Annotated in this window: 50 protein-coding genes, 1 tRNA gene and 1 riboswitch (2 of these 52 only partly in view); of the genes, 15 read left to right on the top strand and 36 right to left on the bottom strand. The window is 63.3% G+C overall.

The features are described from left to right. A protein-coding gene (gene leuC / locus MUU56_RS21300; protein ID WP_244769285.1) for a 3-isopropylmalate dehydratase large subunit crosses the window boundary here: on the top strand, positions 1-324 show its end. The gene continues 1086 nt to the left of window position 1, outside the view; only the last 324 of its 1410 coding nucleotides appear in the window; its start codon lies off the left edge, out of view; its stop codon occupies positions 322-324. Positions 325-362: 38 nt separating this feature from the next. Next, positions 363-911 carry a SixA phosphatase family protein gene (locus MUU56_RS21295; protein WP_244769284.1) on the top strand — a complete coding sequence of 183 codons (549 nt, stop codon included), beginning with the start codon at positions 363-365 and terminating at the stop codon, positions 909-911. Between the two features lie 130 nt (positions 912-1041). On the opposite strand, the gene MUU56_RS21290 is transcribed toward MUU56_RS21295, so the two are convergent. After that, positions 1042-1872 (bottom strand): aldo/keto reductase, encoded by an 831-nt coding sequence (locus MUU56_RS21290; protein WP_244769283.1) that lies wholly within the window; start codon positions 1870-1872, stop codon positions 1042-1044. Between the two features lie 130 nt (positions 1873-2002). Beyond that, the gene (locus MUU56_RS21285; protein WP_244769282.1) at positions 2003-2548 is read right to left on the bottom strand and encodes a L,D-transpeptidase family protein; all 546 of its coding nucleotides are present in this window, start codon (positions 2546-2548) and stop codon (positions 2003-2005) included. A gap of 110 nt (positions 2549-2658) precedes the next feature. On the opposite strand from MUU56_RS21285, the gene MUU56_RS21280 reads away from it, so the two are divergent. Together MUU56_RS21280 and MUU56_RS21275 are read left to right on the top strand one after the other, a co-directional pair. Next, on the top strand, positions 2659-3342 hold the full coding sequence (locus MUU56_RS21280; RefSeq protein WP_024271121.1) for a response regulator transcription factor: 684 nt from the start codon (positions 2659-2661) through the stop codon (positions 3340-3342). A 70-nt stretch (positions 3343-3412) separates the two neighbouring features. Further along, positions 3413-3868 carry a cyclic nucleotide-binding domain-containing protein gene (locus tag MUU56_RS21275; RefSeq protein ID WP_064331789.1) on the top strand — a complete coding sequence of 152 codons (456 nt, stop codon included), beginning with the start codon at positions 3413-3415 and terminating at the stop codon, positions 3866-3868. Positions 3869-4018: 150 nt separating this feature from the next. Here the strand turns inward: MUU56_RS21275 and MUU56_RS21270 are convergent, their stop codons facing one another. The 6 genes from MUU56_RS21270 to tesB form a co-directional block, all read right to left on the bottom strand. Then, positions 4019-4825, bottom strand: coding sequence for an exodeoxyribonuclease III (locus MUU56_RS21270; RefSeq protein ID WP_244769281.1), 807 nt, complete (start codon positions 4823-4825; stop codon positions 4019-4021). A gap of 94 nt (positions 4826-4919) precedes the next feature. Beyond that, the gene (locus MUU56_RS21265; protein ID WP_398431313.1) at positions 4920-5576 is read right to left on the bottom strand and encodes an outer membrane lipoprotein carrier protein LolA; all 657 of its coding nucleotides are present in this window, start codon (positions 5574-5576) and stop codon (positions 4920-4922) included. 113 nt (positions 5577-5689) lie between these two features. Then, positions 5690-8356: a DNA translocase FtsK gene (locus tag MUU56_RS21260; protein ID WP_244769279.1), complete on the bottom strand. Its 2667-nt coding sequence runs from the start codon at positions 8354-8356 to the stop codon at positions 5690-5692. Positions 8357-8597: 241 nt separating this feature from the next. After that, positions 8598-9959, bottom strand: coding sequence for an ammonium transporter (locus MUU56_RS21255; RefSeq protein WP_244769278.1), 1362 nt, complete (start codon positions 9957-9959; stop codon positions 8598-8600). Between the two features lie 29 nt (positions 9960-9988). After that, entirely contained in the window at positions 9989-10339 is a 351-nt protein-coding gene (locus MUU56_RS21250) for a P-II family nitrogen regulator (protein ID WP_064331794.1), read from the bottom strand. A gap of 218 nt (positions 10340-10557) precedes the next feature. Next, entirely contained in the window at positions 10558-11445 is an 888-nt protein-coding gene (tesB, locus tag MUU56_RS21245; RefSeq protein WP_244769277.1) for an acyl-CoA thioesterase II, read from the bottom strand. Between the two features lie 99 nt (positions 11446-11544). Here tesB and MUU56_RS21240 point away from each other — a divergent pair, with 99 nt between their 5' ends. Continuing rightward, positions 11545-12765 (top strand): ubiquinone biosynthesis hydroxylase, encoded by a 1221-nt coding sequence (locus tag MUU56_RS21240; RefSeq protein ID WP_244769421.1) that lies wholly within the window; start codon positions 11545-11547, stop codon positions 12763-12765. Positions 12766-12839: 74 nt separating this feature from the next. Here the strand turns inward: MUU56_RS21240 and MUU56_RS21235 are convergent, their stop codons facing one another. The 4 genes from MUU56_RS21235 to MUU56_RS21220 form a co-directional block, all read right to left on the bottom strand. Beyond that, the gene (locus MUU56_RS21235; protein ID WP_064331796.1) at positions 12840-13028 is read right to left on the bottom strand and encodes a Trm112 family protein; all 189 of its coding nucleotides are present in this window, start codon (positions 13026-13028) and stop codon (positions 12840-12842) included. 10 nt (positions 13029-13038) lie between these two features. Further along, positions 13039-13719, bottom strand: coding sequence for an LON peptidase substrate-binding domain-containing protein (locus MUU56_RS21230; protein ID WP_244769276.1), 681 nt, complete (start codon positions 13717-13719; stop codon positions 13039-13041). Between the two features lie 128 nt (positions 13720-13847). Then, positions 13848-14810 (bottom strand): thioredoxin, encoded by a 963-nt coding sequence (trxA, locus tag MUU56_RS21225; protein WP_244769275.1) that lies wholly within the window; start codon positions 14808-14810, stop codon positions 13848-13850. Positions 14811-14867: 57 nt separating this feature from the next. Continuing rightward, on the bottom strand, positions 14868-15377 hold the full coding sequence (locus tag MUU56_RS21220) for a prolyl-tRNA synthetase associated domain-containing protein (RefSeq protein ID WP_244769274.1): 510 nt from the start codon (positions 15375-15377) through the stop codon (positions 14868-14870). A 220-nt stretch (positions 15378-15597) separates the two neighbouring features. Here MUU56_RS21220 and MUU56_RS21215 point away from each other — a divergent pair. Next, positions 15598-15672, top strand: a tRNA-Gly gene (locus MUU56_RS21215). 232 nt (positions 15673-15904) lie between these two features. Here the strand turns inward: MUU56_RS21215 and MUU56_RS21210 are convergent. From MUU56_RS21210 to MUU56_RS21200, 3 genes are all read right to left on the bottom strand, one after another. Then, complete coding sequence (locus MUU56_RS21210; RefSeq protein WP_244769273.1) at positions 15905-17107, bottom strand: hypothetical protein; 1203 nt, start codon at positions 17105-17107, stop codon at positions 15905-15907. A 161-nt stretch (positions 17108-17268) separates the two neighbouring features. After that, complete coding sequence (locus tag MUU56_RS21205; protein ID WP_244769272.1) at positions 17269-17796, bottom strand: hypothetical protein; 528 nt, start codon at positions 17794-17796, stop codon at positions 17269-17271. Positions 17797-17986: 190 nt separating this feature from the next. Further along, the gene (locus tag MUU56_RS21200; protein WP_244769271.1) at positions 17987-18190 is read right to left on the bottom strand and encodes a helix-turn-helix domain-containing protein; all 204 of its coding nucleotides are present in this window, start codon (positions 18188-18190) and stop codon (positions 17987-17989) included. Positions 18191-18332: 142 nt separating this feature from the next. Between MUU56_RS21200 and MUU56_RS21195 the strand changes: the two genes are divergently transcribed. Both MUU56_RS21195 and MUU56_RS21190 read left to right on the top strand, forming a co-directional pair. Next, entirely contained in the window at positions 18333-19058 is a 726-nt protein-coding gene (locus MUU56_RS21195) for a hypothetical protein (RefSeq protein ID WP_244769270.1), read from the top strand. A 60-nt stretch (positions 19059-19118) separates the two neighbouring features. Continuing rightward, positions 19119-19673: a hypothetical protein gene (locus MUU56_RS21190; protein WP_244769269.1), complete on the top strand. Its 555-nt coding sequence runs from the start codon at positions 19119-19121 to the stop codon at positions 19671-19673. A 151-nt stretch (positions 19674-19824) separates the two neighbouring features. Here MUU56_RS21190 and MUU56_RS21185 read toward each other — a convergent pair whose 3' ends face one another. The 4 genes from MUU56_RS21185 to MUU56_RS21170 form a co-directional block, all read right to left on the bottom strand. Next, the gene (locus MUU56_RS21185) at positions 19825-20019 is read right to left on the bottom strand and encodes a hypothetical protein (RefSeq protein ID WP_244769268.1); all 195 of its coding nucleotides are present in this window, start codon (positions 20017-20019) and stop codon (positions 19825-19827) included. 139 nt (positions 20020-20158) lie between these two features. Further along, on the bottom strand, positions 20159-21433 hold the full coding sequence (locus MUU56_RS21180) for a tyrosine-type recombinase/integrase (RefSeq protein ID WP_244769267.1): 1275 nt from the start codon (positions 21431-21433) through the stop codon (positions 20159-20161). Between the two features lie 390 nt (positions 21434-21823). After that, the gene (locus MUU56_RS21175) at positions 21824-24412 is read right to left on the bottom strand and encodes a hypothetical protein (RefSeq protein WP_244769266.1); all 2589 of its coding nucleotides are present in this window, start codon (positions 24410-24412) and stop codon (positions 21824-21826) included. Then, on the bottom strand, positions 24409-24603 hold the full coding sequence (locus MUU56_RS21170) for a helix-turn-helix transcriptional regulator (RefSeq protein ID WP_244769265.1): 195 nt from the start codon (positions 24601-24603) through the stop codon (positions 24409-24411). The genes MUU56_RS21175 and MUU56_RS21170 overlap by 4 nt, the downstream gene beginning before the upstream one ends. A gap of 757 nt (positions 24604-25360) precedes the next feature. Here MUU56_RS21170 and hsdR point away from each other — a divergent pair. Genes hsdR through MUU56_RS21145 form a run of 5 tightly spaced genes read left to right on the top strand, consistent with a single transcriptional unit; the run spans position 25361 to position 33867 of the window. After that, positions 25361-27793, top strand: coding sequence for an EcoAI/FtnUII family type I restriction enzme subunit R (gene hsdR / locus MUU56_RS21165; protein ID WP_244769264.1), 2433 nt, complete (start codon positions 25361-25363; stop codon positions 27791-27793). Beyond that, the gene (locus tag MUU56_RS21160) at positions 27793-28530 is read left to right on the top strand and encodes a hypothetical protein (protein WP_244769263.1); all 738 of its coding nucleotides are present in this window, start codon (positions 27793-27795) and stop codon (positions 28528-28530) included. The genes hsdR and MUU56_RS21160 overlap by 1 nt, the downstream gene beginning before the upstream one ends. Continuing rightward, entirely contained in the window at positions 28527-29978 is a 1452-nt protein-coding gene (locus MUU56_RS21155) for a type I restriction-modification system subunit M (RefSeq protein ID WP_244769262.1), read from the top strand. Before MUU56_RS21160 ends, MUU56_RS21155 begins: the two co-directional genes overlap by 4 nt. Beyond that, the gene (locus MUU56_RS21150) at positions 29978-32359 is read left to right on the top strand and encodes a restriction endonuclease subunit S (protein WP_244769261.1); all 2382 of its coding nucleotides are present in this window, start codon (positions 29978-29980) and stop codon (positions 32357-32359) included. Before MUU56_RS21155 ends, MUU56_RS21150 begins: the two co-directional genes overlap by 1 nt. Before the next feature lie 20 nt (positions 32360-32379). Further along, positions 32380-33867, top strand: coding sequence for a hypothetical protein (locus MUU56_RS21145; protein WP_244769260.1), 1488 nt, complete (start codon positions 32380-32382; stop codon positions 33865-33867). Between the two features lie 732 nt (positions 33868-34599). Here MUU56_RS21145 and MUU56_RS21140 read toward each other — a convergent pair. Continuing rightward, on the bottom strand, positions 34600-35610 hold the full coding sequence (locus MUU56_RS21140; RefSeq protein WP_244769259.1) for a helix-turn-helix domain-containing protein: 1011 nt from the start codon (positions 35608-35610) through the stop codon (positions 34600-34602). A 141-nt stretch (positions 35611-35751) separates the two neighbouring features. Between MUU56_RS21140 and MUU56_RS21135 the strand changes: the two genes are divergently transcribed. After that, positions 35752-36819 (top strand): alpha/beta hydrolase family protein, encoded by a 1068-nt coding sequence (locus MUU56_RS21135; protein ID WP_244769258.1) that lies wholly within the window; start codon positions 35752-35754, stop codon positions 36817-36819. 67 nt (positions 36820-36886) lie between these two features. On the opposite strand, the gene MUU56_RS21130 is transcribed toward MUU56_RS21135, so the two are convergent. From MUU56_RS21130 to MUU56_RS21060, 15 genes are all read right to left on the bottom strand, one after another. Then, complete coding sequence (locus MUU56_RS21130; protein WP_244769257.1) at positions 36887-38794, bottom strand: methyl-accepting chemotaxis protein; 1908 nt, start codon at positions 38792-38794, stop codon at positions 36887-36889. A gap of 243 nt (positions 38795-39037) precedes the next feature. Then, the gene (locus MUU56_RS21125) at positions 39038-40054 is read right to left on the bottom strand and encodes an aldose epimerase family protein (RefSeq protein WP_244769256.1); all 1017 of its coding nucleotides are present in this window, start codon (positions 40052-40054) and stop codon (positions 39038-39040) included. A 93-nt stretch (positions 40055-40147) separates the two neighbouring features. After that, positions 40148-40600, bottom strand: coding sequence for a GNAT family N-acetyltransferase (locus tag MUU56_RS21120; RefSeq protein WP_244769255.1), 453 nt, complete (start codon positions 40598-40600; stop codon positions 40148-40150). A gap of 3 nt (positions 40601-40603) precedes the next feature. After that, positions 40604-41527, bottom strand: a complete 924-nt coding sequence (gene metA / locus MUU56_RS21115; protein ID WP_244769254.1) for a homoserine O-acetyltransferase MetA — start codon at positions 41525-41527, stop codon at positions 40604-40606. Positions 41528-41587: 60 nt separating this feature from the next. After that, a riboswitch (SAM riboswitch) is annotated at positions 41588-41665 on the bottom strand. A gap of 100 nt (positions 41666-41765) precedes the next feature. Then, positions 41766-42011 (bottom strand): hypothetical protein, encoded by a 246-nt coding sequence (locus MUU56_RS21110; RefSeq protein ID WP_244769253.1) that lies wholly within the window; start codon positions 42009-42011, stop codon positions 41766-41768. A 130-nt stretch (positions 42012-42141) separates the two neighbouring features. After that, entirely contained in the window at positions 42142-43968 is a 1827-nt protein-coding gene (locus MUU56_RS21105) for an ABC-F family ATP-binding cassette domain-containing protein (RefSeq protein ID WP_244769252.1), read from the bottom strand. Positions 43969-43971: 3 nt separating this feature from the next. Continuing rightward, positions 43972-44631, bottom strand: coding sequence for a thiamine diphosphokinase (locus MUU56_RS21100; RefSeq protein ID WP_244769420.1), 660 nt, complete (start codon positions 44629-44631; stop codon positions 43972-43974). Between the two features lie 145 nt (positions 44632-44776). Continuing rightward, complete coding sequence (clpB, locus tag MUU56_RS21095) at positions 44777-47383, bottom strand: ATP-dependent chaperone ClpB (RefSeq protein WP_244769251.1); 2607 nt, start codon at positions 47381-47383, stop codon at positions 44777-44779. Between the two features lie 250 nt (positions 47384-47633). Continuing rightward, entirely contained in the window at positions 47634-48296 is a 663-nt protein-coding gene (locus tag MUU56_RS21090; RefSeq protein WP_244769250.1) for a DUF4167 domain-containing protein, read from the bottom strand. Positions 48297-48624: 328 nt separating this feature from the next. Continuing rightward, complete coding sequence (gene prmC, locus MUU56_RS21085) at positions 48625-49497, bottom strand: peptide chain release factor N(5)-glutamine methyltransferase (protein ID WP_244769249.1); 873 nt, start codon at positions 49495-49497, stop codon at positions 48625-48627. Next, positions 49494-50576, bottom strand: a complete 1083-nt coding sequence (gene prfA, locus MUU56_RS21080) for a peptide chain release factor 1 (protein ID WP_244769248.1) — start codon at positions 50574-50576, stop codon at positions 49494-49496. Before prfA ends, prmC begins: the two co-directional genes overlap by 4 nt. 22 nt (positions 50577-50598) lie before the next feature. Beyond that, entirely contained in the window at positions 50599-52866 is a 2268-nt protein-coding gene (gene ptsP / locus MUU56_RS21075; protein WP_244769247.1) for a phosphoenolpyruvate--protein phosphotransferase, read from the bottom strand. A gap of 86 nt (positions 52867-52952) precedes the next feature. Next, entirely contained in the window at positions 52953-54227 is a 1275-nt protein-coding gene (locus MUU56_RS21070; RefSeq protein ID WP_244769246.1) for an aspartate kinase, read from the bottom strand. A gap of 118 nt (positions 54228-54345) precedes the next feature. Then, complete coding sequence (locus tag MUU56_RS21065) at positions 54346-54912, bottom strand: class I SAM-dependent methyltransferase (protein WP_244769245.1); 567 nt, start codon at positions 54910-54912, stop codon at positions 54346-54348. Further along, complete coding sequence (locus MUU56_RS21060; RefSeq protein WP_263193636.1) at positions 54909-55877, bottom strand: oxidoreductase; 969 nt, start codon at positions 55875-55877, stop codon at positions 54909-54911. Before MUU56_RS21060 ends, MUU56_RS21065 begins: the two co-directional genes overlap by 4 nt. Before the next feature lie 90 nt (positions 55878-55967). Between MUU56_RS21060 and MUU56_RS21055 the strand changes: the two genes are divergently transcribed. Then, on the top strand, positions 55968-56597 hold the full coding sequence (locus tag MUU56_RS21055; RefSeq protein WP_244769243.1) for a TetR/AcrR family transcriptional regulator: 630 nt from the start codon (positions 55968-55970) through the stop codon (positions 56595-56597). 141 nt (positions 56598-56738) lie between these two features. Here MUU56_RS21055 and MUU56_RS21050 read toward each other — a convergent pair whose 3' ends face one another. After that, on the bottom strand, positions 56739-57671 hold the 3' portion of the coding sequence (locus tag MUU56_RS21050) for an ABC transporter substrate-binding protein (protein WP_244769242.1). The gene runs 789 nt beyond the window's last position; 933 of the gene's 1722 nt are visible here — the last part of the coding sequence; the start codon falls outside the window, past its right edge — the gene reads right to left on this strand; its stop codon occupies positions 56739-56741.

Below are 57671 nucleotides of genomic sequence, written 5' to 3'. Positions count from 1 at the left end.
GCCGTCGTCGAGGGCAGGAAGGTCGCCTCCACCGTCGACGCCATGATCGTCCCGGGCTCCGGCCTCGTGAAGGAGCAGGCGGAAGCCGAAGGCCTCGACAAGATCTTCAAGGAAGCCGGTTTCGACTGGCGCGAGCCGGGCTGCTCCATGTGCCTCGCCATGAACGACGACCGCCTGAAGCCGGGCGAGCGCTGCGCCTCCACCTCGAACCGCAACTTCGAGGGCCGCCAGGGCTTCAAGGGCCGCACGCATCTCGTCTCGCCCGCCATGGCCGCGGCCGCCGCGATCGCCGGCCACTTCGTCGACATCCGCGACTGGAAGTGATCACGGCTTCATCGCCATCGTGATAGAAGGCCGGGAGCATGCTCCCGGCCTTCTCGTTTGAAGGAGAGATTCCCGTGAAACGCCTCCTCCTCCTCCGCCACGCCAAGTCCGCCTGGCCCGAGGGCGTCGAAGACCACGCCCGCCCCCTCGCCGATCGCGGCCGCCGCGGTGCCCCGCGCATGGGGGCCTATATTGCGTCGGAAGGCCTCGAGCCGGATTTCGCGCTGGTCTCCTCGGCCCGGCGCACGCAGGAAACCTGGGCCCTCGTCTCGCCGGCCCTCGCAAAGCCTTGCCCGTCCCGCACGGTGGCGTCGATCTACGAAGCCGAACCGGCGGCCATCCTCGCGGCGATCCGGCAAGCGCCGCCGGAGAGCGAGACGCTGCTCGTCATCGGTCACAATCCGGGTTTCGAGGATGTGGCGGCCTTGCTCGCACCACAGGGCGAGGCAACGGCACTGGCGCGGCTACGGACAAAATTCCCGACGGCGGGGCTTGCCGTCATCGCTTTCGACATCGAGACATGGACGGACATTGCGCCCGGAGCAGGCCGGCTCGAAAGCTTCGTGACGCCGAGGACGCTGCCATAGACGAAACGGGCGGCCAAGCCGCTCCAATGCAGCCATCAGCGCGTATCAGCGACGCCCGTCACCCCACCCTCCACGTCATGCTCGGGTCAAGCCCGAGCATGACGTGGAGAGGTTTTGCGGTTTGGCTGGCTTAGAACGTCGCCGTCATCGGATCGGGACCGATGCGCTTGCCGTCCTTTTCGAGGCTCGCGAAGGTCGCCATGTCCTCGTCGTCAAGCTTGAAGTCGAACACCTTGAAATTCTCCACGATGCGCGACGGCGTCACGGACTTCGGGATCACCACCAGCCCGTTGTCGATGTGCCAGCGGGTGATGGCCTGCGCCGGCGTACGGCCGTGTTTTGCCGCGACCTTGGCGACGACCGGGTTTTCCAGCAGCGTGCCCTGGCCGAGCGGGCTCCAGGACTGGGTGACGATCCGGTGCTTGTCGTGATAGGCGCGGGCCTCCTTCTGGGGGAAGTCCGGATGCAACTCGATCTGGTTGATCACCGGGGTGATGCCGGTCTCGTCGATCAGGCGCTGCAGGTGCTCCGGATAGAAGTTGGACACGCCGATCGAGCGGGCGCGGCCTTCCTTCTGGAGCTGGATGAAGGCCTTCCAGCTGTCGACATACTGATCGCGCTTCGGCGCCGGCCAGTGGATGAGGTAGAGATCGACATAGTCGGTGCCGAGCCGCTTCAGGCTGGCGTCGAAGGCCTTCAGCGTCGCATCGTAGCCCTGATCGGAATTCCAGAGCTTCGTGGTGAGAAAGATCTCCGAACGGGCAATGCCGGAGGCGCGGATGCCCTCGCCGACGCCCGCTTCGTTCTCATAGATCGCGGCCGTGTCGATATGGCGATAGCCGGCGTCAAGCGCGGCCTTGACCGCGGTCACGGCCGTGTCGTTCGGGGTCTGCCAGACGCCGAGGCCGACCTGGGGAATGCTGTTGCCGTCGTGAAACAGGATTGTCGGTTGATCGCTCATCAGAATCTCTCCGTGAAAAAATGGCGTGCTTGAACCCGGGCGGGTTTCCCGTGGCGCCTTGAAGCCCGGCGACGGTCGAGGCTGATATAGGTTCCGCATCGCAGCATTTCAGCCCACCTCGGTAAAATCCTCAGAGCACCCGCACGACCGTGCCGCGCCGCAGATGCGGCAGGATGCGCAGCATGTCACGTTGTGCAAGGGCGATGCAGCCGGCCGTCGGCTCATAGCCGGGGCGGATGAGGTGGAAGAAGATCGCCGAGCCGGCATGGCGGCGGCGCGCGGTCACGTTCCAGTCGAGCACCAGGCAGATGTCGTAGAGCTCGTCCTTGCGCTGCATCTCCTCATGGCTCGGCTTGAAGGGCGCGCGGACAAGACGGTTGTAGGACGGATGCTTCGGCGCGTCGCACCACAGCATGGCGGGTCGGATGCGCCGGAGCGGCAGGGCGCTTTGCGGCTGGGGCAGCCGGTCGCCGCGCAGGAAGCCGGAGAGAAGCGGCATGGCGGCGATCGGCGTCGCGCCGTCGCCCTCGCGCTTGCGGCTGGTTCGCCCGGAGCGGCCGATGGCGGCGGGCAGGCGCAGGGGGCCGACCTGGACGATGGCGCGGGTCTTCCTGCCCGGCGCCGGGCGCACCAGGATCGTCTTCACGCAATGTTCAGCAGATGTGATCCGGCTCATGTCGCTCCGCCATATTCGCGCCTTGTGGTAACCTGACTGGCTAAGCCATGGGCGGGCTTGCCAAAAGTCCCAATTCCCTTACTTTCCAGAGGAATGCCGAGAGGTAAAGCATGACATCCCGCACAATCCTTCTTGTCGATGACGACAACGACCTGCGCGAGACGCTCGTCGAGCAGCTTTCGCTCTACGAGGAGTTCTCGACGCTCGAGGAAACCACCGCCGGCAAGGGCATACAGACCGCCCGCGCCAATCAGATCGACCTCCTGATCATGGATGTCGGCCTGCCGGACATGGACGGTCGCGAAGCCGTGAAGCTGCTGCGCAAGGGCGGCTTCAAGGCGCCGATCATCATGCTGACCGGGCACGACACCGATTCGGACACGATCCTCGGCCTCGAGGCCGGGGCGAACGACTACGTGACCAAGCCCTTCCGCTTCGCCGTGCTGCTCGCGCGCATCCGCGCCCAGCTGCGCCAGCACGAGAGCAGCGAGGACGCCACCTTCACCGTCGGCCCCTATACGTTCAAGCCCGGCCAGAAGCTGCTGACGCTGGAAAACGGCCAGAAGATCCGCCTGACGGAGAAGGAGGCGGCGATCATCCGCTACCTCTACCGCGCCGACCAGAAGGTGGTGACGCGCGACGTGCTGCTCGAAGAGGTCTGGGGCTACAATTCCGGCGTCACGACCCACACGCTGGAGACCCATGTCTATCGCCTGCGCCAGAAGATCGAGCGGGACCCTTCCAATGCGGAGATTCTCGTGACAGAGAACGGCGGTTACAAGATCGTACCTTAGCTTTTCACGCAACTCCCGGGCGGAAAACCGCTTTACACTTTTCCGGACTTGCTTTTGAGGAACGCCCGCCGTGGGTCTCAGCGACGACATCGCCCTTCTTTCCCGCGTGCCGCTCTTCGCCGGCCTCGCCGACGACAAGCTGCGGCTGATGGCCTTCGGCGCCGAGCGCCGGCGGCTGGTGGAGGGGCAGACGCTGTTTCGCGAGGGCACCTCGGCCGATTGCGGCTTCGTCGTCGCCTATGGGGCGTTCCGGCTCACCTCGACGCTCCGGGACGGAACGACGCGCGACGAAGGCACGGCCGGCGCCGGCACGCTGCTTTCCGAGCTCGCGATGATTTCCGCCGTGGAGCGCAAATATACGGCCGTGGCGACGGAAGACAGCGAGGTCATCCGTATCAACCGCCCGCTCTTCCGCCGCATGCTGGAGGAATATCCCGACGTTGCCGTTCTCGTGGACGCGCGCATCCGCGAAAACCTTTCGGCGATGATCAGCCAGATGCGGGGGCTTGCCGGGCGGTTTGCCTGAGGCAGGCCCCTCATCCGGCCTGCCGGCCACCTTCTCCCCGTAAACGGGGCGGAGGGATATGCCGCACCGATTTCCCCAACAAATACCCGTTTGTGAGGCACGTCCCCTCTCCCCGCCTGCGGGGAGAGGGTTAGGGTGAGGGGCAATCCCTTAAAAATCGAATTCCGCAATCACCGGCACATGGTCGGACGGCCGTTCCCAGCCGCGCGCCTCGCGGATCACCGCGATGTTGCTGAGATGCGGCTCCAGGTCGGCGGAGGACCAGATGTGGTCGAGGCGGCGCCCCTTGTTGGCGGCGACCCAGTCGGCCGAGCGGTAGCTCCACCACGTATAGAGCTTTTCGTGGGCCGGCACCTTGCGGCGCATGAGGTCGACCCAGGCGCCCTTGGTCATGACGTCGATGAGGCCTTCCGTCTCGATCGGCGTGTGGCTGACGATCCTGAGGAGCTGCTTGTGCGACCAGACGTCGTGCTCCAGCGGGGCGATGTTGAGGTCGCCGACGAGGATCGAGGAAATGCCGGCCTCGGCCTCGGCGTGCAGCAGCTTCATCTCCTCGATAAAATCGAGCTTGTGGCCGAATTTCGGGTTGATCAAACGATCCGGCTCGTCGCCGCCGGCCGGCACATAGAAATTGTGCAGGCGGATCGATTTGTTCCGATGGTGAAAGAGCACCGAGACATGGCGCGCATCGCCGACGCCGCAATAGTCCCGCCGCTCGACGAGTTCGGTCAGCGGCAGGCGGGAGACGGTGGCGACGCCGTGATAGCCCTTCTGGCCGTGCATGACGATATGCTCGTAGCCCAGCGCCTTCAGCGGCTTGGACGGAAAGAGATCGTTCGGACACTTGGTTTCCTGCAGGCACAGGATGTCCGGCGAGAAGGTCTTCAGGAAATGCTCGACGAGCGGCATGCGCAGCCGCACGGAGTTGATGTTCCAGGTCGCAATCGAAAGTGCCATGCCATCGCCCTCAAAAACACCCGGCCCGTTTTCACGGGCCGGTCGGGGCGTCTTAGCGCATGAAGGGCGAAACGGAAAAGGCCCCTGGACCGAATTAACCGCCCTTGTTGCGCACTTCGTCGTAAGGAATGGAAAAGACCTTGTCGTCGAGCTTCACGCCGGTCTTGACGTTGAAGATCATCACGGAGGTGTCCTTGCCCTGCGCGTCGGTGATCGTCCACTGGCGCAGGTCGTAGGTCTTGGGATCGAACATCATGGTGATGGTCGAATCGCCGAACATGTTCCTGTCGCCGAGCACGATCGTCGTCAGGTCCGATTCTTCCTTCACGCTGCGCACCATCTTGGCGGAAAGGTCGATCTTCTCGCCGAGCAACAGGTTGAGCGGCGTCTTGGAGAGCGGGTAGAGATCCCAGGTCTTCAGCTTGCGATTGCCGATGACGACGGCCTTGCCGTCGGCGATGACGCGCATCGGCGAGGGCTCCTCGTAGTTGAAGCGGATCTTGCCGGGACGGTAGATGTAGAACTTGCCGCCTGTCTGCTCGCCGCGCGGGCCGAACTGCACGAACTCGCCCATCATCGTCTTCACCGAGGCGAAGTGATCGGCGATCTTCTGGGCGGCGCCGCTCGCCTGCGCGGAGGCGTCGGTGGGGGCGAGCGCCGAAAGGCCGGCGGCAAGCGTGAAGGCCATCAGGCAGGTGAAGCTACGGCGCGTCAGCGTTCCGGTCGCGCGGCCGTTCTCGGATCGGATCATGTCGGTCTCCTTCATGCGTTTCTCATGCGGGCCAAACGCGGCGCCATAATGGCGTTTCGCCCTGACGCGAGACTTGCCGGTGAAAACGCCGCAGGAGGCGCGCCCGTTCCCGGTCAGCGTCCCGAAATTTCATCCTCCGTCGGCACGAGGATCTCGCGCTTGCCCGCGTGGTTGGCCGGGCCGATCAGCCCTTCCTTCTCCATGCGCTCGATCAGCGAGGCGGCACGGTTGTAGCCGATGCCGAGGCGGCGCTGGATATAGGAGGTCGACGCCTTGCCATCGCGCAGCACGACAGCCACCGCCTGGTCGTAGGGATCGTCCGAATCGTCGAGATTGGCGGTTCCGGCCGGGCCATGGCCCCCCTCGCCGTCATCCTCGTCGTCCTCGGTGATCGCGTCAAGATACTGCGGCGCGCCTTGCGTCTTCAAATGCGCGACGACGGCTTCCACCTCGCCATCCGAGACGAAGGGGCCGTGCACGCGCTGGATGCGCCCGCCGCCGGCCATGTAGAGCATGTCGCCCATGCCGAGCAGCTGTTCAGCGCCCTGTTCGCCGAGGATGGTGCGGCTGTCGATCTTCGACGTCACCTGGAAGGAGATGCGCGTCGGGAAGTTGGCCTTGATCGTGCCGGTGATGACGTCGACCGAAGGGCGCTGCGTCGCCATGATGACATGGATGCCGGCGGCACGCGCCATCTGGGCAAGCCGCTGCACGGCGCCTTCGATGTCCTTGCCGGCGACCATCATCAGGTCGGCCATCTCGTCGATGATGACGACGATATAGGGCATCGGCTGGAGATCGAACTCCTCCGTCTCGTACATCGCCTCGCCCGTCTGGCGGTCGAAGCCGGTCTGCACGGTGCGGCTGATCTGCTCGCCCTTGGCCAGCGCCTGCTCGACGCGGCTGTTGAAGCCGTCGATGTTGCGCACGCCGATCTTCGACATCTTCTTGTAGCGCTCCTCCATCTCGCGCACCGTCCACTTGAGGGCGACGACGGCCTTCTTCGGATCGGTGACGACGGGGGAGAGCAGATGCGGGATACCGTCGTAGACGGAGAGTTCCAGCATCTTCGGATCGATCATGATCAGGCGGCACTGTTCCGGCTTCAACCGGTAGAGCAGCGACAGGATCATGGTGTTGATGGCGACGGACTTGCCCGAGCCAGTGGTGCCGGCGACGAGCAGGTGCGGCATCTTGGCGATGTCGGAAATGACCGGCTCGCCGCCGATCGTCTTGCCGAGCGCCATGGCGAGCCTGGCCTTCGAGGTCTCGAAGTCGCGGCTGGCGATGAGTTCGCGCAGGTAGACCGTCTCGCGGCTCTGGTTCGGCAGTTCGATGCCGATGGCGTTGCGGCCCGGCACGACGGCGACGCGGGCGGCAATCGCGCTCATCGAACGGGCGATGTCGTCGGCAAGACCGATGACGCGGGAGGACTTGATGCCGGGCGCCGGCTCCAGCTCGTAGAGCGTGACGACCGGTCCGGGACGGACATGGATGATCTCGCCCTTGACGCCGAAATCCTCCAGCACGCCCTCCAGCATGCGGGCGTTCTGCTCCAGCGCGTCGGCCGAAAGGGTCATGTCGCGCACCTGGCCCTTCGGCTCGGCGAGCAGATGGATCGGCGGCAGGGCGAAGCCATCGGGACCGACGAAAGAGGTCTGCGCCTCGCGTTCGATGCGCTGGCCGGGCTTCGGCCGGGCGGCGGCGGGAACGACGCGCGCGGTCGTCGCCGGCATGGGCGGGCGGGCCGGCGCGCGGCGCGGCGCCCAGTCGGCGGCGATGTCGTCCATGTCGTCGTCCGGCAGGAGACCGTTCGGGCGGGCGATCGGTTCGTCCATGTCGAAGGGCAGGTCGTCGTCATCGTCAACCATCGGCGGAGCGGCGACGGCGCGGCGGCCATCGAGGGAGGGCTCGACGCGATCGGCGGAGCGGGAGGGCGTGCGGGCGCGGGCCGGCTCGTTCAGCGTGCCGAACTCGTCCTCGTTGAAATCGTAGGGCTGCTCGATGCCGCGCGCCTTGCGGCGCTGGTTGGCAAGGCCGAAGATGCGGCGGAACCGCGCCTGGCCGGTGTACCAGGCATGGGTCATGGCGCCGGCAAGGACGGTGAGCGGGCCTTCCCGCTCGTCGTCGTCCTCTTCCTCGGCGATGGTCCGGGCGCGGCTCGGCGTGGGGACAGGCGCGAAATCCTCCTCGTCGTCGATCGCCACCGAGCCGATCAGGCCGGCGGAAAAGACCATCAGCCAGGCGGCGGGAATGGCGATGATGCCGCCGAGGATGCTGGCGAAGAGGCCGGTCGGATAGGCGCCGGTGAAGAGCGCGGGAAAGCGCAGGATCATGTCGCCGAAGACGCCGCCGAGGCCGGTCGGCAGCGGCCAGGTGACAGGCCCGGGCACGCAGGCGAGCGCCGCGGAGGCGAGGATCGCCCCCCCGAGCCAGGCGCCGGCGCGCGGCGGCACCCGGTTGAAGCGTCGGCCGCTGATCAGCGCCAGGCCCCAGGCGACGACCGGCAGCAGCGCGATGACGCTGGCAAGCCCGAAGAACTGCATGAAGATATCGGCGAAGACGGCGCCCGGATAGCCGAGGATATTGGCCGGCTCGCCGCTGGAGGCATAGGAGAGGCTGGGGTCGGAGACATTCCAAGTGGAGAGCGCGGCAATGGCGAAGGCAAGGCCGAGGAAGACGCAGATCCCGAGGAGGATCTGCACCTGCCGCCAGACGAATGCCGACAGAACGAAGCGGTCGTGACGGTTGTCCAGTCCTGCCGAAATGCTTCTGCTCATGGTTACAGCCTATGGTCCACGCAAGAAATCGCACCTTTTCCGCCGAATCGCGGACTGTGCCTGACTGCGAACCCTACGAAGGAAGCCTTAATGGCGTGTTAACCATGCAGCCCCGCGGCATGGTTTCTGCCCGGTAAACGAAAAGGGCCCGGACACGCAGGTCCGGGCCAGGAGCGGCATAGATTTCCTATGGCCGCGACGGGATGTTTGGCGGCGGCCGCTGGGAGCCGCCGCAGGCAGCTTAGGAGTGGTAGGCCGCTTCGCCGTGGGACGAGAGGTCGAGGCCTTCGCGTTCGGATTCGACGGTGACGCGCAGGCCGACGATCATGTCGACGATCTTGTAGAGGATCGCCGAGCCGATGCCGCACCACAGGATGGTGACGATGACGGACTTGATCTGGATCCAGACCTGGCCGCCCATGCCGATGCCTTCCGCGTAGCCGACGCCGCCGAGCGAGGAGGCCGCGAAGATGCCAGAGCCGATGGCGCCGACGATGCCGCCGATGCCATGGACGCCGAAGACGTCTGCGGTGTCGTCATAGCCGAACTTGTTCTTGACGACGGAGACGAAGAAGTAGCAAAGCGCCGAGGCGATCGCGCCGAGGAAGATGGCGCCGATCGGGCCGACGGCACCGGCGGCCGGCGTGACGGCGACGAGGCCGGCGATGACGCCCGATGCCGCACCCAGCATGGAGGCCTTGCCGCGGCCGAAGGTTTCGATCACGCACCAGGCGACGACCGCGCCGGCGGTGGCGGTGAAGGTGTTGATCATCGCAAGGCCGGCAACGCCGTTTGCCGCGGCTGCCGAACCGGCGTTGAAGCCGTACCAGCCGACCCACAGCATGGAAGCGCCGACCATGGTCAACGTCATGGAATGCGGCGCCATCATATCCTTGCCGAAGCCGGTACGCTTGCCGACCATGATCGCGCCGACGAGGCCCGCCACGCCGGCATTGATGTGAACGACGGTGCCGCCCGCAAAGTCGATCGCACCCCAGTCCCACATCAGGGCGCCGTCACCCGACCAGACCATGTGTGCCATCGGGAAGTAGACGAAGGTCACCCACAGGATGCAGAACAGCACGACGGCGGAGAACTTGATGCGCTCGGCGAAGGCGCCGACGATCAGCGCCGGCGTGATGCAGGCAAACGTCATCTGGAAGGCGATGAAGACATATTCCGGGATCGAGCCGGAGACGCTGTCGGCCGTCACGCCGGAAAGGAACAGCTTCTCGAAGCCGCCGATGAAGGTATTAAGGCCGCCACCATTGGAGAAGGCGAGGCTGTAGCCGTAGACCACCCAGACGATCATGATCGCGGCGGAGACGACCAGGCACTGCATGAGGACGGACAGCATGTTCTTGCTGCGCACCAGGCCGCCGTAGAAGAGGGCGAGGCCCGGCAGGATCATGAAGAGGACGAGAACGGTCGAGGTCAGCATCCAGGCGGTATCGCCGGAGTTGATCGCGGCCTCGGCTGCGGCCGGCGCAGCTTCGGTTGCTGCTTCCGTCGCTTCCTGGGCAAGGGCCGTCATCGGCGCCAGCAGGCCTGCCGCGACGGCGCCGACACGGGCGAATGTGTTGAGGATCGAATTAGACGACATGTAAGAATGCTCCCTGATCTGCCGTTTGCTTAGAGCGCTTCGGAATCGGTTTCGCCGGTGCGGATGCGCACGGCATGGTCGATCGAGTAGACAAAGATCTTGCCGTCGCCGATCTGACCGGTCTTGGCGGCGGACGCGATCGCCTCGACGGCCTTGTCGACGACATCGCCAGGCACGGCGATCTCGATCTTCAGTTTCGGCAGGAAGCTGACGGCATATTCGGTGCCGCGGTAGATTTCCGTATGCCCCTTCTGGCGCCCGTACCCCTTCACCTCGGTCACGGTCAGGCCCTGGATGCCGACAGCGGTGAGGGCTTCTCGCACCTCATCGAGTTTGAACGGCTTGATAATGGCCATCACAATTTTCATCTGGTTTCCCATCCTTCGTGCTTGTCCCCAGCCGGGGCCATCTCTCCTCATCGTTGGCGACATCACGTCCACCACGACTGGGAACTACACATTCAAGGGGCGTGCCAGATTCGAACGGATCGGCTAAGCTTCTGAAATAAAAAGGATAAAAATGGCGCTCATGCTGCGGTGCAAAAAATCATCACCGCACATGATCAAAAAATAGGCGACAATAAAATAATGCGTAAAAATTAGACAATTGCCTTTTTCCGAATCAGCCCTTCCTGGGCGACGGAGGCAATGAGGGTGCCGTTGCGGGTGAAAATCGCGCCGCGGGTCATACCGCGCCCGCCAAAGGCCGAAGGGCTGTCCTGGCTGTAGAGCAGCCAGTCGTCGAGAACCGGCGGGCGATGGAACCACATGGCATGGTCGAGGCTCGCGACCTGCAGCGAGCGGTCGAGCACCGAGGTGCCGTGTGCGAAGAGCGAGGTATCGAGCAGCGTCATGTCCGAGAGATAGGCGAGCACGGCGGCCTGCAGGTGACGCTCGGCCGGCACCGGGCCGGTGGTGCGCACCCAGATGTTCTGCCGCGGCTCCAGCTTATCCCCCGAAAAATAATGGGTCAGCGAAACCGGCCGCAGCTCGATCGGCCGCGGGCGCTGCCAGTAGGCGCGGATATGCTCCGGCGCCTCGGTCATGAAGCGCTCCTTAAGCTCGGCCTCGCCGAGCAGGTCCTCCGGCTGCGGCACGTCGGGCATCGGTGTCTGGTGCTCGAAACCGTCCTCCTCGTCCTGGAAGGATGCCGTCATGAAATAGATCGGCTTGTCGTGCTGGATGGCGACGACGCGGCGCGTGGCGAAGGAGCCGCCGTCACGGATGTTCTCCACATCGTAGATGATCGGCACGGAGGGATCGCCCGGCCGCACGAAATAGGCGTGCAGCGAATGCACGAAACGCCCCGCCTTCTCCACCGTCCGGGTCGCCGCGACCAGCGCCTGGCCGATCACCTGCCCGCCGAACACCCGCTGCCAGCCGACCTGCGGGCTCTTGCCGCGGAACAGCCGGCTTTCCAGCCGCTCCAGGTCCAATGTCTCGAGAAGGACATCCATGGCGGGGTTCTTCGCAGGTTGACGCGACATTTGGACGTGGCTCCGACGGTAGGAATACGGTTCCTCCTCCTCTATATAGAGGGGCAGAAGACCTCAAGCGGCCAGGAGTGCACCATGCCCGAAGCAACCATGCTCGACGTTCTTGTCGCCGGCGGTGGTTATGTCGGCCTGTCGCTGGCCGTCGCCATCAAGAAGGCCTCCCCGCACCTCGCCGTCACCGTGGTCGACAGCGCGCCGGAAACGGCCTGGCAGAGGGACGAACGCGCTTTCGCGATCGTGGCAGCCGCCCGCAACCTGCTCGATGTCGTCGGCGTCTGGAATGAGATCGCGCCCGAGGCGGAGCCGATCCGCCGCATGGTCATCACCGATTCGCGCACGGCCGATCCTGTGCGCCCCGTCTTCCTCACCTTCGAGGGCGCCGGCTCCGGTGACGACGGCCAGCCCTTCGCCCACATGGTGCCCAACCGCGCGGTGACGAGCAGCCTGCTGCGCCAGGCCGAGGCGCTCGGCATCCCCGTGCGCTGGGCGACGTCGGCGGAGGGTTTCGTGACCGGCCAGCACGCCACGACGGTCCACCTCTCCGACGGAACCGAAGGCCGGACCCGCCTCCTCGTCGCCTGCGACGGCGTGCGCTCGAAACTGCGCGACATGGCCGGCATAAAGACCGTGCGCTTCGACTACGGCCAGTCCGGCATCGTCACGACGGTGGAGCACGAACGCCCGCATGAAGGCACGGCGGAGGAGCATTTCCTGCCCGCCGGCCCCTTCGCCACCCTGCCGCTGGCCGGCAACCGGTCCTCGCTCGTCTGGACCGAGCGCACGGAGGATGCCCGCCGCCTCGTCGAAAGCGACGACCTCGTCTTCGAGGAGGAGCTGGAGCGCCGCTTCGGCCACAAGCTCGGCGCGCTGAAGGTCGTCGGCGGCCGCCGTGCCTTCCCGCTCGGCCTGACGCTCGCCCGCGCCTTCGTCGCGCCGCGCTTCGCGCTCGCAGGGGACGCCGCGCACGGCATCCACCCGATTTCCGGCCAGGGCCTCAATCTCGGCTTCAAGGACGTGGCGGCGCTTGCCGAAACCATCGTCGAGGCCGACCGCCTCGGCCTCGATATCGGCGCGATCTCCGTGCTCGAACGCTACGAGCGCTGGCGCCGCTTCGACACGGTGCGCATGGGCATCACCACGGATGTGCTGAACCGCCTGTTCTCCAACGATGCGACGCCGCTGCGCGTGCTGCGCGATGTCGGCCTCGGCGTCGTCGATCGCCTGCCGGGGTTGAAGTCCTTCTTCATCCGCCAGGCGGAAGGCACCGCCGGCAGCGGGCATCCGCGCATGCTGGTCGGGCAGCCGATCTGATTGGCAAGGCACGGCGAAGCTGTGCCCCATCCTCGCTCAGCTCAAATGTTTACGCTTTGCAGGCAGGCCGCAGCCTAGTCCTTGATTTCCCGCGCCTCGGAAATCAGCATGATCGGGATGCCGTCGCGGATCGGATAGGCGAGCCTGGCCTTTTCCGAAACGAGTTCGCCCGCGGCCGCGTCATAGGTCAGCCGCCCCTTGGTCAACGGACAGACGAGGAGTTCGAGCAGCTTGGGATCGACGCGGCTGGTGCTGGAGTTCATCACGCCCGCCCTATTGCAGCATTGTGTCGACGTCGCCATAGCCGCGCGCCAGCACGATCTCGGTGATGGCGATCAGTGTTTCCGCCCGCGTCTTGAGATCCGGCGCCTCCAGCAGCGCCTGCTTTTCCGCCGGACCATAGGGCGACATCATCGCCATGGAGTTGACGAGCGTCGCATTGCTGGCACGCTCCACGCTCTCCCAGTCGGCCTCCAGCTTGTTGGCGTCGAGATAGGCCTTGAAGGCGGCGAGCAGCGCCTCGCGGTCGACGCTCTGCTCGTCGTCGCGTGCCGAAAGGTCGGTGATGAAGGGAGCGATGCGGAAACTGCGATAGGACTTGTCGCCACCGATCTCCTCGAGCAGGCGATAGCGGCAGACGCCCGTGAGCGAGACGATATAGCGCCCGTCCCCGGTCTCGGCGAAGGAGGTGATGCGGCCGATGCAGCCGACCTGGCAGAGGGCCGGCGTTTCGGTCGCGGCATCATCCACCCGATCGGCGCCGAAGACGGGTTGCACCATGCCGATCAGCCGGTGCGTGGCGAGCGCATCGTCGAACATGGAAAGGTAGCGCGGCTCGAAGATGTTGAGCGGCAGTTGCCCGCCGGGCAAGAGGAGGGCGCCCGTCAGCGGAAAGACGGGGATGGCCTCAGGCAGGTCCTCCGGCTTCAGATAACGCGCATTTCCCACATGCATGACAGTGCCTTCCCATTGCGCAAGGCGCGGCGATCCGTCTCCCGCCCCGCGTCAACGCGCTTCCCCTCGAATGTGGGGTAGGCGCGGCATTTCTCAAGGGATGCCGCGCCGTTCTCCCGGAAAAAGGCTCAGGAGAACAGGATCGACGACAGCTTGCGCCGCGCGGCGATCGTCGCCGGGTCCTTCGGGCCCCAGACGTCGAAGAACTGCAGAAGCTCGCGGCGCGCGCCATCGTCGTCGAAGGCACGGTCGCGCTTCATGATGAAGAGCAGGTGATCGGCCGCCGCCTGGCGGTCGCCCTCGACATTGCGGATCTTGGCGAGCTTCAGCCGCGCCGCATGATCGTCCGGATCGAGCGCCAGCGCCTGTTCGAGCGCTGCGGGATCGCCGAGCTTGCGCGCCTCCTCGATCTGGTCGAGCTTCTTCAGCACCGCCGCGACGGCCGGGTCGGCCGCGACGGGGCCTTGCAGGTTGCCGAGGATCTGGCGGGCATTTTCCGGCTGGCCGGCGGCGATCATGCATTCGGCAATGCCGGCAAGGGCCTGCGGATTTTCGGGATCGGCCTGCAGCAGCGCGCCGTAGAGGTCGGCCGCCCCGGCAAGGTCGCCGGCATCGAACAGGGTCTTCGCCTCGGCAAGCAGCGCCTCGGTCTCGGCCTTCTCGTCGGCGCCGGCGGGACCTGCGACCTTGTCGATGAAGTCACGGATCTGGCTTTCCGGCACCGCGCCCATGAAGCCGTCGACCGGCCGGCCGCCGACGAAGGCGACGACCGCGGGGATGGACTGGATGCCGAGCTGGCCGGGAATGGAGGGATGGTCGTCGATGTTGAGCTTGACGAGCTTCACGCGGCCCGCGCTTTCACGCACGACCTTCTCGATGATCGGCTGGAGCTGCTTGCAGGGGCCGCACCAGGGCGCCCAGAAATCGACGAGCACGGGCTGCTGGCGCGAGGCCTCCAGCACGTCGCGGGAAAAATTCGCTGTCGTCGTGTCCTTGATGAGATCATCCGCCGGTGCCGCGCCGCCAAAGCTCGCCGAGACGTTCATCTGGCCGCCATAGGACGATGCGTAGGGATTGTCGCCTGCACTCATGGGTCTCTCCTGTGGCGCCAAGCGCCTCGATGTCGTGTCTGTGCCCCAGATCGTATGTCAGGCCGTGACTTTCAAGACAAGCGGCTCGTGGCCGGTCGCCTCGATGAAGCGCAGGAGATCCTTCGAACCGATCGAGGTCGTCGCATCGTTGCGCAGCGGGTGGCCGTTGATCGTATCGAAGGCCATCAGGTCCGAATCGACGATGATCTTCACCTTGCCCGCCGTGTCGTTGATCACCCCGAAGGCGGTGACGGCGCCGGGAATGACCCCGAGATACTCCATCAGCTTCTCCGGCTTGCCGAAGGAGACGCGGCTTGCGGCACCGATGACCGAATGCACGGTCTTCAGGTCCACCGTCGCATGCTCCTCGACGGTTATCAGGAAATAATTGTCCTTCTTGTCCTTCACGAAGAGGTTTTTCGTATGGCCGCCGGGAATCTCGTCGCGCAGCGCCACCGATTCGGCGACGGTGAAGACCGGCGCATGCTCCTTCGTGCTGTGGGCGATGCCCAGATCGTCGAGAAACTGGAAGAGATCCCTGTCGGTCTTCGGCTGCGCTTCGGTCATTTTCCTGCTTGTCCCGGCTCAATTGACGTCCATCCGCTGATAGGGCTTCGACCGCACAAGCGCAACCGCCTGAAAATCCGGGACTTTGAAAGTCTCCGGATTTTTTTCTCCAAAATCTGACATTTCCCTGTTGCATTTGAAAAAGCCTTGGGCCATATACCGCCCGTCGCCGCAACGCAGCGACCTTCGGCCACCGACTACCCCAGGCCGTCGACGATGAGCGGGTGTAGCTCAGGGGTAGAGCACAACCTTGCCAAGGTTGGGGTCGAGCGTTCGAATCGCTTCACCCGCTCCATTCTTCCTAGTGGTTCAAAGCCTCGGTTCGCCGGGGCTTTTGTGCGTTTTGGCGCGGTTGAAATCGCGCTAAGCGGAAACGGCTCAGGAGGGCGCGGTTACCGTCGGGTTACAAGCTTGCGAAAACAAATACGCGGACAATGATGCCCAACGAGGGTTCATTAATGCCGCTTTTTGCCCTTTTTGGATTTGTTAGTTCTCGGCGCGCCACTAAAGGATGTAATTATTGCTTTTCACTCATTGTTTTTCAAACTCGCAACTCTGGAAATTTTGTCTAGGAAATCCAAATCGTCGTTGCGTCCGCGTTTGAACGTCAATGATCGCTCAATTTCGGAGATTAACAAATCGAGCGTCGGAGAGCATTTGGCTACCTCGGTAATTTTAGACAATAGCGCCAATCCAGACATAAAAGGTCCAAGCCCTAGACTAAGAACTGTATCACCAATATCGATACCAGTTTCCAGCCAACTTTGTTGGACACGCTGCCGATCTTTCTTTCCTTGAAACTCATAAAGCTCACGCTGCAATCGCTCGATTTCAGAGTTCCGCTCATCGGTAGGCAAATTTGCTAACCGTCCAATGAGCGACCTGCCCTTCATCCGCGATGAAGTGCTTGTAAATGCATCAATATCTTTGATTGCCGCGTAGCGATTGAAGTCGAAGAGTGGAACTGGTGGAAGGAGTACGTATTTGTTTTCGATCTTTAGCCGTTCATTTTGAGCCCAAACCGCAGCCTTCTTATCGTTAAATGCGCGATAGAAATTTAGTCGGTCACCCATCAGCCGCATTGGCGTAATCCAACTGTTCACATAGTCATCGCCATCGCCGTGCGGAAGATAGGTGGCCCCTAAAGCGTGGGCCATTTGGATATTATGTCCGAAAGCATACGCCTCTACTCTTGGGTTCTTCGTGGTTTCAGAGTTAATTCTTTCCCAAGCCCGTGCAAACAGTTCGCCCTGACCGTAAGGTTCAATGCCAGATGTACCTAAGTTTTGAAAAGAGGCTACCCAAGACCGTCTCGCGAATCTTGGAAATAGAACGGATCGCGCAATATCCGATTTTGAAATATTCAAGTCGTATGCAAGGCGATTAACGGCTTCCCTCATCTCCTTAGCCAGATCGGATCGTGAAAACAGATACGATCTATCCGTTTCAATAATATCGGATAGCACCACTGCTGCAGTTTTACGCCGCCCAAGTACGCCTTGAGAATTACGCTCTCTCGCCTCTTCAAGCAGACGGGTGTCGCATCTTTCTTCTGGTTGGGATGTTACAAATCGTATGCGATCCCGTTCCACAAGATAGAGAATATCCTCTTTTGTAATCCTTTGCCTGTCCCAGAAAATTTCAAGTCCGTCAGGAATGTTTTCGATTGGTGGTTCTAAGTAAATCGTATCGAAAGCCAGTAATGCTTGTCTGATATCAATCCCAGGCATTGATGCCTGTATATAACAAGCTGCACCAGTAAAATTCTTTGAAAGCAGTGCCTCCTTGGGTAAATTACCCCTTACAACATCATCAGCAGAATTATACCACCATTCCTCCTCGTCTCTTACGAAACTCGGAAGAGTGTCACGTAATTTAATCGGTCGATTTTTTAGTAAATCTCCCTGATACGATGACGCTGATGAGCCATATTTTTCTCTACGCGTAGTTCAATTCTCCGAAGATCAATATGCCGATCCAAAAAATCGTACACTCTTCCGCGCAACGGCTCTGGCATTTCCGCTTCAAACCAAAACTCTAACACCCCGTCATCTCGAATTTCTGAACCTGTCAAGCTGGGTGCATCCGGAAAAATCGCTTGAAGTGCCATCTCAAAATCTTGGCCTGTTAAAATTAATCCTTCAAAATCAAATATTAGATTGTCATCGGAAATCGCTGGTACAAGCTCTGCTCCACTCGGCCTATGGTTAGAGAACTCGATCCGCATTGAAGCAGGTGTGACGCGGTTATCGAATTCGCGCTTGTATTCCGTTTCGCTCAGCTGCTCGGCTAGCGCAAAAATTACATGATAGTGAGGATCGACTTCATAAATTTCAGTTTGAACATGCGGATTGGCCGCCCGCACCATTACATCGACACGACGTGCTGAAGAGCGCTGCGATTTAGGTAATTTTGTCATGCGTCACAGATGGAAAATGTAGCTTTATGTATAGCAACCGGGTTTCCGAAATTTGCTTCGTTGAGATGCGCTGCCGTTGTGTCAGCCGCCAGCGCAATCAGAGCTTACTGTCAGTCGGATCGGGAGGAAATGCCCAGTGTGATAATTCAGCACCCATAACCTGTCAGTCCGCTGGCAGCCCAAAAATAGACTACAAGCTATCTTTCGCCCGCTTTATCAAATCACACGCATCGATACCTATCGCATGGCAAACCGTCACGAACTCTGCCGCATCGAGTCTGCGCTCTCCAAGTTCATACTTAGATACAAAGGTTTGCCGTTGCCCCAACCGTACTCCGATCTCCACTTGCGTGAGTCCGGCGTCTTTACGGGCTGCAACGAGCAGATCGATCATATGGCGGTAAAGATCGGAGCGAATCGAGGACAAGAGAAAGCGCCAGTTCAAGGACCCGCGCTTTAATAAGACCCGATTTTAGAGTACCCCAAATTAGGGTATTCGAGGATACTGCTCCCCAGGGCATGATTCGGAGGGGAGCGTGAAAGACCAATACGTCGGGGACATCAACGATTATCGGAAGTATGCGCTGCTGCGGGCGCTGTCGTCGGGCGGCGCAAACCACATCGGCGTCTGCTGGATGCTGACGCTCTCAGACGGCAGATCGGACGGCAACAAGCTGACCTATTTGCAGCAGCCTGAGCGTCACCGCCACGTCGACCCGGAGCTGTTCGACATCTTGGCGCATGCCGCCTCCGCACCGGAACGCCGCCGCTTGGCGACCATCGAGGACAGCGGGGCCATTCCGGGCGCGCTCTACCACAATGACCTGCTGCCCGACGAACTTGCTGGCCGCCACGCTTTCATGGGCCGCTGCGCCTACGCATTCCGTGACGCTGACCTGATCTTTTTTGATCCGGATAACGGTCTGGAGGTGGCGCTGCCAAAGGGACGAAAGAACTCCTCCAAATACCTCTACCTCGATGAAGTGGCCGCGTTTTACGCCTCCGGCAAGTCCCTGCTCATCTACCAACACTTTCCCCGCGTCGAGCGTGCCGTATTCCTGGCTCGCTGCGCCGAGCGTCTGCGTGTCGCCGCACCCGGCGCATCGTTGTGGGCATTCACAACGGCGCACGTGGTCTTCCTGCTGCTGCTACACCCCGCCAGTTCTACCCGCCTGCATTCCGCCGCAGACGCTGCGTGCTCCCGTTGGACGCCGGAGTTCATATCCGGGAAGTTCTTAGGGATCGAACCTGCGACCCCATAATTGACGGCGATTTTGCGCCGTGTTTTTTGGAAAGTTTTCTATTTCAATAGGATAGCTCAGATGAAGAAGACTACCCTCGCCACCGCTTTGCTCGCCCTGCCGCTCGTTACCGCCTGCGCGCCAGTGGAAACCAAGACCAGTCTGATGACGCCCGCCGGAAACCAAATCCGCTCGGCCGGTCCTGGCGACGTCGTGATGTCGTTCCAGTCCCGCAAGGCCCTGCCCAACGTCGTTGGTGGTGCCGATATCTTTGGCCGCACCACAAACGCGGGCGGCACGACGGTTCGATTCGTCGGCACGCAGGGCTCTCGCGCCGTGTTCGAAAGGACCGACGTGACCGTTGAGAGCAACGCCACGACGATGAGCGAAAGCCCCATGATCATTCCGCAGTCCACGACCACCACCGTGCAGGGCACAATCGGCCGGACCGACGTGTACGGAACGGCGCGGTCGACCTCCTACCAGTACATTCCGCCGCGCGGCTCGTCACAATACGCGACGGCGCAGCGGCCCATCGCTATCACGCTCGGAAGCGGCCAGAGCGTCACGATCCAGGGCAGGACGCTGCGCGTCGTCAGCGTCTCGGCGAACGCGCTGAAATACGTGGTGGAATAGTCTCGCGGAAGGGTATGTGGGGTACGGGTTTGCCGGACCCCGCAAGGCCTTCCGGGTCCCATCGGTTGCGGCCTTGGAATTGCGATGGGGGGAGGGGTTGAGCCAAGGGGCCGGAAAGTCGACGGCAATCATCTGGCCCAATAATGCAAGGTCAAGCGGCGAGGGCGTCGATGTTTTCCGCCGCTTCGGTGTCCACGATAACAAAGTCCATGGACTGGCAGACGCCGAATACAAGAATAGATCGCTCGATGTCGGCGGCTTCGATAAGTGTCAATGCCGCCGCCTCGGCGAGCGTCATGATTCGGCCCTCACCCGTCGCGTTGTCGATGACCAGAAGGTAGTCCATAGGCATTCTCCCCTTTGGGAGAAGTAAAACACGCCGGGAATCCCGGCACAATTTATCCCATGATTACAGTTGGATACGAAGCGGCCTCCGGCAGCAGCGCCACCGGAGGCCGTCAGGGGTGCAGGCTAGGCTAGGGGCGTCAGGCCGGTCCGGCGCTGCCGCGTACGGCCTCCCGTGGCACGTAGGCCCGCTCCAGTGCAGCCACGGCAGCAGCGCCGCCGCGTACGGCCTGGGTGTAGTGGCCAAGCGTCACGGTCGGATTGGCATGGCCGGCGATCTGCGCGACGAGGCCCACCTCAATGCCCTGCGCCTGAAGCGTTGAGATGAACGAATGTCGCGCGGAATGCGGCGTCACATACGGAAGGCGGAGCTTCTTGAAGGCTGGAGCCCAATAACGCTTGCGGAAGTTTTGGTAGAGCAGCGGCCCGCCGCCGCCGATGCGCAGCTTCGGCCATTCCTGAAGCCGACCGGGACCAGGAAAGACCCGGTGCAGCTCCTTGCCCTTCCTCGGGCAACGGAGCCGCCATTCAAGCAGCATCTCGCGCAGCGTCGTGCCCATGGGAATGTCGCGCGTTCCGGCCTCCGTCTTGGTCATCTCGGTCAGCGAGCCATCGCGCTCCTGAATGCGGCGGATGCGGATGATGTTCTTGTCGAAGTCGACCTCGCTCCAAAGCAGACCAAGCTGCTCGGACGGCCGCGTGCCGGCGAGGAAGGGAAAAGCGTAATAGATGCCGTGTTCGGCGTCCATCTTGGCGGCGGCGACGAGCTTGGCGATGTCTTCCGGCGTCAGGATGGCCTTCTTCGGCTTGTGACGAGCCCGCGTGAGGCCGGTCGGCATGGACGGCGCGCGGATGCCGAAGTCCTCTTCAGCCAAGGCTAGGATGGACTTGAGGTGCGACTTTGCCCGGTTGGCGGTGTAGTTGCCGCATTGCTCGACAATGGTCCGATGCCAGATTCGAATGCCGGCCGTCGTCAGCTCGGTGAGCTTGATGTCGCCCAGGAGCTTGAGGAAGCGCGCGCCCTTCGGCGCGACGCCGCTCTCGGTGTAATCGGCCCGTTCCTGACGGGTGCCGATAAGCAGCGGGCCACGGATCGCGCCGTTCGCCACGACCTTATAGCCCTTCAGAGTGGAGGCTTTGACCTGCCCTTCCTTGTTGGCGAGCCAGTGGTCAAGAGCCTTGGCGACGGTCGGGGCCGTCCGCTCATCGACGTAGGAGCCTTCGGCGACTTGCACCAGTAGGGCATTCCGGAAAGCCTCCGCGTCCTTCTTCTTGTTGAAGGCGCGGCGGCGACGCTTGCCGGATTTGGGGTCGCGATACTCGCAGTACCATTGCGGATAGGCGGCCATGGTGCCGTTGCTCAGCTTGCGGCGGCGTGTTGTGGAGGTGATGGAGATATTGAAACTGTCTTTCATGGTGTTCTCGCTGCTAAATGAAAAAATGGCGAGGAAAACACGGCGGCTGTAACCCGCACAATGAATCGTCAATTGTGCCCGGAAGCCCGCTCTGCGGCCCGGATTTGTAACCAGCCACGTAACCTTGCCATGTGTTTGGAGGGTGAGGCCCCGACGAGACGGGGCCTCAAAATGGTGCGGATTCCCCGGTCATCCGGGTTGAAATCGCCGTCGCGGGGACCGTTGGTGGTGAAGTGTCGCAGTAGCATTCCAACGGCCGACCCCACGGCCAGACGCTCCTCGGGCGGGACGGACGGACGCCCATGGGGCACCAGTATAGGGGGCCGTGCAGCAGGCACGCGCCTACCCTCCCCCTCCTATAGTGTGTAGGTGTCCGTCCGTCCGGCCGCATCAAATGGTCCCCGCGCCGAGGGACAGCGGCTCGGCAGGCAGGTAGGAGAGCGGCATTCCTATCGCCCGCTTCTTGCCCAGCACCTTGAACTGCACCGGGTTAGGCGGGATGAAAGCGTCCTCCAACTTGCGCAGGGCTCGTTCCCATGCTTTCTGCGCCCACGGCGTGCCCCGGAACACTTCCTCCATCGCCGGTGCGCCGTTGGCGACGTAGAAGCCTGCGGCCTCGCCCTCCGCGTTTACCCGCATGCCGTAGTTCGCAACGATCCGCTCGGCATTGGCAAAATCGTTGCCGCGACCGCTTTGCTCGTCGCGGAGGCTGGCGAGCCAATGCCCGAGGGGATAACCGTCCACGACATGGGACAGGAGGTGGTCAAGGCATTCCTGCGCGTCGTCGCGGTGGACTTCAAGGGCGTGTCGCTCAATTGCAGGGGCGTATTCAGAGGCGAGCGTCTGCGCTTCCTCGTCGGTGGGAACCCTGCCGTTCAGTGCAACGAAACCCGCTCCAATTAGGATGCTCATGTTCTGGCGATGCCGGCGATCCCCGTTCAGGTGAATATCGACGGCATCGGCGGCCGGTTGCACGAGATGGGCGAGGCCGATCATGTGAGAGCACCATGCCGAGCCGGTGGTGCGGAAATATGCCTCGTCCTCGGCGATGCGCTTTGCCACTTCCCGGTCGTTCTCGTGCATCAGCAACTCGAACATGGAGATGCGCGACTGGTCGGCCGGGGACATGCCGCGCGGGTTGATGGCGCTGAACAGGAAGGTGGTCCGCAGGCTGAAGCTCATCGCCTTGCCCTCGGGCGTTCCCTTGAGCACCGGCGTATCTGCCGACGAAGCACTACGGGCAAGCCGGAGGATGTTGCGCAGTGTCGAACCGTTCTGGTCGTCGCTCTCAAACTCATCCAGCAGGATCGGCAGACTATCGGGACCGAGGGTCTGGCGGATGCCTGCCTCGGTGCTTTGACCATCGGCCGACACTACAATCGGGCTCAGGACGACAGAGGCAACCGTGTGGATGGTGGTCTTGCCCGAGCGGGCCGGCCCATAAACGAAGGCATGAGGTCGCCACACCAGCGCGCCGCAAATCGGTGCCATCGCAAGCCAGCCAAACAATAGGCCGGCATCCTGCGGGTTTCGCCAATTGTAGAGCTTAAGGTGGTCCCGGAGACGCTTAGCGTCAAAGCTCGGCCCGTCATCCAGTACGATGCCTTCAAAGCAGAGGTAAAGAAACTTCGAACTCTCTACAGGCTGGCCGAGATTGACGATAACCTTGCCGTTCTCAAGCCAAATGCCCCGACCACGGATGCGCTGGGGATTGAACGGTCCTGCGCGACGGCAGGCTTTCATGAGGGCTTCACCGGCAGCCCTGAAATTACTCGATCCGGGTTTCCTCCCCGGAAACCGTTGACGCCAGAAGCCGGATTCGGCCAACCCGAGCAGGTATTGTTCCGCAAGGAGCTGCTGTGCCGATGCCAGTATGACGATCTTCCGTACCGGGTCGAGCAGAGCGAAATGGCCTTCCTTCGTGAAACCAAGCGGCCTCGGGCCGAAGGGGCCGGGATCATAGCCGTAGCCGAGCTGAACGGGCGAGGTGATCGTTCCGCGATGCGGGCAAGCCTCACAGAATTGCTCGTTGCCGAGTTCCGAATGCACTGCCTCACAGGTCCGGGGGCCAGCTTCCGTCCGGGCACGTTCAAGCTTCTTGCGAGCCTCGCGCCCGTCGTAGCCGGGATGGCGTGCGCTGTAGTCGTGGAAAATCCGTTCCCCGTCCTTACAGCGAGCCGTGATCGAAGCCGTCGCGTACCAGTTCGGCTCGTCCGCCGCCGCCGCACCATCGCCCGTGTAATAGCCATACCAAGGGCAATCGTGGGCGATCATGTCGTGGTCTGCAAGACGCGTGGCGACCTGCTTCGGTGCCGGGGCGTCCTCGGGCGGCACGGCCCGCTCCAGCGCGGCAAGATCAAGACGGCTTTCCGGGTTGAACGCGATAACCTCAACCGGCTTCGGCGTGCCTGACTTGTGGTTGAACGACATCGGAACGCGGAAAACCCTCGCGAGATCGAACACGTTATCGATCTCGTAGCCTGCCGCCTTGAAATGGTCCATCAACCGCCGGCCGAACTGTCTCAGGATCGCTTGCGCCCTACGACGATCCTCCCGGTTGCCGATCACGAACACCTTGTCGAAGGCGTAGACGACATGGAGGCCGTTGCCGCTATGTTGAATGAAGAACGGCTTCTCCGGGAACGTGTTGATCAACGCCAGAGCGGTCTCCGCGTCCGGAGGATACTTCTTTTCGCTGTTCTTTGCCGATGCGAAATCGATGTCGGCGACGATGCCGGGAAGCGTGATCGCCGTATCGTTGGATCCACGGGCACTGGAATCGAGATCGTGGGGCTGCGTGCTCAGCCCGACATAGAGATCCTCGGCATGCCGCTTTCGTGCGACATCCTCACCAAGCCGGTCGATGTCATCGGCCGTGTAGGAAAGGGTCTTCTTGGTCGTCTTGCTCCAGATTTTGAGGGCACCCGCGAAGCGGGCACCCCAAAGAGCGACGATGAAGGCAATAAGGGAGAAGTTCATTCGACGCCTCCCTTACGGCAGGAGTCGATGTACGCCACCACCTCGGACAGCTTTACGAGGCGGCGGCTGTTGTACGGCTGGTAGTGAGGGATGAGGCCGGCTTTAACAGCGCGGCGAATGTGCCATTCTTTGGCACCGACCATCTCAGCCGCGTTTTTGATGTTAACACACTTCTCGGGAGATTTTTCCATTTTCTCTCTCCTTGGAGCGGAGAGAGCCACGGAACCTTAGGTCGCGCAGTGCATCTCCGCCCCGTTATCAATTGGGGTGAAAATGCAACCGCCAGCCTTACGGTCCGAGAGGTCTTTGATGTGGCCTATCAAGGTCAGCCACGCAGCACAGTGCGCCCCCTCAACAGAATATTTCGGCTTAGCCAACTTGCGCATCAGCCGTATAGTCTGGAGGACCGCGGTTACAAAGGCAGCTTGACTGCGCGCGGTGCACCACTTGGGTTAGTTGCCCCCTTAGGCTAGTCTTTTCACAACTGAGCGTCCATATTTTTCTTGTTCACGGTTTGTGGTCAGTCTGAACTGCCGTGAGAGCAGTCCAGTATCGCGCGGGGCCAAGCAAGGTGTCTGTCCATCAGACGCCCATGCATGTAGCTGCGCCTACTGTGAAAGGCAGAGGCATGAGCGTACAGCAGCGCATGGGGAGGCATCCGGGCACGCAAAACGGTCGCGCGTCCGCGTAGCTGCGCCCCCACGAAAAACTGGGGCACGGGCGTTCGTGATGCATGGCGGGCACGGAGGCACAGAACTTGGGACGGCTATGAGGCCGGAACCGTAAAGGCAGCTTTTGGTTGACACCGAGCGGACAGCTGTCGATCGTTCGATCTCCGTCCAAAGGCCTTCACTCAACAGACGGCAAAAAACGGAGACTAAATCGGCGGTGGCTTGACCCATTCTTGCGAAACCACCTGGTTATTGCGATAAGTCCGGTGGGGGAAGTATGGACAAGCGAGCACTAACCGAACGCGACATCTGCACGAAGTTCATCCTGCCGGCCATCAAGCGCGCCGGCTGGGATGAAATGGTGCAGGTTCGGGAGGAGGTCTTTTTCACCAAGGGCCGGATCATTGTGCGCGGCAAGCTGGTGACGCGCGGTAAGGCCAAGAAGGCCGACTTCGTTCTCTATTACAAGCCGAATATCCCGGTCGCGCTGATCGAGGCCAAGGACAACAATCATTCGGTTGGCCACGGCATCCAGCAGGGCCTCGACTACGCGGCAACGCTCAACATCCCCTTTGTGTTTTCCTCGAACGGCGACGGCTTCGTATTCCACGACCGCACCGGGCGCAGTGTTCCGATCGAAACAAACCTCGGCCTCGACGCCTTCCCGTCGCCTGTCGATCTATGGACGCGCTATCGCGCCTGGAAGGGCCTCGACGCGCAAGCCGAGCAGATGGTGCTTGAGGACTATTTCGACGACGGCAGCGGCAAGACCCCGCGCTATTATCAGGTGAACGCCGTCAATGCCGCAATCGAGGCCATCGCCAAGGGCCGCGACCGCGTGCTGTTGGTGATGGCGACCGGCACCGGCAAGACTTACACAGCGTTCCAGATCATCTGGCGGCTGTGGAAGGCGGGCCGTAAGAAGCGCATCCTGTTCCTCGCCGATCGAAACGTGCTGATCGACCAGACAATGATCAACGATTTCCGCCCGTTCGGTGCGGCTATGGCGAAACTTTCGACCAACGCCAAGACCATCGAGCGGCAGGACGGCAGCAAGGTTGACCTAACCCTAGCACTCGATCAAAAGCGGCGCATCGACACTGCCTTCGAGGTTTATCTCGGGCTCTATCAGGCGATCACCGGCCCGGAGGAACGGCAGAAGCTCTACAAGGAGTTCTCGCCCGGCTTCTTCGACCTGATCGTCATCGATGAGTGCCATCGCGGCAGTGCTGCCGAGGATTCCGCCTGGCGTGAAATCCTCACGCATTTTTCCCGCGCCACGCAGATCGGCCTCACCGCCACGCCGAAGGAAACCGAATACGTCTCCAACACCGACTATTTCGGCGAGCCGGTTTTCACCTATTCGCTGAAGCAGGGGATCAGCGACGGCTTCCTTGCGCCCTATAAGGTGGTGAAGGTTCACATCGACCGCGACGTAGAAGGCTATCGGCCGGAACTCGGCCAGCTCGACCGCGACGGCAACGAGGTCGAGGACCGCATCTACAACGCCAAGGACTTCGACCGGAACCTCGTGCTCGACGACCGCACGGTGCTCACCGCGAAGAAGATCACCGAGTTCCTGAAGGAAAGTGGCGACCGCTTCCAGAAAACCATCGTGTTCTGCGTCGATGAGGAACACGCCGCTCGGATGCGGCACGCGCTCGTCAACGAAAACGCCGATCTGGTCGCCGAAAACCAGCGTTACGTCATGCGCATCACCGGCAGCGACAAGGAAGGCCAGGACCAACTCGGCAACTTCATCGACCCGGAATCGAAATATCCCGTGCTGGTGACGACCTCGCGCCTCCTTTCAACAGGCGTCGATGCGCAGACCTGCCGGCTGATCGTGCTCGACCGCGCGGTGGGCTCGATGACCGAATTCAAGCAGATCGTCGGGCGCGGCACCCGCGTTCACGAGGACAGCAAGAAATTCTACTTCACGTTGATCGACTTTCGCGGCGCGACCAGCCATTTCGCCGACCCGGATTTCGACGGTGATCCCGTGCAGGTTTACGAACCCGCCGAAGACGATCCAGTCACGCCGCCCGATGGTTTCGAGGAGGACGAGCAAGCGACGTTCGAGCCGCCACCAGGCGAAACTATTGTCGATCAGCCGGGCCTGCCTTTGCCGACGGGCGGGCCGATCCGAAAGATTTATGTCGATGGCGTCGGTGCCCGTATCCTGGCCGAGCGCGTCGAATATCTCGACGAGAACGGCAAGCTCGTCACCGAAAGCCTGCGGGATTTCACCAAGACGGCGCTGAGGAAGCGCTTCGCCAGTCTCGACGACTTCTTGAAGCGCTGGAAATCGGCCGAGCGCAAGCAGGCGATCATCGAGGAGCTGGAGGCCGAGGGCCTGGCGCTCGACGCCGTGGCGGACGAACTCGGCAAGAATCTCGATCCCTTCGATCTGATCTGCCACGTCGCCTTCGACAAGAAGCCGCTTACCCGCCGCGAGCGGGCCGAGAACGTCAGGAAGCGTGACGTGTTCACCAAATATGGGCCGCAGGCCCGTGCCGTGCTCGATGCGCTTCTGGAGAAATACCTCGACGAGGGCGTGCTCAACCTCGACGACGCCAACGTGCTAAAAGTGACGCCCTTCACTGCGATGGGCAGCGTCGTGCAACTCATCAAGGCGTTCGGCGGCAAGGCGGGTTTCGAAAAAGCCGTCCACGAGATGCAGGATGAGCTCTATCAGGAGACCGCCTGATGCCGCTGCAAATCGGCGACGATGTCTATGTGCGGCGTTCGCTGCTCGGGCTGAAAGATGACGATATCTCGCCGTTCTATCGCACGACTGTTCGAGCTAGGACGAATCGATCGGTTCAAGTCGACCAACCGGGTGGCGGGCTCTCCGAGCTGATCGCTACCTCGAAGGTCGCTACAAGCTTCGGCGTTTTGATAGTCCGGATTGGCGACTTCAACGAAGACGGACTTTTGGACCCGCTTGCCAAATCCGTGCTGCACTATTGCAGGATGCTGCTACCGGGAGATTCGGTTCGCCTTATCGAACTCCGCACCGAAGCGGAACTTATGACTTTGTGGGGAACACTTCACGGCATGTGCGAACAGGTAGTGCTCGTTGGACACGGTGACCCGGGGGGCTTCTTGTTCGGCAATGACAATGTTGCACCCGCGCGGTTGGCTGAAATCTTTAGTGCTCCTAACCCAAAGGCGAAGGAATTCATCAGCCTAGGTTGTCAAACAGGGAAAGCGGAGTTTGGCAAGGTATTTTCGGCATCGCCGTGCGCGTCCGAATTTATTGCGCCATTCCACTCTGTGCATGGATGCGTCGCGTCCTTATTCACGCAAACGTACCTGAGCGAACGTCTCCTCGCCTCGTACTCCACCAAAGTAGCCTTCAACCATGCCCGTGACGACCTCCTAGGCGCGGTCAGTTTTAGGCTTTGGCGGAATGGAAATCTTGAAGCAGGTCCAAAATCATGATCGTCCGAACAACCGTAAAATCCATTCAGGACATCATGCGCCAGGATTCTGGGGTCGATGGCGATGCGCAGCGCATCAGCCAGTTGTGCTGGATGTTTTTCCTCAAGATCATCGACGATCAGGATCAGGAACTTGAACTGACGAGGAGCGGCTATCGCTCGCCGATTCCGGAGAAATTCCAGTGGCGGAGTTGGGCAGCGGACCCCGAAGGCATGACTGGCGACGCGCTATTGGCCTTCGTAAACGGGGAGTTGTTTCCTGCACTGAAAAGCCTTCAGCTGACCGGGCAACCAGGCGACCGCCGCCGTGTGGTGCGCGACCTATTCGAGGACGCCTTCAACTACATGAAGTCAGGGCACCTGATCCGCCAAGTCATCAACAAGATCGACGAAATCGACTTCAATAACCTCGACGAACGCCGGCACTTCGGTGAGTTCTATGAGCAACTGCTCAACAGTCTGCAGTCGGCCGGCAACGCGGGCGAGTTCTATACGCCGCGCGCCGTGACCGCCTTTATGGTCGATCGCATCGATCCGCATCCGGGCGAAATCCTGTTCGATCCCGCCTGCGGCACGGGCGGCTTTCTGTCCTGCGCAATCAATCACATGGAGGCGAACTACGTCCGCACGCCGAAACAACGCGAGTCGATGCAGGGCGCTCTGCGCGCCGTGGAGAAGAAGCAGCTTCCCCACATGCTGTGCGTCACCAACATGCTGCTGCACGGCATCGAGGACCCGAGCTTCGTGCGCCACGACAATACGCTGGCCCGGCCGCTGATTTCATGGAGCAAGGATGAGCGCGTCGATATCGTCGTCACCAATCCACCCTTCGGTGGTAAGGAGGAAGATGGCATCGAGAACAATTTCCCGACCTTCCGCACCAAGGAAACCGCCGACCTGTTCCTGGCGCTGATCGTTCGCCTGCTCAAAACCGATGGGCGCGCCGCCGTGGTGTTGCCGGACGGCACGCTGTTCGGCGAAGGCATCAAAACGCGGCTCAAGGAACATTTGATGGAGGAGTGCAACCTCCACACCGTCGTTCGCCTGCCCAATTCCGTGTTCAAGCCCTATGCCTCGATCGGCACCAACCTGCTTTTCTTCGAGAAGGGCGCGCCGACCAAGGACATCTGGTTCTATGAGCATCGCGTGCCCGAGGGCCAGAAAGCCTATTCCATGACCAAGCCGATCCGGCTGGAGCATTTCCAGGGCTGCATCGACTGGTGGGGCGGCAAGGAGCGCAAGGGCCGCGAGGAGACCCCGCAGGCGTGGCGCGTCACCATCGAGGAGGTGAAGGCGCGCGGCTACAATCTCGACATCAAGAATCCGCACAGCGTTGCAGACGATCACGGCGACCCGGAAACGCTGCTGGCCGACCTTGCCCGCGCCGAGGCCGAGACGGCAGGCTATCGCGACCAGTTGAAGGCGATCCTGGCTGAGGCACTGGCCTGATGAACACCGAACACCTGCTGGCACATTACGAGAAAATCGCCGACGCGCCCGACGCGATTGCCCGCCTGCGCCGCTTCATTCTCGATCTGGCCGTGCGCGGCAAGCTCGTGCCGCAGGACGCGGGCGACGAACCGACGTCGGAGCTGCTGACGCAGATCGCGAAGGAGAAGGCGCGGCTGGTGAAGGCGGGGGAGATTAGGAAAGACAAGCCGCTTCCACCCGTGGATGAAGAGGCGGATTTCGATGTGCCGCCGACCTGGCAGTGGACGCGGCTTGGCGTCGTCACTTCTTACATTCAGCGGGGAAGGTCGCCCAAGTATGCGGCGTCGGACGGCTCCCTCGTTGTCTCGCAGAAGTGCGTTCAGTGGCGCGGGCTTGATCTGGCGGTGGCGAAGCAAATCACATCTGAATCATTGGCCGATTACGAGGATGTACGCTTCCTCCGCGATGGTGATCTGTTGTGGAACTCGACGGGAACGGGGACGATCGGACGCGTCATCCGTCTTGTCAATCCACCCGCGAAGCTCGTTTGCGATAGCCACGTCACGGTTGTTCGGTGCTTGGAAGTCGATCCCGAATACATTCGCACTTGGCTTCGATCTGATCACGTTTATTCGCTGATAGAAGATCGCGCTGCCGGTTCAACAAACCAGGTTGAGCTAACCGCGCAGATGGCAATCAATCAGGTTGTTCCCCTCCCACCGCTCGCCGAGCAGCACCGCATCGTCGCCAAGGTCGATGAATTGATGGGCCTGTGCGACAGGCTGGAGGCGGCGCGGGCGCGCCGCGAGGCGGTGCGCGACCGGCTGGCGGCGGCGAGCCTCGCCCGCCTCAACGCGCCCGATCCCGAAACCTTTCAGGCCGACGCCCGCTTCGCCCTCCAAGCGCTCACCGCCGTCACCACGCGCCCCGACCAAATCAAGGCTCTGCGCCAGACCATCCTCAACCTCGCTGTGCGCGGCAAACTCGTGCCGCAGGACGCAAATGACGAACCGGCGTCGGACCTGCTGAAGCGGATCGCGACGGAGAAGGCGCAGGGAGTAAAGGAAGGGAAGGCAAGGCGGCAAGACTCATTGCCGAAAATCGACCTTGAACAGGCGCCATTTGAACTGCCCTCTGGATGGACGTGGGGCCGCTTTCCCGAGGTTGGCACGTTTGGCCGAGGTAAATCGAAACACCGACCGCGTAATGATCCCGCGCTGTTTAACGGCGGTGAACACCTGATGATTCAGACAGGCGATGTTGCCCGATCACAAGGTGTCATAGAGACCTATACGAACAAGTATAACGACTTCGGGCTATCCCAGAGTTTCAAATGGCCGAAGGGTACGCTTTGCATCACGATTGCCGCGAACATTGCGGATAGCGGGATATTGAGCTTCGACGCTTGTTTCCCTGATAGCGTAGTCGGGTTCATTCCAGCGTCCATGTTCGAGAACGCGAGGTATTTTGAATATTTCGTTCGAACCGCAAAAGCGAACCTTCTGGAGTTCGCGCCAGCGACGGCACAGAAGAACATCAACCTCGAAATTCTGACGCAGGTTCTTATTCCCCTCCCGCCGCTCGCCGAGCAGCATCGCATTGTCACCAAGGTCGATGCGCTGATGGCGCTGTGCGACCGGCTGGAGGCTAGCCTCACCGCCACCGCCGCCACCCACCGCCGCTTGCTTGATGCGCTGCTCGCCGAGGCGCTGGCACCGACTGATGCGAGACCTTCCGACGTCAGCGACCGACAAACCGTCGCCTCGGCTGATGATGACCCGGAGAAGGTCATTTTCGCAGAGAGGTCAGCCTATATCCTGTCGCTTGCGTATGTACGTCACCGCTTTGCCCGGAGGGAACGAACGTTCGGGCATGTCAAAGCCCAGAAGATTCTCCATCTCGTGGAAGCAGAGGCGGGGTTCGATCTTGGCCGCGCACCAATGCGCGATGCTGCTGGCCCGAATGACTTCAAACATATGCTTGCCGTAGAGCAGTGGGCCCGCGAACATGAACGCTTCGTATTCGAAAACAACGGCGCTGGCTATGTGCTTCGACAGCTCTCCGATTTTGATAAGTCGCTGGCGACGGAGCATGGTCCTGAACCATCCGCGCGGGCGATTGCCACCAGACTTATTGACCTTTTTGTTCCGATGGACACGAGGCAGGCAGAGATATTTGCGACAGTCTATTCCGCTTGGAACAATCTGCTGATTGAAGGCCAGGCCCCGACTGACACAGAGATCGTATGGGCAGCGCGCGACGGCTGGCACCCTGACAAGCTAAAGTTGCCAGCTCGCGATTTTTTTTCCGCCCTCGCCAAGCTTAGGCTGGAGGGGATAGTTCCTAAAGGTACGGGCAAATTCGTTCATGGCCCGCTTCAGAAAGACCTGTTCAACTAAGCCAGTTGGGAGATTCTGGAATGGCGCTCAACGTCTCCCAAGCGGAAGCGATACTCAAGTCAAAGTTTGGCGAACCGGCCAAGCCGCCCACCGACTATGTGGTCGGGTTCAAGACGCCAGCAGGCAAGGTTCTCGCTATTCATCGCGAGGCCACCGAGACGCGCATCTGGTTCCAGCCGCCGCCACCGCCGCCCCTCGACGGCGTACGCCTGATGGACAACGCTTCGAATGGCAATTCGAACATCAACGGGCCACTTCTGCCGCTTCGCGCGCCGACAACGCTGCGCGTCGAAGTCGATAGTCCCGGCGCGCTGAACAGGTTTCTGGGCTGGTATGCCGATCCCGGTAGCGCGCCCCGCGCCATCACCGGCGCTGCCGCCATTGATCCGCGCGCTTTCCGCGAAGCCTTCGCGCGCTTCCAGGCGCTCATCACGGCAAGGTCCGGCCATGCCTTCAACAGCTTCCACGAAGGGCTTGCCGCCGCCTGGGAGAACTATAAGCCGCGTCTACGCGACCATGCGCTTGGCCTGCTTCGCATCCACGACTGGTCGGAAGCCGAAATTGGTTCGGGAACGATCCTGAACCGAATGATCGAAGCTATCGAAATTCAGGACAGCCGGAGTAACCTCACCAACAACCTCGTGTTCTGGCAGAACCGTTACGGCCATGCCAACCGGGATCACCGAGCTTTGCTGGAGGCTGCGTCGAACCCCAAGCTGCGTCGCGAACTTGAGGGGTTTCTGTTTGGCCTCTTTCACGGCGGCGCCGATGAGGGCTCAACGTTCGATCGTTTGAGCGAGTTAACCGGCGGCAAGTATCCGCTCCTTGCGTATTTCTATTTCCTAAAGGACATGGATCGGTTCATGCCGATCCAGCCGACCGGCTTCGACCGCGCCTTTCGTGCGCTAGGCATCGATTTCTCTACACTGCGCCAATGTAGTTGGAAGAATTATTCGACCTACAATCAGACCCTCGCCGCATTGCGTCCGCTGATCGAAGCGTCCATCGGCCTGAATAACATTCGCCTTGTCGATGCTCATTCCTTCTGCTGGATTTTCACGACGCTAATGAAGCTCGAAGCGGAAGGCGTAATTTCCAACCCTGCGAATCGAAGCAGCGATGGAAGGATTGTCGGGGGATGGGAGCGCTCTATCATCGAGATGAGAATGTCGATCCTTAACACCGTGCGCAACTCCAACGGACAGATTGTCGAGCGTGTAGTAAAGGACAAGCAATTGCTGATGGACGCTTCTAAACTTGATGAACTTATCAGGTCGAGGCTGGAGCTTCAGCAGGGCAAGTGCAACTTGACCGGCCTTACAATGCACGCACACGGATCGGACGCCGACCCTAACCTGCTTCCCTCAGCGGACCGGATTGATAGCAGTCGACATTACGAGATCGACAACATTCAGGTTGTTTGCCGATTTATCAATTTCTGGAAAGGTGCCAGCGATAATGCCGAGTTTGAAAGGCTTCTGATGATGGTGCGCGGGGTGGACCAATAGGGACTTGTGCCGGCTCAGAAGCCTTCACGACGCTGGCCCTCGGCACTGACCGGCGCAGGTAGTGCTGGGGAGTATAGCCGGGATGTCCGCTTTCAGGACGCGTTCCAATCCTTTCGAATATCCGCGATGAGGACGTGTCCCGAATGCGGCCCCGCTATTTCTAGCGAGGCCGCTAGGTTCAAAGTTCGGCAGCGTTTCGTCATGGAGATGAAGTACCAGAAGCTCTCCGCAGAGACTCGGGTCGTCATATGCGTATGTGGGACGAGTTCCAAGCTATCGTCGCAAGGGGGCATTCGGTGATCGATACCAGAGACCTCATTGCAAAGCCCGCTTCTGGGAGATTGAGCCTCAGTTCGGAATGACCGCAAAGGGGGTGCAAAGCAGTCTCCGTACCTACTGGATAAGCGGCCACTTCAAGGCGAAGGTGACTGCCAATATAGGTATTACGGTTACTGCGCGGCCACTCCCTCTTAATTCCATGGCAGTTCACGCCAGTTCGTCTCAGTATCGTTCCGTTCACACGCCGCCAATCCAGCGAACACCGGAAGAATGTTCCCTCTTGCATACTGGAATGAAATCTGCGATACTCCGTTTCAATACTTTGACAGTGCAATTATTTGCTTGCCAAGGTTGGGGTCGAGCGTTCGAATCGCTTCACCCGCTCCATTCTTCCAAAACGTCGTAAGCCTCGGTTCGCCGGGGCTTTTGTGTTTCTGCGGCAGGGATTCCCACTCAAGACGGGGGCGGGCGGTTTTCGGCGCGCCAAGTTGCGGGGCTCATGGCGGTGACCCGGCGGAATTCGCGGTTGAAGTTCGATTTGGTCTGGAAGCCGGATTCAAGCATGGCCGAGGTCACGGACATGTCGGTGTCGCGCAGCAGCCGGCAGGCCTCCGCGATGCGGAAATCATTGATATATTGCGAGACGTTCCTGCCGGTCAGGCGGTTGATCGCGCCGGAAATCTGCCGGGCCGGCACGCCTGCCCGCCGGGCGAGGCGCGCGAGCGTCAGGTTTTCGTCGCGGAAGAGCTTCTGGTCGACAAGGAGCCGGTCGACCCGCTCCAGCACGTCGCGATCCCGTTCCGCCATCGAATCATCCCGGTCGCCCTCCTCCGGCGGGGCAGGCACGGCGCGGGCGCGCGCGGCGACCGCCGCGGTGAGGCCGGCCAGAAAGAGGCTGAGCAGGTTGGCGTTGCTGACGATCATCGGCACGTTCTCGCCCCGGCTCCACTCGAAATCCAGCGCGATGGCGATGTCGAGGGACGCCGAGAGGCAGAGCGAGCCGGCGGCGATGAGCAGCGCCTTGTGCGCGCCCGCGGCGCCGTCGAGCCGGGCCTCGTCCAGCCCATCGGGGCCGGCATTGGCGAGCCGCAGGAGGATGACGGCGTAGCCGACGAAGATGACGACGAGCGCACCGTCGATGAGATCGGGCGCCAGCACCAGAAGGGCGAGGATCGCCACCGGCGGCGCGGCATTCAGCCAGGGAAGATCCGCCCGGTCGCGATGCATGAGGCTCTGGAAGCTCGCCAGCACCAGCGGCGGCAGGCCGCCCGCCAGCACGGGCAGGACATAACGCACTGCCGTCACGTCGTAGCCCCAGCGCAGGCCGACGGCGATCGATTGCAGGATGCAGAGCCCGATCAAGGCGAGGAACGGCCGGTTGCCGCCTTCCTGCTGGCGCAGGAGCGCGACGAAACGCAGGAGCAGCAGGAGGGCGACGACGAAAGGCAGGGGAACGAAGAGCACGGGGCAGCACGGATCGGTTGGCGTTGGCCGGCATCATGATCCCGATCGCGATCAAGGGCGACCTCAAACACGATCGAGGACGCGACGAAGGGCAGGTCGCGGCGAGGATCTGCCGGTCAAGTCCTACCGAACGAGGTTCCGATGTCCATCCTTTCCCTGTTTTCCGCCTTCCTCCTTGCCAGTGCGGCTGCCACACCCGCCCATGCCGCCGAGGTCGGCGTCCGCACGATCACCGTCTTTGCACCGGAGCGCGGGCGCGATATCGACGTCACGGTCTGGTATCCGGCCAAGGCCGGCGGCGCGCCGCTGCTCATCGGCGACAACCGGCTGTTCAAGGGCGCCCCGGCGCATGGCGACGCGCCCGTCGCCGAAGGGCGTTTTCCGCTCGTGCTGCTCTCGCATGGCTCGGGAAGTCGGGTGGAGGGCATGAGCTGGCTTGCGACGGCGCTGGCCGAGGCCGGCTTCGTCGTCGCCGGGCCGAACCATCCCGGCACGACGAGCGGCGATTCGACGCCGGCCGCAACGCCAAGACTCTGGGAGCGCACCGCCGACCTCTCCGCCCTGATCGACGCCTTTTCGCAGGACGCCGCCTGGCGGGCGACGATCGATCCGGCACGCGTGGGCGTCGTCGGCTTCTCGCTCGGCGGCGCGGCGGCGATGGAGATCGCCGGCGTACGGGCGGATCTCGAAGCCTATGCCCGCTATTGCGACGACTACGGCAAGTGGGACTGCGCCTGGTTCGCCGGCGGCCGGGGATATGTCGACGACAAACCGGTGGCGGTGGAGAAGGTCGACCTGCGCAGGCTCGACAAGGCCCGCTTCGAGCAGTCGAACCGGGATGCGCGGGTGCGCGCGGTGGTCGCGGTGGACCCGGGGCTGGCCCAGGCCTATGCCGCGGACAGCCTGAAGGCGATCGACATCCCGCTCACCTTCATCAATCTCGGCAACGCGGACGCGATTCCCGAGGCGGTGATCGCGGACAGGCTAGCGGCGCTGGTGCCGCAGGCCTCCTATGCGGCGGTGGCGGAGGCCGTGCATTTCAGCTTCCTGCCGGAATGCAAGGAGGGCGGCGCCGACCTGCTGAAATCCTTGGGTGAGGTGGACCCGATCTGCGACGACCCCGGCAGCCGCACCCGGGCGGACATCCATGCCGAGCTGAAACAGCGGATCATCGATGCCCTCCAGAGCAGCCTGAAGGACTCGTTCTGAACAAAGGAAGAAGGGCCAGCGGCCGGTTCCGGTCGCTAGCCCTTCGCCATGCGGTATAAAATATGCCCTACGCGGCCCGGCGCTGGTAGGCGGCGCTGCCGCGCTCCTCGCCGATATGGAACTGCGACAGCGCGGCCTGGAGCTGGGCGGCCTCGCTGGCGAGCACCTGGCTGGCGGCCGTCGTCTCCTCCACCATGGCGGCGTTCTGCTGGGTCATCTGGTCCATCTGGTTGACGGCCGTGTTGATCTCGCCGAGCGCTGCGGACTGTTCCTGCGCCGCGCGGGTGATCGAGACGACGTGGTCGTTGACGCGGTTGACGAGGTCCTTGATCTCCGAGAGCACGTCGCCGGTCGACAGCACCAGCGCGACCCCGCCCTTCACCTCGCCCGCCGAAGCGTTGATCAGCGTCTTGATCTCCTTGGCGGCATTGGCCGAGCGCTGGGCGAGCTCGCGCACCTCCTGGGCGACGACCGCAAAGCCGCGGCCAGCTTCGCCCGCACGGGCGGCCTCGACACCGGCATTCAGCGCCAGGAGGTTCGTCTGGAAGGCGATCTCGTCGATGACCGAGATGATCTGGTTGATCTTCTGCGAGGACTGCTCGATGCGGCCCATGGCGTCGATGGCGTTCTGGACGATGTCGCCGGACTTCTCGGCGCTGTCCTTCGCCTCGCGCACGATCTCGGAAGCTTCGAGGGCGCGGGTCGTCGAGGTCTTCACCGTGGTGGTGATTTCCTCGAGCGCGGCGGCGGTTTCCTCCAGCGAGGCGGCCTGCTGCTCCGTGCGGTGGGCGAGCTGGTCGGCGGCGGCGGAAAGCTCGCGCGAATTGCCGGTGATGGTGCCGGCCGTGGAAAGAATGCCGGTCATGGTGCTGCGCAGCGTCAGCATGGCGCCGTTGACGTTCGCCTGGAGCTCGGCGAAGTCGCCCTGGAAGTGGCCGGCCATTTCCTGCGTCAGGTCGGCATGGGAGAGCGAGGCGATCACGCGGCGCACCTCGCTGACGCCCCGGTCGACATTCTCGACAAGCTCGTTGACGCTCGTGGCGAAGCGGCGCAGGTCCTCGTCCTCGTACGCCTTGGTGATGCGGCGGGAGAAGTCACCGGCGGCAGCGGCCGCCACGATCGAGCTGATGTTCGTCTGCAGGTCCTTGCTCTGCGCCTGAAGGGCCGCTTCCTGCGCCTCCATCTCGCGCATCTGCATCTCGTTGGCGCGGAAGACGTCGAGCGTACGCGCCATGGCGCCGATCTCGTCCTTGCGCTCGGTATAGGGGATCGCGTCATCGAGCTTGCCGGCGGCGAGGTTGGACATCACGCCGGTCAGGCGCTGGATCGGGCGTACGATGCCGTTGCGCGCCAGCAGCATGCTGAGCAGCATGCCCGCGACGATGCAGGTGAAGGCGGTCGCCAGCAGCACGGCCTGCGTCGTCGTCGAGCGCGAGATGGCGACGGCGCGCGACTGCGACAGCGTTTCGGCAGAGTAGGTCGTATATTCCTTGAGCGCGGCGGTAACGGCCTTCTGGCCCTCCAGAGCCTTGTCGAGCGCCGCGAGGATCGCGGCGCGGTCCTGGCCCTGCGATGAGCCAGCAATCGCCACCATGGCGCGGATATCCTCGAAATAGGGCGTCAGCGCCGCGCGGACGCCGTCGAGCAGCTTCTGCTCGTTGGCATCGGCCGTCGAGGCGATCTTCGGCAGGCGATCGAGCATTTCCTTGGCGCGCTTTTCCGTCTCGACGGCAAAGTCGGCGGCCTTTTCCGGCGCGATCGCCAGCTGGTAGGTCATGCGGCTGATGGCGATGACATCGATGCGCAGGTCCATGGCCTCGCGGGCCACCTCCTCGCGCGCGCCGGTATCCTGAAGCGCCGAGCCGAGTGAACTGAGCCCGCCCCCGCCGACGACGGCGATGGTGCCGGCGGCAATGCCCATCAGGAACACGAGAAGGCCGACTTTCCGGGAAATGGAGAGATCCGAAATTTTCATGGACAGGGTCCCACTAAAGCAATTCCGGCAAAGGCGCGAAGCGGTTTTGCATGCGGAGTTGCGACAAACAAAAGGTTGGAGCGTTTTCGCGATTCAAAGAAAGGCGGATACGCTCCTGGGCGACCGGCGCTGTCCTGGCGCGTTCGCTTCCGCACGTCCCGGTATCATTCCAGGCTCATGGAACAGTTTGTCCACTACAAAGGTTTCGATTCTGTTGCGTTGCGGCAAAGCCGTTCGCGAAGGTCAGCCCTTGCGGAAGGCGTAGTCCGTTTCCTGCCGCAGCGTTTCGCCGGGGCGCAGCACCGCAGCGGGGAAATCGCCGTGGTTGACGGCATCGGGCCAGACCTGCGTTTCCAGGCAAAAGCCGGCAAAGGCGCCATAGCTGCGGCCGTCGAGCCCCGGGACCGGCGGCCTGACCTTCGCGCCGGTATAGAACTGAACGCCCGGCTCCGTGGTCGACACCTCCAGCGAGACCCCCGAAAGCGGGCTACGGACCTCGACGACCGGGCGTTTCGCCTGCCGGCCCGGCGAGAGGCAGAAATTGTGATCGAAGGCGATCCCGCCTTCCTCCGTCTGCCGGCGCAGCGGCGTCCATTGCCGAAGATCGAAGGGGGTTCCGTCGACGGGCCGGATTTCGCCGGTCGGGATCAGGTTCCCGTCGACGGGCAGGTAGTGCTCCGCCCTGAGGCGAATCTCATGGCCGAGGGCATCGGCGCTGCCATCGAGGTTGAAATAGCTGTGCTGGCAAAGGTTGACGGGGGTCGGCGCATCCGTGGCGGCTTCGTAGAGGACGGACAGGATCCCGTCGCCGGGCAGCCGATAGGTGCAGGTCAGGGCGCAATTGCCGGGATACCCCGCGCGGCCTGCGGGATCGGTCAGCGTCAGGGTGACGAAGTCGGCGCCCTGCGCGGCGATCCGCCAGTTCTGCCGGCCGACGCCGTCGCTGCCTCCGTGCAGGTGCGTGACACCGCGCTCGTTGCATTCGAGCTGGAAATCCGCGCCGTCGATCGAGAAGCGGCCGCCGGCGATGCGGTTGGCGCAACGACCCGGCGTCGCCCCGAAATAGGGGGAGTGGTCGAGATAGGACGGAAGATCCTCGAAGCCGAGCACGAGCGGCGCATCATGCCCCTCGAGCCGCAGGTCCTGGATGACGGCACCCCAGGTGAGCACCCGGGCAGTCAGCCCGCCGCCGGCAATCGTGACGCGCTCGACCGCTTCGCCGGTCCCCAGACGGCCGAACACTTCATTTTCCGCACCCACGCTCCACTCCTCCGTCGGCCGATCTTTCTGGGCAACCTGCTGCAATTCCTCGTCACTCGCAACAGGAAAAGTCATACTTTTCGAAATCCGAACTCAGAAGGATTTCTGGTAGATGATGAAGGGGGTCTCGTCGGCGATGCGGTCGTAGAGCCGGCGCGCCGTCGCGTTGAACGCCTGCGTCATCCAGTAGACCTCCGGCGCGCCCGCCTCCCTCGCCTTGGCATAGACGCCCTCGATCAGCGCCCGGCCGATGCCGGAACCGCGCACGTCGGGATCGGCAAAGAGATCCTGCAGGTAGCAGACATTGCCGATCGTCCAGCAGGAACGGTGGAAGAGGTAATGCGCAAGGCCGACGGGCTTGCCGTCGAGCGTGGCGAGGAGGCCGCGATATTCGCCTTCCGCGGCCTCGCCCGTCAGCCGGGCGAAAGTGGTGGCATAAACCTCCTCCGGCAGCACCGTCTCGTAGAAGGCGAGATAGGCGGTCCACAGGCGGCGCCATTCGCCTTCATCATCTTCATGCAGCGGGCGAATGACGACACGGCTCACGGGTCAGGCTCCTGTTCCGATCTTTTCCAGATCATAGGGCGTGGTCTGGTAGATCTCGTTGATCCAGTTGCCGAAGAGCAGATGCGCATGGCCGCGCCAGCGGTTCTGCGGCGGCAGCGACGGATCGTTGTGCGGGAAATAGTTCTTCGGCAGCTTGATCGGCACGCCGGCCGAGACATCGCGGAAATATTCGTCGGCAAGCGAGGTGGAATCATATTCCACGTGGTTGAAAATATAGAGGCGGTTACCGGCCTTCTCCTGCACGAGGCAGACGCCGGTCTCGTCGGAATCGAGCAGGATATCGAGTTCCGGCACGGCCCGGATGTCCTCGATGCGGATCTCCGTCCAGCGCGAGACCGGCACCTCGAAATTGTCGGAGAAGCCGTTGAGGTAGATCGACGAAGGCTTGCGGTTGTGATGGCGGTAGACGCCGAAGGCCTTTTCCTCCAGCGTGTGCTTCGGCACGCCGTGGAAATGGTAGATCGCCGCCATCGCGCCCCAGCAGACATTCAGCGTCGAATGCACGTTGGTCTCGGTCCAGTCGAGGATCTGCTTCATCTCGTCCCAATAGGTGACGTCCTCGTAATCGAGCGTCTCCACCGGCGCGCCGGTGATGATGAAACCGTCGAACTTGCGGTGCCGCACCTCCTCCCACGTATCGTAGAAGGCAAGCAGGTGCTCTTCCGACGTGTTCTTCGCGCGGTGGCCGCCGACGCGCACCAGCGACAGCTCGACCTGCAGCGGCGAGGCGCCGACAAGGCGAGCCATCTGCACTTCCGTCTTGATCTTGTTCGGCATGAGGTTGAGCAACCCGATCTGCAAGGGGCGGATGTCCTGCCGGATCGCCACCGTCTCGGTCATCACCCGCACGCCCTCGTGAACGAGGGTTTCGAAGGCGGGAAGCGTATCGGGAATCTTGATGGGCATGTCTCACTCGATCGAAAAAACAAAACCGGCCGCAACAGTGTCGCAACCGGTCCACGGAAGGTTTTTCCTCGCGCGGCCCTTTAGCGACTTGTTTAACGTGGCTGCAAGCCGGCCGGCCAAATCACCACGAGCGATTTAAATAGCGCTCCTTGCGCCACGAATCAATCCACCGCCGGAAACGGGCAAGGCCCGGATGCGACAGGCATCCGGGCCTTGCTTCCTGAAGGAAGACGGCTGCTCAGTAGTAGCTGTAGTAGCGCTTCTTGTAGTACACCTTGCCGCCCCAATGGCCGCCCCAACGATGGCCGTAGTGACCATGGTGGCGCTTGACGCGGTAGTGCTTCTTGTAGCCGTGATGGCCGTGGCCGTAGCTCTTCCAGCCGTAGCTCTTGTGGCCGTAACCGTAATAGCCGGCCTGCGACGGGGCGGCGAAGGAAACAGCGGCGACGACGGCGACGACGGCGGAAATGACGAACTTGCGCATGGGACTCTCCTGATCTCTTCCGGGTTACAGGATGAGCTCCTCTCATCCAGTGATCAGACTGTCCCATATTGCCGGGCGCGGCGCTGTTTCGGATGGAACACGGCCCCGGCGCCCTTGATTTCGAGATTCCCTACCCTTCCAGCTCCTCGCGCAGCATTTCCAGTTCCAGCCATTCCTCCTCCATCGCCGTCAGGGAATGGCGCAGCTTTTCCATCTCCGCCGCCAGCCTGTTGAAGGTGGCGGGATCCTTGGTGAAGAGGGCGGGATCGGCCATCTTCGCCTCGCGGGCGGCGATCTCCTTCTCCGCCTTCTCCATTTCCTTCGGCAGGTTCTCCAGCGCGAACTTCTGCTTGTAGGAGAGCTTCGCCTTGCCCTTGTTCTCCGCCGGGACCGCGGCGGACGTTTCGGCCGCCTTCGCCTTCTCGGCCTTTTCCGCCTTGCGCTTCTCCTCGATCGCGCCGCGGCGCTGCGCCATCATGTCGGAATAGCCGCCGGCATATTCGATCCAGCGACCGTCGGGGTTTTCCGGGTCGGCGGGCGCGATGGTCGAGGTGACGGTACGGTCGAGAAAGTCGCGGTCGTGGCTGACGAGCAGCACGGTGCCGGCAAAGCCCGCGACGATCTCCTGCAGCAGGTCGAGCGTCTCGATATCGAGATCGTTGGTCGGCTCGTCGAGGATGAGGAGGTTCGTCGGCCGCGACAGGATGCGCGCCAGCATCAGGCGGGCGCGCTCGCCACCCGAGAGGTTGCGGATCGGCGTGCGGGCCTGCTCGGGCTGGAACAGGAACTCCTTCATGTAGCCGGTAACGTGCCGCTGCTCGCCGTTGACGAGCAGCGTCTCGCCGCGCCCGTCGGTGAGGTAATGGGCGAGCGTGTCGTCGAGGTTGAGGTCCTCGCGGCGCTGGTCGAGCGTGGCGATCTCCAGGTTCGTGCCGAGCTTGACGGTACCGCTGTCGGGCGCCAGCTGCCCGGTCAGCATCTTGAGCAGCGTCGTCTTGCCGGCGCCGTTCGGGCCGACAAGGCCGATGCAATCGCCCCGGTGGACGCGGATCGAGAACGGCGCGACGATGGTGCGCTCGCCATAAGCCTTGGTGATCTTCTCCGCCTCGATCACCAGCTTGCCGGATTCCTGCGCATCGGAGGCGCCGGCCTGCACGCTGCCCTGCGGCCCCTTGTGGCCGCGATAGCGGGCGCGCAGATCATGCAGTGCGCCGAGGCGGCGCATGTTGCGCTTGCGGCGGGCGGTGACGCCGTAACGCAGCCAGTGCTCCTCGCGCTCGATCGCCTTGCCGAGCTTGTGCTGCTCCAGCTCCTCGGCCTCCAGCACCTCGTCGCGCCAGGCCTCGAAATGGCCGAAGCCGCGGTTGAGCCGCCGCGACTGGCCGCGATCGAGCCAGACGGTGGCGTTCGACACCTTTTCGAGGAAGCGGCGGTCGTGCGAGATGACGACGAGGGCCGAGCGGGTGGACTGCAGCTCGCCTTCCAGCCATTCGATGGTCGGAAGGTCGAGATGGTTGGTCGGCTCGTCGAGAAGAAGGATGTCCGGCTCCGGCGCCATCACCCGGGCCAGCGCCGCCCGGCGTGCCTCGCCGCCCGACAGCGATTTCGGATCCTCGCTGCCGGTGAGCCCGAGATGTTCGAGCAGATAGGTGACGCGATAGGGATCGTCGCTCGGCCCGAGGCCCGCCTCCGCATAGGCCGCGACCGTGTCGTAGCCGTCGAAATCCGGCGCCTGGTGCAGGTAGCGGATCGTCGCGGAAGGATGACGGAAGACCTCGCCGGACTGCGCCTCGGCAAGGCCGGCGGCGATCTTCATCAGCGTCGACTTGCCCGAGCCGTTGCGGCCAACGAGCGAGATGCGGTCGCCCGGCTCCACCTGCAGGCTGGCGCCGGCAAGCAGCGGCGTACCGCCGAAGCTGAGGAAGATGTCGTCGAGTTTGAGAATGGGCGGTGCCAAGGGTCAGGCTCCTGAAAGGTCGTAGGGCCGGGCGATGAGAATGGCGCGACCGGCGGCGAGCGAAAGGCGGATCGGGCCTTCCGCCACGTTGGAAATGGTGCGCGAGGAGCCGAAGGGCAGCGAAAAGTCCTTCAGCGGATAGCGCGCATTGTCGATGGTGAGGCCGGAAAGGGGCGCAAGGCCGAGAACGGAGAAAAGGCTCCCCTTCGGCAGGTCGATGTCGCGACGGCCCGGCAGCAGCGGCCAGGCCTCCTCCTCCCCGGAGGTGAGCTTCACGGTAAACCCCTGCTCTTCCAGCGAGACGGCATGGAGGAGATGCATCAGCGCATGGTCGCTGCGTTCCCCGCCGAGCGCGCCGGCGAGCAGGATGGCGCGTGCCCCGCGCTCGGCCGCGACCGAAACGGCAAGCGCCCCGTCGGTCTCGTTCTTGGCGGCGGGATAGGGCTGGCGCTCGACCTGCGGCCAGGCGGCGACAAGCTCCGGCGGGGTCGAATCGAAATCGCCCACCCAGAGTTCCGGCAGGGTACCGAGGCTTGCCGCATGCCGCATGCCGCCATCCGCCGCAACGACGCGCGCGCCGGCCATGTCCGCGCGAAGACGCGGCGTCACGATGAGCGCGCCCCCGAGAAGGACGACGAATTTCGGGTCTGTCGATACCGGCATGGTCATGGCTGATGCCCTTAGCGCATGTTCTGCGGAAAGGGAAAGATTTTGCGGCCGAAGGCAAGGCGCGGCCGGCGGAAGGGCGTGAAACGCAAGAAGCGCGGGCAAAGCCCGCGCTTCGTTCTGGTCAGGACTGGAACCGGCCTCAGGCGGCCTTGCTTGCCGCGGCACCCCGCGGCGAGAAGAGCAGCCGGTCGGAACCGGCGGTCACCTTGACGGTCGAGCCGTCCGGGATCTCGCCGGCAAGGATCTTCTCCGCCATCGGATCCTGAAGGTGCTTCTGGATCGCCCGCTTGAGGGGACGCGCGCCATAGACCGGGTCGTAGCCCTTCTCGGCCAGCCAGTGCACGGCCTCCTCGTCGAGGTCGAGCACGATCTTGCGATCCTCCAGCAGCTTGCGCAGACGCGTGAGCTGGATGTCGACGATCGCGCCCATTTCCGACCGCCGGAGGCGATGGAACAGGATGATCTCGTCCACCCGGTTCAGGAACTCCGGCCGGAACGCCATCTTGACGACGTCCATGACCTGGTCGCGGACGCTGTCGCTGTCCTCGTTCTCGCCCAGCGCCGTCAGATATTCGGCGCCGAGGTTCGAGGTCATGATGATCATCGTGTTGCGGAAGTCCACGGTACGGCCCTGACCGTCGGTCAGGCGGCCGTCGTCGAGGACCTGCAGGAGCACGTTGAAGACATCCGGATGCGCCTTCTCGATCTCGTCGAACAGCACGACCTGATAGGGCCGGCGGCGGACGGATTCGGTGAGCGCACCGCCTTCCTCATAGCCGACATAGCCGGGAGGCGCGCCGATCAGCCGGGCCACGGAGTGCTTTTCCATGTATTCCGACATGTCCATGCGCTGGATCGCCGTCTCGTCGTCGAAGAGGAAGCGGGCAAGCGCCTTGGTCAGCTCCGTCTTGCCGACACCGGTGGGCCCGAGGAAGATGAACGAGCCGATCGGCCGGTTCGGATCCTGCAGGCCGGCGCGCGCGCGGCGGACGGCGCGGGAGACCGCCTGGACGGCATCCCCCTGGCCGACGACCCACTTGCCGAGCTCGTCTTCCATGCGCAGGAGCTTGTCGCGCTCGCCTTCCAGCATCTTGTCCACGGGAATGCCCGTCCAGCGGGAGACCACATGGGCGATGTTGTCGGGGGTCACGACCTCCTGCACCATCGGATCGACGTCGCCCACATCGCGGCCTTCGGCCTCCTCCAGCTCCTTTTCGAGCTTCGGGATGATGCCGTAGGCAAGCTCCCCGGCGCGCTGGAACTCACCCTTGCGCTGGGCGATCGCCAGTTCGTTGCGCAGTTCGTCGAGCTGGCGCTTCAGGTCCGCAGCACGGCCGAGCTTCGACTTCTCCGCCTGCCAGCGCGCGGTGAGCGCGGCGGCTTCCTCTTCCAGCGCGGCAAGGTCGAGCTCGAGCTTTTCAAGCCGATCCTGCGACGAACGGTCGGTCTCCTTCTTCAAGGCTTCGCGCTCGATCTTCAGCTGGATGATGCGGCGGTCGAGTTCGTCCAGTTCCTCCGGCTTGGAATCCACCTGCATGCGCAGCCGCGAGGCGGCTTCGTCCATCAGGTCGATCGCCTTGTCCGGCAGGAAGCGATCCGTGATGTAGCGGTTGGAGAGCGTCGCGGCGGCAACAAGGGCCGAGTCTGAAATCCGGACCTTGTGGTGCTGCTCGTACTTCTCCTTGAGGCCGCGCAGGATCGAGATCGTGTCCTCGACGGTCGGCTCGTCCACCATGACGGGCTGGAACCGGCGGGCAAGCGCCGCGTCCTTCTCGACATGCTTGCGGTACTCGTCGAGCGTGGTCGCGCCGACGCAGTGCAATTCGCCACGGGCGAGCGCGGGCTTCAGCAGGTTGGAGGCGTCCATCGCCCCGTCCGCCTTGCCGGCGCCGACCAGCGTGTGCATCTCGTCGATGAACAGGATGATCTCGCCGTCTTCCGCCTGCACTTCGGCAAGGACGGCCTTCAGGCGCTCCTCGAATTCACCGCGATATTTCGCACCGGCGATCAGCGCGCCCATGTCGAGCGCCATCAGCTTCTTGTCCTTCAGACTCTCCGGCACGTCGCCGTTGACGATGCGCAGCGCAAGGCCCTCGGCGATCGCCGTCTTGCCGACGCCGGGCTCGCCGATGAGGACCGGGTTGTTCTTGGTGCGGCGCGACAGGACCTGGATCGTGCGGCGGATCTCGTCGTCGCGGCCGATCACCGGGTCGAGCCGGCCTTCGCGCGCATCGGCCGTCAGGTCACGGGCGAACTTCTTCAGCGAATCGAAACCCTGCTCCGCGCTCGCCGTGTCGGCGGTGCGGCCCTTGCGGATGTCGTTGATGACCTGGTTGAGCTTGCCCGGCGTCACGCCGGCCTTCGCCAGGATCTCGGACGTCGCCGCGGATTTTTCGATCGCGAGCGCCAGAAGCAGGCGTTCGACGGTGACAAAGCTGTCGCCGGCCTTCTTTGCGGCCTCTTCGGCGGTGGAGAAAACCTTTGCAAGCGGCTGGGAGAGATAGACCTGCCCGTTGCCGCCGGAAACTTTCGGCTGCTTGGCAAGCGCGGCATCGTTGGCGATCCGCACATCGCGCGCATCGCCGCCGGCTCGCTCGATCAGCGACGTCGCCATGCCCTGCTCGTCATCGAGCAGCACCTTCAGAACGTGTTCGGGCGTGAACTGCGGATTGCCGTCGGCCAGCGCCTTCGTCTGGGCGGACTGCAGGAAGCCGCGAACGCGTTCGGAGTATTTTTCAATGTTCATCATTCACCTCCAGGACTCGGCCGGCCCTTCGAGGCACCGGTCGACGTTTCAGGATAAGGCTCCCATCAGGCGAGCCTGTCATGCATGCGATCCCCGGCCTTGCGACGGGTCAACCGCTTGAAACGAATATGGTGGAGGGTTTTCTGGAATTAAAGGGAGCGCCTGGCCGCCGCCGGAGATTTTTCGCGGGCGCCTTGCAAAACGCAAGAACCCGGCACGAGGCCGGGTTCTTCAAGGATGGTGGAGGCAATTATTCCGACGCTTCGAGGGCCGGAGCCTCATCGCCTGCGGGCTGCGCCTCGTCACCGGCGGCCTGGGCTTCGCCCCGACGCGGACGGCGCGGGCGAGGCGTGCTGCGGCGGCGCGACGGCGCGCGGCCGGCGGCCGGGGCCGCAGCCTCGTCTTCGAGCGAAACTTCAGCCGGCGTGCCTTCGATGATCGGCTGCGGGCCGGTGCCATCGATGACGGGCTGCTCGGCGACGGGGGCCGGGGCAACCGGAGCCGCAACGGCTGCAGGCTCGTCGACGGCCGTCGAATCGATCTCGTCGGAGTCCCGCTCGAAACCGTCGCGATCGTTGAAATCCGTCCGGTCGGCATTGTCCGAGCGCTCGTCCCGCGGGAAACGGTCCTGCATCTGCGCCTGGGCGGCGGCAATGATGCGGTTGTAGTGCTCGGCATGCTGGAGATAGTTTTCCGCCATGACGCGGTCGCCGGCGCTCTGGGCGTCACGGGCAAGCGCTGCGTACTTTTCGGCGATATGCTGGGCCGTGCCCCTGATCTTCACGTCCGGACCCGAGCTGTCATAGGTCCGCGTCAGGGGATTGCCGCCCTTGCGGTGTTGGTTGTTGTTATTGTTGTTATTATTGTTGTTGTTACGCCCGCGGCCGCGCTTGTTTTGCTGTCCTGGCCTCATATGTCACTCACCTAACGTATCGTGTCTTGATGATCATGTGTCTGCACGCCTGATCGGGACACGCCAGATCAAGCATCCTTACCCGCGGGCAAACCACGCCGGTCGGTGGTCCTGTCGCCGTAAGACGTCAAATTAACAGGTACCCGCACTAGGCAGTCTTCAACCCTAGCAACTCTTCGAGAGAGCAATCCTCGCGATCGGGTCATGCAGGAACGAATCTCTGTGCCATGACCGCTTGCCCAGTGCGTGGCCGCAACCTATCCCGCTTCTTTCCCGATTCCAAGCCTTTTCTTTGCGGTCGCAGAATTTACTGTGCTTGCGCAGCAAATCACCGGGCAACCGCTGCTATAAAGACAAGAGCGCGGTCATTGCCGCCGAGATCCTTGATCGCCTCGATCCGCGAAAAACCCTTCTCGCGCATGATGGCCGTGACCTCATCCTTCTGGTCGTAACCGATCTCATAGGCCACCAGGCCGTTTTCCCGAAGATGAGCGCCCGCGCCGGCAGCAATGGCGCGATAGGCGTCGAGCCCATCTTCACCGCCATCCAGCGCCAGTATCGGATCGTGGAGCCGGACCTCATCGTCCAGCGTTCCGACCACGGAGCGGACGATATAGGGCGGGTTTGACACAATGATGTCGAAGGCCCCGGTCACGGCTGCAAACCAGTCGCTCTCGACCGCTTCGAAGCGATCCGCGACACCGTTGATATCGGCATTGCGCCGCGCCGTTTCAAGGGCCCCGGCCGAAAGATCCGCCCCCACGCCGGTCGCCCCGGGCACGAGGTCCAGGAGGGCAAGACAGATCGCGCCCGTTCCGGTGCCAAGATCGAGGATGCGGCAGCCGCCCGTCGCGCGCACGATCTTTTCCGCATAGGGCGCCAGGGCATCAACGAGGATTTCGGTATCCGGACGCGGCTCCAGCGTTTCCGGCGACAGCACCAGGTCGAGCCGCGAAAAGGCCCGGCGGCCGAGGATGCGGTGAACCGGCTCGCGCGCGATGCGGCGGTCGAGCGCCGCATCGACGGCGCGCCGCTCGGCCTCGTCCAGACTGCGGCCGCTCTCGGTCACGAAGGATGTCGGCGTCAGGTCCAATAGGCCCATGAGCAAGGTCCGCGCGTCGCCTGCTGCATCGCGGATGCCCGCTCCGGCAAGCCGGCGCCGCGCCGCGGCCAGCACCTCGGCGAGCGTCGGGCCGTTCATCGCCCCTGTTCGCCGAGCTGCGCGAGAAGGCCGGCCTGGTAGTCGGCGACCAGCGCATCGACCACCTCGTCGATCTCGCCGACCATCATGCGGTCGAGCTTGTAGAGCGTCAGGTTGATGCGGTGGTCCGTTACGCGGCCCTGCGGGAAATTGTAGGTGCGGATGCGCTCGGAACGGTCGCCCGAGCCGACCTGGCTCTTGCGGTCCGCGGAGCGCTCGCTTTCCGCGCGCTGGCGCTCGATGTCGTAGAGCCGCGAGCGCAGCACCTGCATGGCCTTGGCGCGGTTCTGGTGCTGCGACTTTTCCGAGCTCGTCACGACGAGGCCGGTCGGCAGGTGGGTGATGCGCACGGCCGAGTCCGTCGTGTTGACGTGCTGGCCGCCGGCACCCGAGGAGCGCATCGTATCGACGCGGATATCCTCCGGCCGGATCTCGATGTCGATCTCTTCCGCTTCCGGCAGCACGGCGACGGTCGCCGCCGAAGTGTGGATGCGCCCGCTCGCCTCCGTCTCCGGAACGCGCTGGACGCGGTGCACGCCCGATTCGAACTTCAACTTGGCAAAAACGCCGCGCCCGGTGATCGTCGCGATGATTTCCTTGAAGCCGCCCGCTTCCCCCTCGCTCGCGGACAGCACCTCGACCTTCCAGTTATGGGCGGAAGCGTAGCGCTCGTACATGCGGAAGAGGTCGCCGGCAAAGAGCGCAGCTTCCGAACCGCCCGTGCCGGCGCGGATTTCCAGGATCGCGCTCTTCTCGTCGGCGGCATCCTTGGGGAGAAGCAGGATCTGCATCTCCTTTTCCAGCCCCTCCAGCCGTTCCTTCAGCTCCGGCAACTCCATCTCCGCAAGGTCGCGCATCTCGCGGTCGGTCGCCTTGTCGGCAAGCAGTGCGTCGAGGTCGGCGATCTCGCCGCTGACCTTCTCGTATTCGCGGATCTTCGTCACGACCGGCTGAAGCTCGGAATATTCCGAGGCAAGACGCACATAGGTCTCCGAATCCGGCCCCGCCGACATGCGTGCCTCGATCTCGCCGAAACGGCGTTCGAGTTCGCGCATCTTTTCAACGGGAAGCTTCGCCACCGTTCAAACTCCAGTCAGGTCTTTAAAGCGGAACGCCGTTCTCGGCCGCAAAGTCGGTGAGGATCTGGCGGATCGAGGCCGTCGGCCTTGTATCGTCGAGCGCCGGCGTCAGCACCGCTTCGAGCTTGCCCGCATCGAGCGACAGCAGCATCGACTTGACCGGGCCGATCGCCGCCGGCGACATCGAGACCGAGCGGAAGCCGATGCCGAGCAGCGCCATGGCCGAGATCGGCTTGCTCGCCATCTCGCCGCAAAGCGTCACCGGCGTGTCGTTGCGTATGCCGGCGCGCACGATATCGCGCAGGATGCGCAGGAACGGCCGGCCGAGCGTGTCGAACCGGTCGGAGACGCGGGCATTGCCGCGATCGACCGCCATGGCGAACTGGAAGAGGTCGTTCGAGCCGACCGAGACGAAATCGACCTCGGCCATCAGCTCGTCGAGCTGCCAGAGTAGCGCCGGCACCTCCAGCATGGCGCCGAACTGCAGCTTCTTGGGCAGCTGCTCGCCGATCTTGGACTGCCGCTGGATTTCCTTCTGGAGAAGGTCGCGGACCTCCTTCAGCTCGGAAACCTCGGTCACCATCGGCAGCATCAGCCGGAGATCGGCGCCCGCCGCGGCGCGCAGCATGGCGCGAAGCTGGGTGCGCAGGAGGCCCGGCCGGTCGAGCGACAGGCGGATGGCCCGCCAGCCGAGCGCCGGGTTCTCCTCCTCCGCCGCGCGGAAATAGGGCACGACCTTGTCGCCGCCGATATCGAGCGTGCGGAACGTCACGGGGCGGCCGCCGGCATGCTTCAGCACGTTGCGATAGAACGCCTCCTGTTCCTCCGCCTTCGGCATGGTCGAGGCGATCATGAACTGGAGCTCGGTGCGGAAGAGGCCGATGCCGGATGCGCCGGATTCGTTGAGATGCGGCAGGTCGACGAGCAGGCCCGCATTCATCTGGAGACTAATCGCCCGGCCGTCCTTCGTGACGGGCTCCACGGCGCGCAGCGCGCGGTACTGCTCCTGCCGGCGGGCGCGGAAACGCACCTTCTCCTCGTAGGAGCGCTGGAGATCGGGCAAAGGCCGCAGATGCACCCGGCCGTCGTCGCCGTCGATGATGATGGAATCGCCGTTTTCGGCAAGCGCCACCGCACCCGCCGCCTGGCCGACCACCGGAATGCCCATGGCGCGCGCGACGATCACCACATGGCTGGTGACGGCACCCTCTTCGAGCACCAGGCCGCGCACGTTCTGGCGCGGATAATCGAGCAGTTCCGCCGCGCCCATGGCACGCGCGACGACGATCGCATCGTTCGGGAAGCTGCTGGCCGAGAGCTTCGCGCCATAGCCGGTCAGCTGGCGCAGGAGCCGGTTGGCGAGATCGTCGAAATCGTGCATGCGCTCGCGCAGATAGGGATCCGTCAGGCGGATCATGCGCGCCTTGGTCTCGCTCTGCACCCGCTCGACGGCCGCTTCCGCGGTCAGGCCGTTGCGGATCGCCTCCTCGAGCTTCCGCACCCAGCCGCGGTCATGCGCGAACATGCGATAGGTTTCCAGCACCTCGCGGTGCTCGCCCTCCATCGACACTTCGCGGCGAGAGAGCATGTCGTCGATCGAGATGCGCAGCGACCCGAGCGCCTCGGCGAGGCGGCCGAGCTCGTGTTCGGAATCCTCGTTCAAAAGGTTCGTCACGACGATGCGCGGCTCGTGCAGCACGACATAGCCGAGACCGATGCCTTCGCCGAAGCTCGCCCCCTCGATCGCGACGGGGCGGGACAGGTCCAGCTCGAGACCGGGCTTGGTGAGCTTCTTCAGCTCGCCGGTCGCCACCATTTCCGCAATCACCATCGCCGTCGTTTCGAGCGCCTCCACCTCGTCCTCGCGGTAGGTGCGGCTCGCCTTGTTCTGCACGACAAGCACGCCGAGCGCCCTGCCGGTGCGCAAGATAGGAACGCCGAGGAAGGAGTGGTAGATCTCCTCGCCCGTTTCCGGCAGGTAGGTGAAGGCGGGATGCGACTGGGCGTCGGAAAGGTTCAGCGGCCGCGCGGAGGCGGCGATGGTGCCGACAAGGCCCTGGCCCATCTTGAGCTGGGCGAGGTGGACGGCCCCGGGATTGAGGCCTTCGGTCGCATAGAGTTCGAGGATGCCATCGGAGCGCAGCACGTAGACGGAACACACTTCCGCGACCATGTTCTGCGCGATCTGGCGCACGATCTGGTCAAGGCGCTCCTGCGGCTCGAGCGGCTCCGCCATCAGTTCGCGCAGCCGCTTGAGAAGAACGCGCGGACCCGCGGAGAGGTCTCTCATCGCGTGGCGTCTCCCGAATATGACGTTACTCCACCGGCGCGGGCCACGCCGGCGATCCTTGAGATCGGCACCGAGTCGGCCGGTCCTTACTTCTTATCGAGACCGTAGACGGAATGCAAAGTCCGAACGGCGAGTTCGGCATAGGCGCCGTCGATCAGGATGGAAATCTTGATCTCGGAGGTGGTGATCGCCCGGATGTTGATGCCCTTCTCGGCAAGCGCGCGGAAGGCCGAGGCGGCAACGCCCGCATGGCTGCGCATGCCGATGCCGATGACGGAGACCTTGACGAGGCCCGTCTCGTGCTGGATCACGTCGAAGCCGACCTTCTCCTTGGCGCCTTCGAGCACCTTGAGCGCCTTCTCCATGTCGCCGGACGGCACGGTGAAGGTCATGTCGGTCTTCGAGCCGTCCTCGGAAATGTTCTGGACGATCATGTCGACATTGATGTGGGCTTCGGCGAGCGGGCCGAAAATCGCGGCCGAAACGCCCGGCCGGTCGGCGACGCGGCGGAGCGAAATCTGCGCTTCATCCTTGGCATAGGCGATGCCGGTTACGACTTCCTGTTCCACGATCTCATCCTCATCACAAATCAGCGTACCGGGCGGGTTCAGAAGATCGCCCATGCCCGGCGCATCGGGATCCACGAAAGACGAGCGGACGAAGGTGCGCACCTTGTGCACCATGGCAAGCTCGACCGAGCGCACCTGCAGCACCTTGGCGCCGAGCGAGGCCATTTCGAGCATTTCCTCGAAGGCGATCTTCTTCAGGCGCCGGGCCTTCGGCTCGATGCGCGGGTCGGTCGTGTAGACGCCGTCGACGTCGGTATAGATGTCGCAGCGGTCCGCCTTGACGGCGGCGGCGATGGCGACGGCCGACGTGTCGGAGCCGCCGCGGCCGAGCGTGGCGACGCGGTTGTCGGGGCCGAGGCCCTGGAAGCCGGCGACGACCGCCACCTGGCCCTCGCCCATGCGGCGGACGATTTCGCCGCCGTCGATCTCGAGGATGCGGGCGGCGCCATGGGCGTTGTCGGTGCGGATCGGGATCTGCCAGCCCTGCCAGGAGCGGGCATTGATGCCCATCGACTGGAGCGCGATGGCGAGAAGGCCGGCGGTAACCAGTTCGCCGGAGGCGACGATCGCGTCATATTCGCGCGCGTCGTAGAAGGGCGAGTTGGCGCCCGTCACCTTCGGCATGCCCTGCACCCAGGCGACCAGTTCGTTGGTCTTGCCGGACATGGCGGAAACGACGACGGCGACCTCGTGGCCGGCATCGACCTCGCGTTTCACATGGCGGGCCACATTGTGGATACGGTCGAGGTCAGCGACGGACGTTCCGCCGAATTTCATCACGATGCGTGCCATTTGTGTGTACCGCTATTCCAGATGTTCGCGCGAGCGCGCGGGAGAAACCGCGGGGTCTCTTAGCGGAAGACCCCGCGCTGCGCAATGCATGGAATCCGGCAAACGGTCTTTGGACGGTTCAGCCCTTGCGGCTGATCCGGTAGACGAAGGCCGGCGGCACGTTGCGCAGCGTGCCGCCGACCCTGACGGCGGAGAGACCGAGCCGGTCGAGCACGGCGCGCGGCACCGGGCAACGCAGGCCATAGGTGAACTGGTAGAGCGCTGCCCCCTCGCCAAGCCGCGCGAAGGTGCCGGCAAGAATGGCGAAAACCTTCTCCGGCCGCATGGAGAGCAGCGGCAGGCCGCTGATCGCCGCGCCCGCGGGCGCGGCGCAGAACCGGGCGATGCGCGCCGCATCGGTGCAGGCGATCTGCGCCTTGGGAAAGCGCTGCTGCAGCAGCGCCGCGAATTCCGCTCCCATTTCCACGAGGACAATGTTCTCCTCCGCGACGCCGCGACGCAGCAGGGCCCGCGTGAAGACGCCCGTTCCGGGGCCGAGCTCGATGACCCGGCCGGTCTCCGGCCCGATTTCCCGCACGATGAGGTCCGCCAGCGCCTTGCCGGAGGGCGTGACCGAAGCGACGCGCAGCGGATCGCGCATCCAGGCACGGAAGAAATGATAGGCGTCCATCGTCAGGGCGGTCATCGCAGGTGCTCCGCAACGGAAGGGAAGGTGAGGCCGGCAAGGTCTTCCGACAGCCGCCACAGCCGCGCGGCAAGGACAGGATCGGTCGCGGCGGGCAGTGGCTGCACGATCGCGGGGGCGCCGCGCATCTCGCGAAACCCGTCGGGGCCGATGAACTCGCCCCCGACAAGGCCTTCGGCGGTTGCCGCATGGAGCTGGTTCAGCACGCCCTGCTCGGCATTCTGCGCGAGGAAGCGGTTGCCGATGCGCATGAAGAGGCGCAGCGCGCCCGATGTCGCACTGGTCTGGAGGTTGGTGGCGGAATAGCCGGGATGGGCGAGCACGCTGAGCACCGGCAGGCGGGCCGCCTTGAGACGGCGGTCGAGTTCCAGCGCGAAGAGCACGTTGGCGAGCTTCGACTGGGCGTAGAAGGCAAGGCGGCCATAGGCCTTCTCGCCCCTGATGTCCTCGAAATGGATGCGGCCGCGCCGGTGCAGCTCGGAGCTGACCGTGACGACACGGGCACCGGGCGCGGCGGACAGCAGCGGCAGCAGGCGCAGCGTCAGCGCGAAATGGGCGAGGTGGTTGACACCGAACTGGGTTTCGTGGCCCTGCCGCGTCAGCCCGTGCGGCGGCATCATGACACCGGCATTGTTGATGAGGAGATCGACCGGCCGGCCTTCGGCGACAAGCCTGGCGGCAAAGGCCGCGACATCGTCGAGATCGGCAAGATCGAGCCGGCGGAGCATGACCTCGGCCCCGGGAAGCTCGGTGCGAATGCGGGCCAGCGCCCGCTCCCCCCGGCCCTCGTCGCGCGCGGTCATCAGGACCGCGGCGCCCTTCCTCGCAAGCTCGCGCGCCGTCAGGAAGCCGAGGCCGCTATTGGCGCCGGTGACGACGGCAAGGCGGCCGGCCTGATCCGGCATCTGCGAAAGGGTCCATGGTTCCCGCCTCGTCTCGGCGGTTGCCACACGGGCTGCACGCATTATGATACCTCGCAGAAATCTGAACAGTGTTTACATTGTGCTAGCGCATAATCTTTACACTGTAAAGATGACATGTCTGCGAGGCCTGCGATGAACGAGAAAAAAACTGCCGAACGCGGCTATCACCACGGCGACCTGCGCGACGCGCTGATCCGCGCTGCCGACGAGCTGCTCGCCGAGCGGGGCCTCGAAGGGTTCACGCTGCGCGAGACCGCCCGGCGCGCCGGGGTCTCGCCCGCCGCCCCCTCGCACCATTTCGGCGGCACGGCCGGCCTTCTCACGGAGGTCGCCGCCCTCGGCTGGGCGGAGCTTGCCCGCCGGCTGGCGATTGCCGGCGACACCGGCAGCACGGCCGAACGTCTCAAGGCGCAGGGCGTCGCCTATGTGCGCTTCGCCGTGGAATTTCCCGGCCGCTTCCACCTGATGTTCCGCCACGACATGCTGCTGCACGACCAGCCGTCGCTGGACCGGGCGACGGGCGAGGCCTGGAATGCGCTCGAACGAACCGTGCGTGCCTTGCGCGGCCAGAAGGAAGGCGAGGAACTCGACGCCGAGGGCGAGGCCATGCTGATCGGCATCTGGTCGACGGCGCACGGTTTCGCCCACCTGACGCTCGACAAGAAGCTTTCCCGCATGGCCGAATGCGGCAGCGACACGGACATGCTCGACACGCTCTTCCCCTCCATCATCGATACGCTCTGGGTGAAGCGGCTCGGCTGAGACGAAAAGGCCCGCGCACCTTTCGGCACGCGGGCAAAGGGGATCGGATGGTACGGCAGTTCCCGCAAGACCGCGTCGCGGCTTTACCGGAAATGCCGGAGAGATGGCCGCGGGCGAAACACCGCCCTCGGCCGTTTCGCCTTACTTCTGCCAGCTCTTGACGAGTTCGTCATAGTTGACGGTGAGCGGCTTTTCCTTTTCGTTCTCGATCTTCAGCTGCGGCGCGAGGTTGCCCTTCGCAACGGCATCCTTGTTCCAGTATTCGAGATCGTGCTCTTCGGCGAGCTTCGGACCCATGTCGCCCATGACGCCGGCGCGCTCGAGGCGCTCCAGCACCTTCTCCTGCTCGGCGCACAGAGAATCCATGGCTTCCTGCGCGGACTTGGCGCCCGAGGAGGCATCGCCGATCGCCTGCCACCACAGCTGTGCCAGCTTCGGATAGTCCGGGATGTTCGTACCCGTCGGCGACCACTGCACGCGGGCCGGCGAACGGTAGAACTCGATCAAACCGCCCAGCTTCGGCGCCCGCTCCGTGAACGACGGATGGGCGATCGAGGATTCGCGGATGAGCGTCAGGCCGACATGGCTCTTCTTGACGTCGACCGTCTTGGAGACGACGAACTGCGCATAGAGCCAGGCGGCCTTGGCGCGGTCTTCAGGCGTCGACTTCAACAGCGTCCAGGAACCCACGTCCTGGTAGCCGAGCTTCATGCCGTCCTTCCAGTAGACGCCGTGCGGCGACGGGGCGAAGCGCCACTTCGGCGTGCCGTCCTCATTGACGACCGGCAGGCCTTCCTTCACGAAGTCGGCGGTGAACGCCGTATAGGTGAACATCTGCTGGGCGACTTCGCCCTGCGAGGGAACCGGGCCGGATTCGGAGAAGGTCATGCCGCCGGCAGCCGCCGGTGCATAGGCCTTCAGCCAGTCGAGGTACTTCTGGATGGCATAGACCGAAGCCGGTCCGTTGGTGTCGCCGCCGCGGGCGACGCACGAGCCGACCGGACGGGAATTCTCGTCGACCTTGATGCCCCATTCGTCGACCGGCAGGCCGTTCGGGATGCCCTTGTCGCCGTT

Origin of the sequence: Shinella yambaruensis (assembly GCF_022899355.1) — a bacterium.
Taxonomy (GTDB): domain Bacteria; phylum Pseudomonadota; class Alphaproteobacteria; order Rhizobiales; family Rhizobiaceae; genus Shinella; species Shinella yambaruensis.
This window is presented reverse-complemented; position numbering and strand designations above follow the sequence as displayed.

Bases quoted from the DNA above. Each gene is read 5' to 3' on its own strand.
- MUU56_RS21295 (WP_244769284.1), top strand. From the start codon at position 363: ATGCTCCCGGCCTTCTCGTTTGAAGGAGAGATTCCCGTGAAACGCCTC.
- MUU56_RS21290 (WP_244769283.1), bottom strand. From the start codon at position 1,872: ATGAGCGATCAACCGACAATCCTGTTTCACGACGGCAACAGCATTCCC.
- MUU56_RS21285 (WP_244769282.1), bottom strand. From the start codon at position 2,548: ATGAGCCGGATCACATCTGCTGAACATTGCGTGAAGACGATCCTGGTG.
- MUU56_RS21280 (WP_024271121.1), top strand. From the start codon at position 2,659: ATGACATCCCGCACAATCCTTCTTGTCGATGACGACAACGACCTGCGC.
- MUU56_RS21270 (WP_244769281.1), bottom strand. From the start codon at position 4,825: ATGGCACTTTCGATTGCGACCTGGAACATCAACTCCGTGCGGCTGCGC.
- MUU56_RS21265 (WP_398431313.1), bottom strand. From the start codon at position 5,576: ATGATCCGATCCGAGAACGGCCGCGCGACCGGAACGCTGACGCGCCGT.
- MUU56_RS21260 (WP_244769279.1), bottom strand. From the start codon at position 8,356: ATGAGCAGAAGCATTTCGGCAGGACTGGACAACCGTCACGACCGCTTC.
- MUU56_RS21255 (WP_244769278.1), bottom strand. From the start codon at position 9,959: ATGTCGTCTAATTCGATCCTCAACACATTCGCCCGTGTCGGCGCCGTC.
- MUU56_RS21250 (WP_064331794.1), bottom strand. From the start codon at position 10,339: ATGGGAAACCAGATGAAAATTGTGATGGCCATTATCAAGCCGTTCAAA.
- tesB (WP_244769277.1), bottom strand. From the start codon at position 11,445: ATGTCGCGTCAACCTGCGAAGAACCCCGCCATGGATGTCCTTCTCGAG.
- MUU56_RS21240 (WP_244769421.1), top strand. From the start codon at position 11,545: ATGCTCGACGTTCTTGTCGCCGGCGGTGGTTATGTCGGCCTGTCGCTG.
- MUU56_RS21235 (WP_064331796.1), bottom strand. From the start codon at position 13,028: ATGAACTCCAGCACCAGCCGCGTCGATCCCAAGCTGCTCGAACTCCTC.
- MUU56_RS21230 (WP_244769276.1), bottom strand. From the start codon at position 13,719: ATGCATGTGGGAAATGCGCGTTATCTGAAGCCGGAGGACCTGCCTGAG.
- trxA (WP_244769275.1), bottom strand. From the start codon at position 14,810: ATGAGTGCAGGCGACAATCCCTACGCATCGTCCTATGGCGGCCAGATG.
- MUU56_RS21220 (WP_244769274.1), bottom strand. From the start codon at position 15,377: ATGACCGAAGCGCAGCCGAAGACCGACAGGGATCTCTTCCAGTTTCTC.
- MUU56_RS21210 (WP_244769273.1), bottom strand. From the start codon at position 17,107: ATGCCTGGGATTGATATCAGACAAGCATTACTGGCTTTCGATACGATT.
- MUU56_RS21205 (WP_244769272.1), bottom strand. From the start codon at position 17,796: ATGACAAAATTACCTAAATCGCAGCGCTCTTCAGCACGTCGTGTCGAT.
- MUU56_RS21200 (WP_244769271.1), bottom strand. From the start codon at position 18,190: ATGATCGATCTGCTCGTTGCAGCCCGTAAAGACGCCGGACTCACGCAA.
- MUU56_RS21190 (WP_244769269.1), top strand. From the start codon at position 19,119: ATGAAGAAGACTACCCTCGCCACCGCTTTGCTCGCCCTGCCGCTCGTT.
- MUU56_RS21185 (WP_244769268.1), bottom strand. From the start codon at position 20,019: ATGGACTACCTTCTGGTCATCGACAACGCGACGGGTGAGGGCCGAATC.
- MUU56_RS21180 (WP_244769267.1), bottom strand. From the start codon at position 21,433: ATGAAAGACAGTTTCAATATCTCCATCACCTCCACAACACGCCGCCGC.
- MUU56_RS21175 (WP_244769266.1), bottom strand. From the start codon at position 24,412: ATGAACTTCTCCCTTATTGCCTTCATCGTCGCTCTTTGGGGTGCCCGC.
- MUU56_RS21170 (WP_244769265.1), bottom strand. From the start codon at position 24,603: ATGGAAAAATCTCCCGAGAAGTGTGTTAACATCAAAAACGCGGCTGAG.
- hsdR (WP_244769264.1), top strand. From the start codon at position 25,361: ATGGACAAGCGAGCACTAACCGAACGCGACATCTGCACGAAGTTCATC.
- MUU56_RS21160 (WP_244769263.1), top strand. From the start codon at position 27,793: ATGCCGCTGCAAATCGGCGACGATGTCTATGTGCGGCGTTCGCTGCTC.
- MUU56_RS21155 (WP_244769262.1), top strand. From the start codon at position 28,527: ATGATCGTCCGAACAACCGTAAAATCCATTCAGGACATCATGCGCCAG.
- MUU56_RS21150 (WP_244769261.1), top strand. From the start codon at position 29,978: ATGAACACCGAACACCTGCTGGCACATTACGAGAAAATCGCCGACGCG.
- MUU56_RS21145 (WP_244769260.1), top strand. From the start codon at position 32,380: ATGGCGCTCAACGTCTCCCAAGCGGAAGCGATACTCAAGTCAAAGTTT.
- MUU56_RS21135 (WP_244769258.1), top strand. From the start codon at position 35,752: ATGTCCATCCTTTCCCTGTTTTCCGCCTTCCTCCTTGCCAGTGCGGCT.
- MUU56_RS21130 (WP_244769257.1), bottom strand. From the start codon at position 38,794: ATGAAAATTTCGGATCTCTCCATTTCCCGGAAAGTCGGCCTTCTCGTG.
- metA (WP_244769254.1), bottom strand. From the start codon at position 41,527: ATGCCCATCAAGATTCCCGATACGCTTCCCGCCTTCGAAACCCTCGTT.
- MUU56_RS21110 (WP_244769253.1), bottom strand. From the start codon at position 42,011: ATGCGCAAGTTCGTCATTTCCGCCGTCGTCGCCGTCGTCGCCGCTGTT.
- MUU56_RS21100 (WP_244769420.1), bottom strand. From the start codon at position 44,631: ATGCCGGTATCGACAGACCCGAAATTCGTCGTCCTTCTCGGGGGCGCG.
- clpB (WP_244769251.1), bottom strand. From the start codon at position 47,383: ATGAACATTGAAAAATACTCCGAACGCGTTCGCGGCTTCCTGCAGTCC.
- MUU56_RS21090 (WP_244769250.1), bottom strand. From the start codon at position 48,296: ATGAGGCCAGGACAGCAAAACAAGCGCGGCCGCGGGCGTAACAACAAC.
- prmC (WP_244769249.1), bottom strand. From the start codon at position 49,497: ATGAACGGCCCGACGCTCGCCGAGGTGCTGGCCGCGGCGCGGCGCCGG.
- ptsP (WP_244769247.1), bottom strand. From the start codon at position 52,866: ATGAGAGACCTCTCCGCGGGTCCGCGCGTTCTTCTCAAGCGGCTGCGC.
- MUU56_RS21070 (WP_244769246.1), bottom strand. From the start codon at position 54,227: ATGGCACGCATCGTGATGAAATTCGGCGGAACGTCCGTCGCTGACCTC.
- MUU56_RS21065 (WP_244769245.1), bottom strand. From the start codon at position 54,912: ATGACCGCCCTGACGATGGACGCCTATCATTTCTTCCGTGCCTGGATG.
- MUU56_RS21060 (WP_263193636.1), bottom strand. From the start codon at position 55,877: ATGCGTGCAGCCCGTGTGGCAACCGCCGAGACGAGGCGGGAACCATGG.
- MUU56_RS21055 (WP_244769243.1), top strand. From the start codon at position 55,968: ATGAACGAGAAAAAAACTGCCGAACGCGGCTATCACCACGGCGACCTG.